53 protein-coding genes are annotated in these 56,959 nt (G+C 57.5%); 29 read left to right on the forward strand and 24 right to left on the reverse strand.

The window, feature by feature from the left end:
- Positions 1-5: 5 nt before the first annotated feature.
- On the reverse strand, positions 6-668 hold the full coding sequence (locus tag H6F58_RS16375) for a DDE-type integrase/transposase/recombinase (RefSeq protein WP_195182168.1): 663 nt from the start codon (positions 666-668) through the stop codon (positions 6-8).
- 206 nt (positions 669-874) lie between these two features.
- Positions 875-1,258, reverse strand: a complete 384-nt coding sequence (locus H6F58_RS16380) for a hypothetical protein (protein ID WP_195182169.1) — start codon at positions 1,256-1,258, stop codon at positions 875-877.
- Positions 1,259-1,852: 594 nt separating this feature from the next.
- Here H6F58_RS16380 and H6F58_RS16385 point away from each other — a divergent pair.
- From H6F58_RS16385 to H6F58_RS16400, 4 genes are all read left to right on the forward strand, one after another.
- Complete coding sequence (locus H6F58_RS16385) at positions 1,853-6,316, forward strand: hypothetical protein (protein ID WP_195182170.1); 4,464 nt, start codon at positions 1,853-1,855, stop codon at positions 6,314-6,316.
- Positions 6,317-7,004: 688 nt separating this feature from the next.
- Positions 7,005-8,174, forward strand: a complete 1,170-nt coding sequence (locus H6F58_RS16390) for a magnesium and cobalt transport protein CorA (RefSeq protein WP_348536406.1) — start codon at positions 7,005-7,007, stop codon at positions 8,172-8,174.
- Positions 8,156-8,821 carry a GyrI-like domain-containing protein gene (locus H6F58_RS16395; protein ID WP_244652651.1) on the forward strand — a complete coding sequence of 222 codons (666 nt, stop codon included), beginning with the start codon at positions 8,156-8,158 and terminating at the stop codon, positions 8,819-8,821. Before H6F58_RS16390 ends, H6F58_RS16395 begins: the two co-directional genes overlap by 19 nt.
- 23 nt (positions 8,822-8,844) lie before the next feature.
- Entirely contained in the window at positions 8,845-9,531 is a 687-nt protein-coding gene (locus H6F58_RS16400) for a DNA alkylation repair protein (RefSeq protein WP_244652652.1), read from the forward strand.
- A gap of 48 nt (positions 9,532-9,579) precedes the next feature.
- Here the strand turns inward: H6F58_RS16400 and H6F58_RS16405 are convergent, their stop codons facing one another.
- The 3 genes from H6F58_RS16405 to H6F58_RS16415 form a co-directional block, all read right to left on the reverse strand.
- Positions 9,580-10,965, reverse strand: a complete 1,386-nt coding sequence (locus tag H6F58_RS16405) for an amino acid permease (protein ID WP_195182172.1) — start codon at positions 10,963-10,965, stop codon at positions 9,580-9,582.
- A complete protein-coding gene (gene hisC, locus H6F58_RS16410) occupies positions 10,962-12,035 on the reverse strand; it encodes a histidinol-phosphate transaminase (RefSeq protein ID WP_195182173.1) in 1,074 nt (357 codons plus the stop codon). Before hisC ends, H6F58_RS16405 begins: the two co-directional genes overlap by 4 nt.
- A 208-nt stretch (positions 12,036-12,243) precedes the next feature.
- A complete protein-coding gene (locus tag H6F58_RS16415) occupies positions 12,244-12,753 on the reverse strand; it encodes an Lrp/AsnC family transcriptional regulator (RefSeq protein WP_060701758.1) in 510 nt (169 codons plus the stop codon).
- A 661-nt stretch (positions 12,754-13,414) separates the two neighbouring features.
- Between H6F58_RS16415 and H6F58_RS16420 the strand changes: the two genes are divergently transcribed.
- From H6F58_RS16420 to H6F58_RS16430, 3 genes are read left to right on the forward strand one after another with little or no spacing between them, the layout of a single operon-like run.
- A complete protein-coding gene (locus H6F58_RS16420) occupies positions 13,415-14,290 on the forward strand; it encodes a VOC family protein (protein ID WP_146275242.1) in 876 nt (291 codons plus the stop codon).
- A 14-nt stretch (positions 14,291-14,304) separates the two neighbouring features.
- On the forward strand, positions 14,305-15,312 hold the full coding sequence (locus H6F58_RS16425) for a DUF1731 domain-containing protein (protein ID WP_195182174.1): 1,008 nt from the start codon (positions 14,305-14,307) through the stop codon (positions 15,310-15,312).
- Between the two features lie 11 nt (positions 15,313-15,323).
- Positions 15,324-15,953: a pentapeptide repeat-containing protein gene (locus H6F58_RS16430; protein WP_195182175.1), complete on the forward strand. Its 630-nt coding sequence runs from the start codon at positions 15,324-15,326 to the stop codon at positions 15,951-15,953.
- Here the strand turns inward: H6F58_RS16430 and H6F58_RS16435 are convergent.
- Entirely contained in the window at positions 15,937-16,863 is a 927-nt protein-coding gene (locus tag H6F58_RS16435; RefSeq protein ID WP_171919884.1) for a LysR family transcriptional regulator, read from the reverse strand. The two genes, H6F58_RS16430 and H6F58_RS16435, sit on opposite strands and share 17 nt — an antisense overlap.
- 77 nt (positions 16,864-16,940) lie before the next feature.
- On the opposite strand from H6F58_RS16435, the gene H6F58_RS16440 reads away from it, so the two are divergent.
- The 8 genes from H6F58_RS16440 (at position 16,941) to H6F58_RS16475 (ending at position 24,136) form a co-directional block, all read left to right on the forward strand.
- A complete protein-coding gene (locus H6F58_RS16440) occupies positions 16,941-18,665 on the forward strand; it encodes an FAD-dependent oxidoreductase (RefSeq protein ID WP_171919883.1) in 1,725 nt (574 codons plus the stop codon).
- Positions 18,666-19,067: 402 nt separating this feature from the next.
- On the forward strand, positions 19,068-19,370 hold the full coding sequence (locus H6F58_RS16445) for an urease subunit gamma (protein WP_060703395.1): 303 nt from the start codon (positions 19,068-19,070) through the stop codon (positions 19,368-19,370).
- Positions 19,371-19,397: 27 nt separating this feature from the next.
- Complete coding sequence (locus H6F58_RS16450) at positions 19,398-19,733, forward strand: urease subunit beta (protein ID WP_060701754.1); 336 nt, start codon at positions 19,398-19,400, stop codon at positions 19,731-19,733.
- Between the two features lie 2 nt (positions 19,734-19,735).
- Positions 19,736-21,448, forward strand: coding sequence for an urease subunit alpha (gene ureC, locus H6F58_RS16455; protein ID WP_195182176.1), 1,713 nt, complete (start codon positions 19,736-19,738; stop codon positions 21,446-21,448).
- Between the two features lie 33 nt (positions 21,449-21,481).
- Positions 21,482-21,955 (forward strand): urease accessory protein UreE, encoded by a 474-nt coding sequence (gene ureE / locus H6F58_RS16460; RefSeq protein WP_171920195.1) that lies wholly within the window; start codon positions 21,482-21,484, stop codon positions 21,953-21,955.
- Positions 21,936-22,631 (forward strand): urease accessory protein UreF, encoded by a 696-nt coding sequence (locus tag H6F58_RS16465; RefSeq protein WP_195182177.1) that lies wholly within the window; start codon positions 21,936-21,938, stop codon positions 22,629-22,631. Before ureE ends, H6F58_RS16465 begins: the two co-directional genes overlap by 20 nt.
- A 51-nt stretch (positions 22,632-22,682) precedes the next feature.
- Positions 22,683-23,294, forward strand: a complete 612-nt coding sequence (gene ureG / locus H6F58_RS16470) for an urease accessory protein UreG (RefSeq protein WP_060701750.1) — start codon at positions 22,683-22,685, stop codon at positions 23,292-23,294.
- Positions 23,255-24,136, forward strand: coding sequence for an urease accessory protein UreD (locus tag H6F58_RS16475; protein ID WP_171920194.1), 882 nt, complete (start codon positions 23,255-23,257; stop codon positions 24,134-24,136). Before ureG ends, H6F58_RS16475 begins: the two co-directional genes overlap by 40 nt.
- On the opposite strand, the gene H6F58_RS16480 is transcribed toward H6F58_RS16475, so the two are convergent.
- The 4 genes from H6F58_RS16480 to H6F58_RS16495 are packed head-to-tail and all read right to left on the reverse strand — an operon-like array spanning position 24,133 to position 28,961.
- Entirely contained in the window at positions 24,133-24,819 is a 687-nt protein-coding gene (locus H6F58_RS16480) for an ATP-binding cassette domain-containing protein (protein WP_195182178.1), read from the reverse strand. The two genes, H6F58_RS16475 and H6F58_RS16480, sit on opposite strands and share 4 nt — an antisense overlap.
- Positions 24,816-26,375 (reverse strand): ABC transporter permease subunit, encoded by a 1,560-nt coding sequence (locus tag H6F58_RS16485; protein WP_195182179.1) that lies wholly within the window; start codon positions 26,373-26,375, stop codon positions 24,816-24,818. Before H6F58_RS16485 ends, H6F58_RS16480 begins: the two co-directional genes overlap by 4 nt.
- Complete coding sequence (locus H6F58_RS16490) at positions 26,368-27,354, reverse strand: ABC transporter permease (RefSeq protein ID WP_348536407.1); 987 nt, start codon at positions 27,352-27,354, stop codon at positions 26,368-26,370. Before H6F58_RS16490 ends, H6F58_RS16485 begins: the two co-directional genes overlap by 8 nt.
- Entirely contained in the window at positions 27,351-28,961 is a 1,611-nt protein-coding gene (locus H6F58_RS16495) for an ABC transporter substrate-binding protein (RefSeq protein WP_171920277.1), read from the reverse strand. Before H6F58_RS16495 ends, H6F58_RS16490 begins: the two co-directional genes overlap by 4 nt.
- A gap of 117 nt (positions 28,962-29,078) precedes the next feature.
- Between H6F58_RS16495 and H6F58_RS16500 the strand changes: the two genes are divergently transcribed.
- The gene (locus H6F58_RS16500; RefSeq protein WP_195182181.1) at positions 29,079-29,423 is read left to right on the forward strand and encodes a metalloregulator ArsR/SmtB family transcription factor; all 345 of its coding nucleotides are present in this window, start codon (positions 29,079-29,081) and stop codon (positions 29,421-29,423) included.
- Between the two features lie 115 nt (positions 29,424-29,538).
- Here the strand turns inward: H6F58_RS16500 and H6F58_RS16505 are convergent, their stop codons facing one another.
- On the reverse strand, positions 29,539-31,221 hold the full coding sequence (locus tag H6F58_RS16505; RefSeq protein WP_195182182.1) for an ATP-binding cassette domain-containing protein: 1,683 nt from the start codon (positions 31,219-31,221) through the stop codon (positions 29,539-29,541).
- A gap of 54 nt (positions 31,222-31,275) precedes the next feature.
- Positions 31,276-32,121, reverse strand: coding sequence for a 3-hydroxyacyl-CoA dehydrogenase (locus H6F58_RS16510; protein WP_171919314.1), 846 nt, complete (start codon positions 32,119-32,121; stop codon positions 31,276-31,278).
- A gap of 310 nt (positions 32,122-32,431) precedes the next feature.
- On the opposite strand from H6F58_RS16510, the gene H6F58_RS16515 reads away from it, so the two are divergent.
- Complete coding sequence (locus tag H6F58_RS16515) at positions 32,432-34,849, forward strand: esterase-like activity of phytase family protein (RefSeq protein ID WP_348536408.1); 2,418 nt, start codon at positions 32,432-32,434, stop codon at positions 34,847-34,849.
- Positions 34,850-34,936: 87 nt separating this feature from the next.
- Here the strand turns inward: H6F58_RS16515 and H6F58_RS16520 are convergent, their stop codons facing one another.
- A complete protein-coding gene (locus H6F58_RS16520; RefSeq protein WP_060701741.1) occupies positions 34,937-35,287 on the reverse strand; it encodes a hypothetical protein in 351 nt (116 codons plus the stop codon).
- Positions 35,288-35,369: 82 nt separating this feature from the next.
- On the reverse strand, positions 35,370-36,110 hold the full coding sequence (locus H6F58_RS16525; protein WP_146275224.1) for a hypothetical protein: 741 nt from the start codon (positions 36,108-36,110) through the stop codon (positions 35,370-35,372).
- A gap of 98 nt (positions 36,111-36,208) precedes the next feature.
- Between H6F58_RS16525 and H6F58_RS16530 the strand changes: the two genes are divergently transcribed.
- Positions 36,209-37,282 carry a PLP-dependent cysteine synthase family protein gene (locus tag H6F58_RS16530; RefSeq protein ID WP_195182184.1) on the forward strand — a complete coding sequence of 358 codons (1,074 nt, stop codon included), beginning with the start codon at positions 36,209-36,211 and terminating at the stop codon, positions 37,280-37,282.
- Here H6F58_RS16530 and H6F58_RS16535 read toward each other — a convergent pair whose 3' ends face one another.
- The gene (locus H6F58_RS16535; protein WP_171919312.1) at positions 37,283-37,645 is read right to left on the reverse strand and encodes a cupin domain-containing protein; all 363 of its coding nucleotides are present in this window, start codon (positions 37,643-37,645) and stop codon (positions 37,283-37,285) included.
- 201 nt (positions 37,646-37,846) lie between these two features.
- Between H6F58_RS16535 and poxB the strand changes: the two genes are divergently transcribed.
- From poxB to H6F58_RS16570, 7 genes are all read left to right on the forward strand, one after another.
- Positions 37,847-39,571: a ubiquinone-dependent pyruvate dehydrogenase gene (gene poxB, locus H6F58_RS16540; RefSeq protein WP_195182185.1), complete on the forward strand. Its 1,725-nt coding sequence runs from the start codon at positions 37,847-37,849 to the stop codon at positions 39,569-39,571.
- A 75-nt stretch (positions 39,572-39,646) separates the two neighbouring features.
- Positions 39,647-40,381: a YggS family pyridoxal phosphate-dependent enzyme gene (locus H6F58_RS16545; RefSeq protein WP_206693774.1), complete on the forward strand. Its 735-nt coding sequence runs from the start codon at positions 39,647-39,649 to the stop codon at positions 40,379-40,381.
- Positions 40,382-40,906: 525 nt separating this feature from the next.
- Complete coding sequence (gene nrdH / locus H6F58_RS16550; protein WP_060703392.1) at positions 40,907-41,137, forward strand: glutaredoxin-like protein NrdH; 231 nt, start codon at positions 40,907-40,909, stop codon at positions 41,135-41,137.
- Positions 41,138-41,181: 44 nt separating this feature from the next.
- Positions 41,182-41,667, forward strand: a complete 486-nt coding sequence (nrdI, locus tag H6F58_RS16555) for a class Ib ribonucleoside-diphosphate reductase assembly flavoprotein NrdI (RefSeq protein WP_146275221.1) — start codon at positions 41,182-41,184, stop codon at positions 41,665-41,667.
- On the forward strand, positions 41,664-43,802 hold the full coding sequence (gene nrdE, locus H6F58_RS16560; RefSeq protein ID WP_146275220.1) for a class 1b ribonucleoside-diphosphate reductase subunit alpha: 2,139 nt from the start codon (positions 41,664-41,666) through the stop codon (positions 43,800-43,802). The genes nrdI and nrdE overlap by 4 nt, the downstream gene beginning before the upstream one ends.
- A gap of 222 nt (positions 43,803-44,024) precedes the next feature.
- The gene (gene nrdF / locus H6F58_RS16565) at positions 44,025-44,999 is read left to right on the forward strand and encodes a class 1b ribonucleoside-diphosphate reductase subunit beta (RefSeq protein WP_060701734.1); all 975 of its coding nucleotides are present in this window, start codon (positions 44,025-44,027) and stop codon (positions 44,997-44,999) included.
- A gap of 581 nt (positions 45,000-45,580) precedes the next feature.
- The gene (locus H6F58_RS16570; RefSeq protein WP_060701733.1) at positions 45,581-46,798 is read left to right on the forward strand and encodes an FAD-dependent oxidoreductase; all 1,218 of its coding nucleotides are present in this window, start codon (positions 45,581-45,583) and stop codon (positions 46,796-46,798) included.
- 77 nt (positions 46,799-46,875) lie between these two features.
- Here the strand turns inward: H6F58_RS16570 and H6F58_RS16575 are convergent, their stop codons facing one another.
- Together H6F58_RS16575 and H6F58_RS16580 are read right to left on the reverse strand one after the other, a co-directional pair.
- Entirely contained in the window at positions 46,876-47,079 is a 204-nt protein-coding gene (locus H6F58_RS16575) for a cold-shock protein (protein ID WP_013349123.1), read from the reverse strand.
- Positions 47,080-47,701: 622 nt separating this feature from the next.
- Positions 47,702-48,619, reverse strand: a complete 918-nt coding sequence (locus tag H6F58_RS16580; RefSeq protein ID WP_195182186.1) for an NAD(P)/FAD-dependent oxidoreductase — start codon at positions 48,617-48,619, stop codon at positions 47,702-47,704.
- 79 nt (positions 48,620-48,698) lie between these two features.
- On the opposite strand from H6F58_RS16580, the gene H6F58_RS16585 reads away from it, so the two are divergent.
- Positions 48,699-49,274 (forward strand): XRE family transcriptional regulator, encoded by a 576-nt coding sequence (locus H6F58_RS16585; RefSeq protein WP_060701731.1) that lies wholly within the window; start codon positions 48,699-48,701, stop codon positions 49,272-49,274.
- A gap of 73 nt (positions 49,275-49,347) precedes the next feature.
- Positions 49,348-50,166 carry a thioesterase family protein gene (locus H6F58_RS16590; RefSeq protein ID WP_060701730.1) on the forward strand — a complete coding sequence of 273 codons (819 nt, stop codon included), beginning with the start codon at positions 49,348-49,350 and terminating at the stop codon, positions 50,164-50,166.
- A gap of 7 nt (positions 50,167-50,173) precedes the next feature.
- On the opposite strand, the gene H6F58_RS16595 is transcribed toward H6F58_RS16590, so the two are convergent.
- Positions 50,174-50,779 (reverse strand): hypothetical protein, encoded by a 606-nt coding sequence (locus tag H6F58_RS16595; RefSeq protein WP_060701729.1) that lies wholly within the window; start codon positions 50,777-50,779, stop codon positions 50,174-50,176.
- 95 nt (positions 50,780-50,874) lie between these two features.
- On the opposite strand from H6F58_RS16595, the gene H6F58_RS16600 reads away from it, so the two are divergent.
- A complete protein-coding gene (locus H6F58_RS16600; RefSeq protein ID WP_060701728.1) occupies positions 50,875-51,606 on the forward strand; it encodes a hypothetical protein in 732 nt (243 codons plus the stop codon).
- Positions 51,607-51,668: 62 nt separating this feature from the next.
- On the opposite strand, the gene H6F58_RS16605 is transcribed toward H6F58_RS16600, so the two are convergent.
- On the reverse strand, positions 51,669-51,947 hold the full coding sequence (locus H6F58_RS16605) for a mycoredoxin (protein WP_060701727.1): 279 nt from the start codon (positions 51,945-51,947) through the stop codon (positions 51,669-51,671).
- A 125-nt stretch (positions 51,948-52,072) separates the two neighbouring features.
- On the opposite strand from H6F58_RS16605, the gene H6F58_RS16610 reads away from it, so the two are divergent.
- Positions 52,073-52,801 (forward strand): SOS response-associated peptidase, encoded by a 729-nt coding sequence (locus tag H6F58_RS16610; protein ID WP_084793198.1) that lies wholly within the window; start codon positions 52,073-52,075, stop codon positions 52,799-52,801.
- Here the strand turns inward: H6F58_RS16610 and H6F58_RS16615 are convergent.
- The 5 genes from H6F58_RS16615 to H6F58_RS16635 form a co-directional block, all read right to left on the reverse strand.
- A complete protein-coding gene (locus tag H6F58_RS16615; protein ID WP_171919768.1) occupies positions 52,798-53,310 on the reverse strand; it encodes a hypothetical protein in 513 nt (170 codons plus the stop codon). The two genes, H6F58_RS16610 and H6F58_RS16615, sit on opposite strands and share 4 nt — an antisense overlap.
- 114 nt (positions 53,311-53,424) lie before the next feature.
- On the reverse strand, positions 53,425-54,054 hold the full coding sequence (locus H6F58_RS16620) for an MBL fold metallo-hydrolase (RefSeq protein WP_060701724.1): 630 nt from the start codon (positions 54,052-54,054) through the stop codon (positions 53,425-53,427).
- Positions 54,054-55,139, reverse strand: coding sequence for an S-(hydroxymethyl)mycothiol dehydrogenase (locus H6F58_RS16625; protein WP_171919767.1), 1,086 nt, complete (start codon positions 55,137-55,139; stop codon positions 54,054-54,056). Before H6F58_RS16625 ends, H6F58_RS16620 begins: the two co-directional genes overlap by 1 nt.
- A gap of 691 nt (positions 55,140-55,830) precedes the next feature.
- Positions 55,831-56,517 (reverse strand): cation transporter, encoded by a 687-nt coding sequence (locus tag H6F58_RS16630; RefSeq protein ID WP_060701722.1) that lies wholly within the window; start codon positions 56,515-56,517, stop codon positions 55,831-55,833.
- The gene (locus H6F58_RS16635; RefSeq protein WP_195182187.1) at positions 56,514-56,873 is read right to left on the reverse strand and encodes a metalloregulator ArsR/SmtB family transcription factor; all 360 of its coding nucleotides are present in this window, start codon (positions 56,871-56,873) and stop codon (positions 56,514-56,516) included. The genes H6F58_RS16630 and H6F58_RS16635 overlap by 4 nt, the downstream gene beginning before the upstream one ends.
- Positions 56,874-56,959: the final 86 nt, after the last annotated feature.

The raw sequence follows: 56,959 nt of genomic DNA on the forward strand, positions 1-56,959 counted from the left end.
TGTGATCAGTAGTTTTTGGACCTGTCCAGGCCTTTGAGCAGGCGTGTGGTGTAAACCAGTCCGTTGTCGCTCTGGGTGCTTTGTGGTGGGCCGTAGTGGTTGATGCACCAGGTGAAACTGTCGATGACGATTTGCGTAGTGATCTCTTCGTGCACGGAGCAGTGCAGCAGGTATCGCGAGTGGTCATCGAGCCAATGAAGGATTTCGACGGTGTGCCCGTTGGCTAGTGTCGCTTCGGTGAAGTCTGATTGCCAGGTTTCGTTGGGTTGTTCGGCTTGGAAGCGGTGCAGGCTGCTCTTCGGGCGTTTTTTCGGTTCTGGGGTGATCAGGCCGTGGGCGTGCAGGATTCTGCGGATGGTGGCCGTGGAAGGAACGTGTAGGTGCTCTTTGCCCAGGTGGTACTGGATGGTCATGGGGCCAGCGTCGAGGCCGTTGGCGGTGAGCGTGCGACGTAGTTCGAGGATGCGGGCTATGAGTTCGGGACTGGTGGCACGAGGGTTGGTGTGCGGTTTTTTGCTGGCTGGTTCCAGTGCGCTGTCGCCGCCGTCGTCGTAGGCGTGCAGCAGCTGGTAGATGCGTTGCCGAGAGATTTTGTAGTGGCGGGAGGCGTCGGTGACGCTCATGCCGGCATCGCGGATCTGGTGGACGATGACGTGGTTTCTGGACATGTAATAGTGTCAAGTATGACGCGACTCACCGGTCAAGGCATGAGTGTCAATGATGTCCGGACTCACGTGTCTAATATGTAGTGAATCTACACAGCGACATCAATGTTGGTATTGGAGGTGCCATGGCCGCAACTGCTCGGTTCAGGTGTTCTCCAGCCCAGCCAAAATTATCGTGAATTCTTGAGCGCGATTGCAGTGATGCCTCCCTAGGAGTACCTATAGCCGTACTGGCTGTCCGTGTAGTTGGCGGTGGGTAATCGTCTTGGCATGGACACTCCGGCTGCCTTGAGTTGATCGATGAACGCCTGGTCCACCACGCGATGGTTTGGATTCATGGCGCCATTGATGACCGAGGTCGCGCAGGAGCCTTCCGCAAAGTTGCCTTCTGCCGGAAAGACGCCGACGTCACCGATACAGCGATACGGCCAGGACCCAGGCTGGTCGATAACGATGTCTTGAGCGCCCGCAAGTCGAAGTTGTATTTTGATGCCATCCACTGCCGCCGTGTACGCAGCCGCTCTGGCACGCTTCTGGATGCCGTTGTACGCGAGAATACTGATCGAAGCGAGAATCGCAATCTCGACGATCACTACCAAGACCTCAATGATAGTGAAGCTTCGCTGCGGCAAGACGTGATCTTGTGGAGATGTCTTCTTTGACTGCATTGTTGAGATCGACTATGAAGCACAAGCGATATTCGTTCAAGGATCGAAGTGGCGTAGTTTTCACAACAGTTTGCCCCCCTCCCGATTCCAAATACCGCCAAGGTGATCACAGATCTACCTGATTGAGAAGGTGGTGGGCGGCGAGTTGGGCGGTCTGTGGCTGTCACCACCGTGCCCAGTGAGCTTCACGAAAATCCCAGATCATGGGATAATTGCAGGCAGATCACAGCACCAGCTCAAAGCCTCTGTGGTTCCGGCCGCGTCAGACCGATGCTCGGACGTCGGCGACCGCCGGTACTGTAGGGGCACGGTTGATAGCAAGTGCGTAAGCGCCCCCTCGGCGCAGAGGAGACACCCGCAGGATGGCGAGAATTACATCGTGTATGACGTAGACAGGAACCCCGGAGTTCAAAGTGCGACGTTGCGCGCTCATTCGGTTCTCCTTGGGCGAAGAAACGTGAACGTTGCCGCGATCAGGTACATCTCAACGACAGATATCATCAATGGTGGAGATCTGAAATGAGCCCGAGGCCCGGAGGTGAATCCGACAAGATTGGCAATAGATACGAGGCTGCCTGGGCTGTCAGGCATGCTCTATATTGCATAATCAACGATGGTGAATACTCACTAACTCTCGAGGATATCGATCTTGACCTTGCCAAAGGCTCTGAGTTCACTTATCAGGATGGCGCGATTACTGAGGTCCACCAGCTCAAGCGCCAGAATGGCAACAGTAACAGCTGGTCTGTGAAGTCCCTGGCAGCTCTCGGTGTCTTCGAATCGGCGGCGGGCCACGTTGCAGTTGGACGTGCATTTCACTTCGTTTCTCTGGTTCCCTGCCGTCCTCTACAAGAGTTGGCCGAGCGCGCTCGTAAATCGAAAGAGTTGAGCGGGTTTATTCAAGATTGGCTCACTGAGGAACTCCGTAACGTGTTCGACCAGTTGAGTGCTTCTGCCGTTCTTGGGAGTCCTCAAAGAGCCTGGCGTACGTTGCGTGGAATGTGGTTCCTAGTTCAGGACGAAAACGACATGATGCGGATGAACTCGATGCTTGCGAGGTGCCAGTTTGAGGGCGCTGCTGGTGCCATGGTCTCGCTCGCGATCGGTGACATTCTTCTTGACCACCTCGGAAAGAAGCTCACGCGATCTGATCTGCTTGAACTCCTAGCGCTGCAGGGAATCCGGCCAATCGAAGCAGCATCTCGTAAGACCATGCGAGATCAGGTGCGTAGCATCACAGACAGATGGTATGCATCAGTCCGTCGTGAGCTGCTCCAACCACGCATCGAACGCACTGAGGCCACACAGCTCATCGAGTCACTTCAGGATCATCGAACGGGGATTGTAGCTGGGGCTGCGGGAGGCGGTAAGAGTTCGGTCCTCGAGCAGGCTGTCGAGTTGCTTGAAGCTACAGGCGTACATGTTTTGGCGTTCCGTCTCGACCGATTCGACTCATTCACCTCGACTGTCGAGCTGGGTCAGCTGCTGGGGCTAGACACTTCTCCGGCGACGGCGCTGGCGCTATCCGCTGAGGGACGAGACGCCTATCTTGTCATCGATCAACTCGATGCAGTCAGTCTTGCCTCTGGGCGCATCCCAGAGAGTTTCGATGTTGTTGCAGATCTTGTGGGAGAAGCGCTTTCTGTGACTGGCATGAAGGTGATCCTTGCTTGCCGTGAATTCGACATTGAGAACGATCATCGAATTCGATCGCTTGCCGATCGAACCGACGCGGGCAAGACAACGGTCAATCTGCTCTCGGCTGAGATGGTCGATGCTGCGGTGACTGCAATGGGCCTCGAAGCAGGCAGCTTGTCTGCATCTCAGCGGGCGACCCTGCAGACTCCAATGCATCTCGTGCTGCTCAAGACGATAGCTGGGCAAGCGGGTGCCGTGACGTTTCAGTCCCGGGGGTCGCTCTTTGAAGCCTATTGGGAGCGTAAGAGGCAAAATTCGCGTGCGAGACGAAGCGGGGTCCGATTTAACGATGTCATAAGCCGAATTGCGAACGAGGCTAGCGATCGACAGACACTTTCGATTCCGATTGAGGTTCTTGACGACAGCGACCTCATTGAGGATGCCAACGTGCTTGTTTCAGAGCATGTGCTAGCGCGAGATGGCGCGCGAATCGCATTCTTCCACGAGGCCTTTTTTGACTATGCATTTGCTAGGCAATGGGTGTCCCGTTCAGAGACGCTGGTGGCGTTTTTGCTGCGAGACGAACAAGAACTGTTTCGACGCGCGCAAGTTCGTCAAATTCTGCAGCACTTGTACGAACGTGAGCCTGATCGGTTTCGAGCTGAGGTGGAGGCTGTTCTAACGAGCGATAGAGTGCGCTTCCATATTAAGGAGACGGTGCTTGCGGTGCTGTCCACTCTCAGCTCTCCCAGCAGCGAGGACGTCGAGGCTGTCCTACGTGTTGCCGCTACTGCACCGCAACTGGAAGCTCATCTTTGGTCCCATACGCGCCGCAGTGCCTGGTTCAGGCGTTTCTTCGAGGATGGGTATATTGACGACTGGCTCGACAGTGAAGAGTCTGAGCTGCAGACACGTGCACTCAACTTGATGATGACGAGCGTTAGGGATGAATCTCCCTTAGTTGCAGAACTGTTGCATGCGCGGCAGTCTCATCCGCAGTACCTTGAATGGGTGCGCTGGACGGTTGGGCGCGCCGATGCACATCGCAGCCGAACGATGTTTGATCTTCTGCTCGGTGCTGTCCGAGCGGGCGGTTTTGACGAGACCAGAGGCGAGCTATGGCTTGCCGTTCACGACCTCGCGAAGTACAGACCACTTTGGGCAATAGAGTTGATACGCGCTCGCATCATCGAACACCCGGAAGGACTTGAAGTCGACGAGCAGGGCGTCGTATCTCTTCTCAAATTTCACGACTATAGCGCCACAGAACTGGTGCGTGAAGCTTCAGCCGCAGAGCCGCTCGCGTTCGCGGAGAAAGTCGTTCCTTACCTTCTTCGAGTTATGGCCGCGACTGCCTACGAGCCTCATCTCGGGTATCCAATTGCGGACAAACATTTCTCCTTTCGATTCCACCCGGACGAGCTAGATGATCGGGACCTTGACGACGCATTGTTTGCCGGATCTGTTAGTGCGCTAGAGAAGCTCGCCCAAACGAAGCCAGATAAAGTGCGTCCACTACTCGAAACAATTTCGGCAGACCCGCATGATGGCGCGCAGTTCATGCTTTACCGGGCGCTCACCGCAGGTGTCAAGAACTTTCAAGGCTTGATATCAAGTCTGCTGCTCGAGGGCGGAGCTCGACTTTCTTGCGGCTACCCTTCAGATTCGGTTTGGGTGGCACGTGAGCTTCTCCGGTCCGTAAGTCCGCTTGTTGATGATGAAGTTCATCAGAAACTTGAAAACCTATTCCGGGACCTGCGTATCCCGTATGAGACTACTTACAGCTTTGGACGAACGGCGTTCAAATTTCTGTCGGCGATGGAGGAGGAACGGCTTTCACCAGCAGGAGCTAGGCGACTCAACGAACATCGCAGGAAGTTTCACGAAACTACTCCTTCTGAGCCCGATGCTGGTCGGGGTGGCTGGATAGGTTCGCCCATATCCGCTGAAGCTGCAAGCAAGATGAGCGATGACCAGTGGCTCGGTGCCATGGCTCGATATGAAACGGATGAAACCAACTGGGTTAGGTTCACTGGAGGGGATCGTCAGCTGTCGCAAGTTCTCAAGGCTCAGGCGGCCGAAGACCCTATCCGGTTCGCTCGGTTGGCGCTACGCCTTACGCCGAGCCTCAGTCCGGCGTACGCCGATGGCCTATTGATGGGGTTTGCGGAGGCCGCGCACACGGAGCAAGCAGCGCCGCTCATCTTCGACGCGGTGCGACATCTTGCTGCGCTCGGTCACGAAGAGGTTGACCGCTGGCTTGGTAGTGCCCTGCAGCATTACTATCGGGAAGTGCCGCTCGATCTCGTTGATCTTATTCTCCATCGCACGTTGTCCTCGACCGACCCTTCCGATGACAGTCCAATCTTCACTCGCAAAGACGACAATGGTCGAAGTGCGGTCGACATGCATACCAATGCGATCAATACCGCGAGAGGTAGTCTTGTCGAAGCGTTGGGCGATCTTCTCATTTTCGATACTGACGGCAAGCGGACCGAACTCGTTCGACCGTATCTGGTCGAGCTCGCGAACGATCCGGTCATCTTTGTCAGAGCATCCGTTGCGCACACACTTGCTGCGGCACTTCGACATGCTCGGCCGCAAGTCGAGATCGCATTCCAGACACTGATTGAAAATAACGATCGAGTTCTGGCAACGCATTTTGTTCGACGATTGATGATCTACCTCGGCAACGTGGACCCTACGCTCATTGATCCTGTCATAGACCGGATGTTGGGCTCCCAGGATCCGGAGGCGCGTCAGGAAGGAGGAAGACTAGCCGCTTTCGCCGCCCTTGAATGGGGTCGCGCGAAGCTGATCGATCGCGTGTTCACCAGTGACAAGCTCGTGCGAACTGGCGCTGCAGAAGTCTGCGCGAATCACGTCGATAGTACGTCGAATGCGAAGCTCGCTAGTTCCGTATTGATGGCCCTGATGGATGATGCAGAACCAGAAGTGCAAGAGGCCGTTGCTAAGGTGGCGATGCACTTGCGTGACAAGCCGCTCCGGCCTTTCATGGCGCTGCTTAAGGCGTTAATTGAGTCGCCAGTATGCGAACGTGCCACCCCTCAACTCTGGATCACGCTGCAAAATTCAACGGACAAGGTGGATGAACTCGTATTGCAGGCCTCACGGAGATATATTTCCATCTTTGGTGCTGACGCAAGCGATATCCGAACGGGTGCAGCTGGTGATGCGCGGTACATCAGCCAGCTTGTAGTCCGAGGGCTGGCTCAGTCCCGCAACAAGGCGCATAGAGCCGAGCTACTCGACGTGCTAGACGGAATGCTTTTGATCGGTGCCTACGGTGTGGACGATGCGGTTACGGAAGCCGAACGGTTCTGAACCGAGTGTTCCAGCTAGGGCTTCTAAGCTACAACGCTTCAGCCTCGAGCGTGCGAATCACGTGTAGTAATACCTCTGGCCCTGAGCTTGTTGAGAACGGTGCTGGCATTGAAACCCAGGCGGTCGCCGACCCGCTGAAGCGATGGGCCTTCCTGGTAGAGACGAACCATTTTATCGACTTGCGCCTCTGTAGGAGGCTGGCGCCGCATCGCAATCTCGTTGCGCTTGAGCACCTCACTCACGGTGGCGCGGTGGACGCCGTACTTCTCCGCAAGCTCGTAGACAGTGAGTTCTGCCTCATACCCCTTGGCGATCTGTTGAGTCTTCGCGCCAGAGATTCGGGGGCTCGTACTCCTGGGCGGCGCGACTGTAACTCCCACTGGTGTAAGACCAGATGATTGGCGAACAAAGTGCCCATGGGCCTCGCCGAGTTTGTTTGCATGGGTGGAGAACAGTCCCACCAATTAAATCCTGCAATTCTTGAGAGAGAATTTCAGGAGTTTTTCGTATAAGTTCACCTTTTATGGCTGAATAGAATTCTGATTATTTTGCGCTTTTTTGGCGGTGTTTGGATTGCCGCAACGCCTCACCATCAGGAACGGCTCGCGGCATCCGGAGGATTGTTGAGGTTCCGCATCACGAAAGCGAACTGGGCAGGCTTGAAGTTCCATTTTGGCGTAGCTTATCGATGTTATTGCGTTATATGTGCGCCTTAAACTCAGACTCACTTGCGATACTTGAACAAAATCGTTCGATCGGGAGAAGCATGGCACGTATACAGCGACGGGCAATCCGAGCACGGCAGGCCGGTAATGGCCAGGGCCCAGCGCATAGTTCCAAGCGCGTGCGCTATATCGATGACGGATCGGTCGAACTGGCGCCTTCAAGCGCTACTGCCGCAGAAGCGCTGGATTTCTGCCGTAGCGGTGAGAACCGCATTGCCTTGTCGCTGTATCCCAGCCCGGACGAAGCAGACATCCAGGAACTTGCAGAAGCCTGGGACCTGCATCCGGTACTCGTTGAGGACCTCCTGCACGCGCGACAGCGTCCAAAGCTTGAACGCTATGGTGATGTCCTATTGCTAGTTGTTCGGTCAGCCTTGTATCTCGACTCGGCCGAGGAGGTCGAACTCTCCGAATTCCACATCCTTGTTCGGCAAGGTTCGATAGCCGTCCTTTGCCAGGACCATCGCTGGATTGACGGAACCGATGGGCATGAATTTGCCGAGTCGATAAGCAACGGCAGCCTTCAACAACATCAAATGCTGCTCAAAGATCCACAACTGCTTCGGCTGGGCTCCGAGGCGGTCCTCTACCGGATCCTTGACGAGATTGTTGATGGCTACGCTCCAGTACTGCATGGCCTGGGAATAGACAAGGAACAGATCGAGCGCCAGGTATTCAGTGGAGACGCGGCAGTGACCGAACGCATTTATCGATTGAGCCAAGAAGTGATCGACGTGCTCCACTCCACTGCCTCGCTCCTGGAAGTCGTAAGGTCCCTCGATGACGGATTTAAGAAGTACCCGGTTCCCGAGGAACTGGAAACTTATTTGCAAGATGTCACGGACCATCTCACCAGGGCTAATGCCCAAGCACTCGAGTATCGTGACGCGTTGTCTCAAATCCTGAATGTGAACGCCACGCTGGTGGCTCAACGCCAGAATGAGGATATGAAGAAAATATCAGGTTGGGCCGCAATTTTGTTTGCACCCACCTTGATAGCCGCGGTCTACGGCATGAATTTCGACAATATGCCGGAGTTGCACTGGGCCTTTGGCTATCCAGCTGCAATATTGCTCATGGTTGGTTTCGCCGCCGTGCTTTATGGTGTTTTCAAATGGCGCAAGTGGTTCTAGCCGGCGGGCAACGCGGGGGAGAAGAAGCCATGGCAGAAAAAATTGATTTCAAAAAGGCGACTGGCAGCTACCGCGCCAAATATGGGGAATTCCGTATTTTGCAGGTTCCAGCGATGCGCTATCTCATGATTGATGGACAAGGCGATCCCAACCACGAGCGAACATACACCCAGGCGTTGGAAACGATCTATCCCGTAGCCTACAAGCTCAAATTCGCCAGCAAGCAAAACGGGCAAGACTACGTGGTCCCACCCTTGGAAGGACTGTGGTGGGCCGATGACATGAAATCGTTCACGACTGAACGCGATAAATCGAAATGGTCCTGGACTCTCATGCTGATGGTTCCCGAATGGCTCAACGCAGATGATGTTCAAACCGCTGTTGAAGCAGCAAAATCGGGGCGAGACCTGCCAAGCATCGAAAGGATGCGGTTCGAGTTGTTGGATGAAGGCCAGTGCGTACAGACGCTGCATCTCGGAGCATATGATGAAGAAGGACCCGTGCTTCGAAAGATGCATGAGAATTTTATTGTCGGGCATGGCTTGCGGCTTACCGGCAAACATCATGAGATTTATCTTGGAGATCCGCGGAAAGTAGCGCCAGATAAGCTGCGCACAATTCTGCGGCAGCCGGTGGAATCGCTGTAATTGAACCAATGATGGAGGAGACGTTGAGTAATCAGCTCGGACCTGAAAGTACGGTGGCAGAAATCCAGCAGGCGCTGGCGGAGCTGGAAGATCCCAAGGCGCGAGCAGTCAATGAACGCCACGGTGATGATTTCGGGGTCAACCTTGGCAAGCTCAGAGCGATAGCCAAGGCCCTGAAGTCCAACCAGGACCTGGCCCAGAAGCTGTGGGAGACGAAGGAAACCCCCAGCCGCTTGGTGGCCCTCCTGATTGCTAAACCCCGCAGCTTCACATTGGAACAATTGCAGGCCTGGAGCAAGGAAGCCAGCACGCCAAAAGTGCAAGCCTGGTTCCTCAGCTACATAGTCAAGAAAACCAAGCTGCTTGAAGAGCTGCGCGAAGTGCTGATGCGGGAAAACGACCCGGTCCAGTTGGCGGCGGGCTGGGAACTCACCGCACACCAAGTCGCCAAGGACCCGGGAAGACTCGACCTGCCCGGGCTGCTGGATATCATCGAAGACCAGATGCTCGATGCGCCGGATCGCCTGCAATGGGCAATGAACACAACCCTGGCCCATATCGGTATCGAGCATGCAGCGTTGCGCGAACGCGCACTGGCAATTGGCGAAAAGCTCCAGGTGCTTGCCGACTATCCAACTTCACCCGGATGCACCTCGCCATTTGCGCCCAGCTGGATCAACGAAATGGTGAAGAGAAAAGCCTGGGCCTGATTCACAGAAGTGAACCAGGCCCAGGCTCGGCCAAACCACGCTCGCTGGCTACAGGCCGCTGTCCTGTTCAGCATCTGCCTCTTGGCGCAGGAGCAATTTGGATATAACCCAAATTGCGGCAGTCAGGCCACCAGTCAACAGCAGCTGGGTACGAGCCGCAGGATCGGTCATCGCTACGACAACAATTGCCGCCAAGACCACGATCGTGGCGATGGACAAGCCAGGGAAGCCCCACAGCCGCAAGGGGAGTTTCTCGCCCTCGCGATCCGCCCGCCGGCGCAAGATCAGCTGGGTCACAGCGATGAATGACCAGATGAAGATGATGGTGGAGCCAACTACGTTGAGCAGGATCGGCATGACCGCATCTGGCCAAATCCAATTCAACCCGACCGCCAGGAATGAGAACGCCACGGAGCTGATCACTGCCTTGGCTGGAACGCCCTTCCCAGTTACGTGGGTGACGCTGCTCGGTGCAAGTTTTCGCTGCCCGAGTGAATACAGCATGCGTGATGAACCGTAGATGTTTGCATTCATTGCTGAAAGCAGTGCAACGACGACGACAGCATTCATCAGCAGGCTCACGCCTGGAATATGCATGACGGCCAGGGCCGCGGCGAATGGGCCTTCAACCACCGAAGGATCATTCCAGGGCACCAGGGCGATGATGATCAAGATTGAGCCGAGGTAGAAGAAGAGGATGCGCAGCATCACTGACTTCACTACTCGCTTGATGTTACCGGCGGGGTCCTTGGATTCGGCCGCAGCGATTGAAACGACTTCGGTTCCGCCGAAGGAGAAGATCACGATCAGCACGGCGGCGGCGATGCCAGCCATGCCTCCTGGCGCGAAGCCGCCGTGGGCTGCCAGGTTCGCGAATCCAACCGGTTCATCGGTAGGAATCACGTGGGCCAGCACGAGCGCGCCAAAGACCAGGAAAGCAATGATTGCTGCGACCTTGATGACCGCAAACCAGTACTCGAAGCGGCCATAGTTTCGAACGCCTAAGAGGTTGGCCCCGGTGAGCACCACGACGAAGCCCAGGACCCAGGCCCATTGCGGCAAGGCCGGGAACCATGCAGCAGTGATCGCAGCGGCGCCAGTGGCCTCGGCGGCAATGACCACAACTAGTTGCACCCAGTAAAGCCAGCCCAAGGTGCTGCCTGCGCTGCGTCCCATGGCCTTGTGCGCAAAGGTGCTGAAGGCCCCCGAGGACGGATGCGCCGCAACCATCTCTGCCAGCATCGCCATGATCACGATGATGACCGTGCCGGCGATCAGATAGGAAATAAGCACTGCGGGGCCGGCAATCGAAATCGCTTGACCCGAACCAACGAACAGGCCGGCGCCTATCGCACCGCCAAGACCCATCATGGAAATCTGGCGTTGCGTCAGGCCTGTGTGCAGCTGGGCTTCGGTGTTTTTCACTGCCGTCATGCGGTGGCCGCCTCTGCAGATGCAGATGCTGGCAAAGCCGCCAGCACGCGATTGACGTCTTCTTCTGTACCGGAGGAGATGCGCAAGCCATCACCGGGGAAGGCGCGTACTACCACGCCGCCGGCGGCAAGCTGTGCTTCCAAATCAACGGTGTCAGCCCCTGCGCCTACCCATACGAAGTTGGCTTGTGACTTGACTACCGGATAGCCGGCCTGTGCCAGCCCCTCATACATTCGTTCACGCTGAGCTACCACTTCCTCGATGCGCACAGCCAGCTCGTCGATCGCAGCCAGCGACGCGACAGCAGCGCGCTGGGCCAAATCGGAAACTCCGAATGGCACAGCGACCTTGCGCAGGTTATTGGCGACTTCAAGGGGGCTGATTGCGTAGCCGATCCGCAGTCCAGCAAGACCGTAGGCCTTGGAGAAGGTGTGGAGGACCGCAACGTGCGGGTATTTTCGGAATAGCTCGATGCCGTCAGCACGTACTTCGGACCGGTCGAAGTGCACGTAGGCTTCGTCAACAACGACAAGTATGTTCCGTGGCACCGCGTTGATGAACTCGTCCAGCGCTTGAGCCTCGACGACCGTCCCTGTGGGGTTGTTCGGGTTGCAGATGAAGATGAGACGGGTCTTGTCGGTGATGGCCTCCAGCATGGCTGGCAGGTCGTGGCGGGACTCGGCGTCCAGCGGAACCTCGACAGGTGTAGCTCCCGCAATGCGAACCAATGATGGATATGCCTCGAAGGAGCGCCACGCATACATCACTTCATCGCCTTCGGCGGCGACTGCATGGATGATCTGTGCGGCGACTTCAACTGAACCAGCCCCCAGCGTGACATGCTCAACGTCAATGCTGAACTGCTTGCTCAATGCTGCGGTCAGCTGGGGCGCGGCGATGCTTGGATAGCGGTGGATGTTCGCCAGACCCTCCTGGATGCTGGAGATCACCGAAGGCAAGGGTACGTGTGGTGATTCATTCGATGAGAGTTTTGAAGCTCCAGCGGGTGCGGGCTTGCCCTGCTTGTAAGCCGGGACGTCCTGCAAGGAAGGGCGCTGGTGAAGGGTCATGAGTTTCCTCTCTGACTGCCACCACTGCATGATGCTGGCAATCGTTCAAACAGCAAGGACGTGCACTGATGTCTTCAGCCGTGGCCTTGCTCATATTCTCGCGTGTCGCGATTCACAAGCAATGACTGTAGATTGATCGAATCAGCGGTGCAATCGACATCCGCTGGCCTATGCAGGTTGCATAGCAGTAATTGCCCATCCCTCTATTTTACTGGTCAATCTGCATAGTCTTTTCCTGCTCCGGTTCAGTCTTAGCGCATGCGGCCACCAGCGGCAGTGTTCGCCCTTGGAAGTGTTCATGCAAGGCAAAGGAAGATGAAGTCCTGGCAACCCCGGACACGCGGTTGATCCGATCAAAAATGTCTTGAAGGTCCTCCGCCGTTTGCGCAACCACGCGCAGCTGCAAATCAGAATTTCCAGTCACGGTATACATATCGATGATTTCGGGGATCGTTTCTTCTAGGGCTGAAGCCACTGGCCCGTGTCCGTAGCGCTGGATGATTTCAACCTGGCAAAAGGCGACAAGCGAGTAGCCGAAACCTGCCGGTTCAATCCGCGGAATTATTCCGCGGATCACCCCTGCCTCATGCAGACGGGTCAACCGGCTGCTGACGGTACCGCGGGCAACGCCTAGGCGGCGTGCGCATTCCATCACCGGCAGCATAGGGGAGTCGGTGAGCAGCTCGATAAGGTCTGCATCCAGGCGATCAATGCGCACTGTGGTCCTTTCAGAGAATTCAGTCAGTCATCCAAGGCTAACTCTCCAAGCTGGGCGCATGGAGCAGCAGCTTCCCACGGTGCTTCTCGCCAGCCGGAACCCTGGACAAAATCCGAGCCGCGGGTCTTCTGGGGACAGGGGTTGGCTGGAATCAGCAGCCGTCCTGCACCAGCCGGCTCTCGTGAAGTGCAGGCCACGAGCAGAATTAACGAGTTGAGCAATTTGTCGTGAACACCAGTGGCCCCGATCTCCGGCCTAGGCGCACGGGCAATTACCGGTGCATCCCCGATTGGCCCCCACTTCATGGTGCACCTTCGCCACGATTGGATGGCGCTGGCAATGCGTGGAAGCTGGCTGCGATGATGACTCGATTAGGCCGGGCTCCATATGTGTCTTGCACCCTTCTATCGGTATGCTTGCCGAGTCCCGGTCGACCTTGAGTCCCGGGAGCATCGGGACGCGAAGTTTTCCCTCGACCTGCCTGGACATATGTCGCTGGTAAGGCCCACGCAACAAATCGAACGATGGACGAATTTTCCTGCAGGACAAATGCGGAAAACGCGGCGGTGAATCCGGGCTAAAAGTTCTCTGATGCATCTGTTTTTGTTGCATTCTTCGCGGTACCGTGAAAGCGTCATTCAGTTACCCGAGAGGTTTCGTCATGCAAAAGCTCACCGTCAACCTATGGATGCAAGGAACGGCCGGAGAAGCCGGGGAGTTCTACGCGGCAGCATTGCCAGAGGCCAAGACAGAGATTGAATCGCGCTATCCAACAGAAGGCCTGCTGGATTTCCAGCAACCGCTTGCCGGCAAGCCACTCACCGTCTCGGTGTGGGTCCGCGGCACAAAAATAACACTGATCAATGCCGGCGAAGAGTTCGCACCCAATGCTTCGATTTCGATGATCTTAAGTTTCAACACCGATGAACGCGATGTCCTGGATGCAACCTGGGCGGCCTTAGCTGAAGGCGGTAGCGTGCTCATGCCGCTGGACACCTACGATTTCAGTTCACGCTATGGCTGGGTGAGCGATAAATATGGTGTCTCCTGGCAGCTGATGGAATCCGCAGAGCCAGTGTCTGAAAATGCAAGGGTCATGCCATGCCTCATGTTTGGCGGACAGGCCCAGAACCGGGCTGCCGAAGCCATCGAGTTCTACGGTCAAGTGCTTGGCGCCAAGCTGGAAAGTGCCTTCCCTTATGGGCAAGCTACCGAAGTCGCCACGGCAGAATCGCTGATGTTCGCCCAGTTCTCCTTGGCTGAGGATGCCGTTGCGGCAATGGATTCGGGTGTGCGCCAAGACTTCTCATTCACGCCCGGTGTCTCGCTGGAGTGGCCGTGTGATGGCCAGGAAGAAATTGACCGCGTTTGGGAGGCGCTGTCGGCCGTGCCGGAAGCTGAAGCCTGCGGCTGGCTGACTGACAAATTCGGAGTCAGCTGGCAAATCGTACCGTCCAATATGGGCGAGCTCATGGAACGCCCTGGAGCATTCGAGCATATGCTGAACATGAAGAAACTGGTGATCAACGACTTCTAAAAGGTGGAGGCGCGATGGGCGGGAATGCGCGGCGGGCAGTTGTTGCTGGAGCCAGCGGGTTTATCGGACAAAGGCTAGTGGCCGAGCTGCGATCGGCTGGCTATGACGTTTCCACCATTGGGCGTGGGCCCCATTCGTCGGTGTCGTGGGGTGATGCGCAGGGAATTTCCCGTTTTATTGATGGCGCGCAGTTGCTCATTAATTTGTCTGGGAAAAACGTCGGTTGCCGTTACACCGAGGCGGCGCGCGAGCAGATCTTGGCTTCACGTGTCGATACCACGCGTGCCTTGCATTCCGCAGTGGTCCAGGCAGCCCTTCCACCGCAGATGTGGCTCAATGCTTCAACGGCCACCATTTATGAGCACAGCATTCACAAGCCCAATACGGAGTCCACCGGGATCCTCGGCGAGGGGTTCTCTGTGGACGTCGCTCGCAATTGGGAAGAAGAATTCTTCACGGGGGAACTGCCCAGCACTCGACGAGTGGCCCTGCGCATGGCGATCGTGATTGGGGATGGCCCAGCCACGCGCAAATTGCTGGCTATTGCCCGCCTCGGCCTGGGCGGGACGCAATATGATGGGTGGTGGCCTTCGCACCGCAGGTACCGCGGCATCGGACCGCATCCAAGCGGGCCAGTGCGTAGCGTCTGGTATCGCACCGCGGGACAACAGCGTTTCAGCTGGATACATGTCGATGATGTGCTCGGAGCCATCTGGCACGTGATTGAACATGAAGAGATTTCAGGGGCAGTAAATCTGGCAGCTCCGAACCCTGTAGTGAACCACGAACTCATGGCGAGCCTGCGTCAAGCTGTCGGACGGAAGATCGGGCTGCCCGTTCATCGATGGATGTTGGAACCAGCGATGTTCCTGCTCCGGGTGGAACCTGAAATGCTGCTTAAGTCCCGATGGGCACTGCCGGAAGTTTTGCAGGCTACCGGTTATCGATTCAAGTGGCCGCAGCTCGAAGCTGCCTTAGCTGATATTGTCGGAAGCCTTGGAAAAAAATCCGCATCGCATTAAGGATGTAGCACTTGAACCCCAAAATTCGTCCGTTCACCTTGCCTGCATTGGCAGCCGGATTTGCCGGGGATCTTGGTGGTGGCGAGTACGTGGAACTGCTGCACTTTCAGGGTATGGATACACCGGTGCACGCGGATGATGCCAGGCTTGAGGAATGCCGGTTCACCGGGGTAGCGCTGGAAACGTTGCGCAACGCCCGGCTTTTGCAGTGCGAACTACAACAGATTGGCGCCCCGTCGCTCAACGCCGCCGGAGCGTTCCTCAACGATGTGCGGGTGACCCACAGCCGAATAGGTTCGGGCGACTTTGCCGAGGCCGAGTTGGATGGCGTCGTGTTTGAAAACTGCAAATTCGGCTGGTTGAACCTGCGCCGAGCCAAGGTTCGCGACGTCGTCTTCCGCAACTGCCAATTTGAAGAGATCGATTTTGGCGGCCAGATCCAGAGAGTGAGTTTCACCGACTCGCGAACCTCGGTACTCAACTGCGTTGGCGCACAACTTCGCGATGTTGACCTTCAAGGCCTGGACTTCGCTCAAATCGAGGGGCTTGAGGCGATGCGAGGGACCCAAATCAGCACCCTGCAGCTAAGCCTGCTGGCCGAGGAGATGGCCGGCCATTTGGGGATCAAAATAGCGACGTAATTTGCTCATGTCGAGCAGACAGGAGTTTCGCGGTATTCTCAATCAATCCGTGCATGGCGGACGCAGCTCGGGTTAGCGATACATCGCGTCGGTGGGCGAGTCCGATGGTGCGGACCAGCTGCGGGTCGCGCAAGGCTATGGCGCGAATTCCCGGAGTTTCCAAGGCTACGGTCGCCGGCACCACAGCAACACCCAAACCCCGATGGACAAAGCGCAATACAGCATCCATTTCGCCGCCCTCCACTACGATATTCGGAACCAGTCCAGAGGCCTTATAAGCCTGGGCGGTGCTTGCGCGAAGGTCATAGCTGTGGGAGAACGCCAATTGCGCGATCGGTGCCAGATCCTTGAGAGTCAGGCAAGTTGCTTCTGCCAAATGCGGGCGCTCTAGCGAGTCGATCACTACCAACTGCTCTTCCAGAAGTGGCAGATTCTGCAGGTTCTTTTCGTTCACAGCGTGCTCTGACGTCACAATAAGTGCAAGATCCAGTTCTCCGCCGGCTAATTGCTCCAAGAGGCGGTGCGACCCTGCTTCGAAAATTTGCAGCTGCACGCCAGGGTAATTCTCGCGGTAAATCTCCAATACTTCCGAAACTAGCGAAACACACAGCGTGGGAGGTGCGCCGAGCCGTACACGTCCGCGCCTCAAGCCGGCCAAATCCGCCATTTCGCTGCGAATGGTTTCTTCATCGGCCAGCATTCGCCGTGCTCGGGGGAGCAGCGCCTGGCCGGCCGCGGTAAGCGAGATATTCCCTCGGGCGCGATGAAAAAGTTCGGATCCCAGCTCTTGTTCGAGAGTGGAGATTTGGCGGCTCAAGGATGGCTGCGTGAGGTGCAAAAGTTCGGCTGCGTGAGTGAAGTGTCCCACTTCGGCAATCGTAATGAAGCCGCGCAACTGCTCTAGATTCATGTGCATAGCATATCGCTATCGTAATCATGCCGATAATTCATTGGACGTATTTCCAATGCCGGCAGATGCTGGGAAACATGAGAAAAGAACAGCAGGTAACCACGTCAGTACTCGTCATCGGAACCGGTGGTTCTGGCTTGAGAGCAGCAATCGAACTGGCAGAAGCGGGCACCGATGTTTTAGCCGTAGGCAAGCGTCCAAAGCACGATGCACACACCTCCTTGGCCGCTGGCGGGATCAACGCGGCTCTCGGAACCATGGACGAGGAAGACAGCTGGCAGCAACACGCGGCGGACACCATCAAGGAAAGCTACTACTTGGCGGACCCGCGAACCGTACAGGTAGTTGCCCAAGGAGCACAGCGAGGGATCGAAGACCTTGAACGCTATGGCATGAACTTTGCCCGCGAACAAGACGGACGCATTTCGCAGCGCTTTTTCGGGGCGCACAAATTCCGCCGGACAGCTTTCGCCGGCGACTACACGGGACTGGAAATTCAGCGAACCCTGATCCGCCGCGCAGAACAACTGCAGATTCCGGTTCTGGATTCCGTCTACATCACTGAACTGCTCGTAGCCGAAGGCAAGATTTTCGGAGCCTATGGCTTTGATGTCAACGACGGCACCGGATACCTGATATACGCCGATGCCGTCATCCTGGCTGCGGGTGGGCATAACCGCATCTGGCGACGCAGCAGCTCCCGGCGCGACGAAAACACTGGCGATTCCTTCCGCCTGGCAGTCGAAGCAGGCGCACGATTGCGTGACGCTGAGCTTGTCCAGTTCCACCCTTCAGGCATTATCGAGCCTGAATCGGTCGCGGGCACCCTGATCTCAGAGGCAGCTCGCGGTGAAGGCGGAATATTGACCAACGCGCTTGGCGAGCGCTTCATGGAACGCTACGATCCTGAGCGCATGGAACTATCCACGCGAGATCGGGTAGCCCTCGCGGCCTATACCGAAATCAGTGAAGGCAGGGGCACAGACAAAGGCGGGGTGTGGCTGGATGTTTCCCACCTGCCGCGAGAGACCATCATGTCCAGGCTGCCGCGGGTGTACCAGACCATGCTTGAAGAGCAGATGCTCGATATCACCCAGGAGAAGATCGAGATTGCGCCAACAGCGCATTACTCCATGGGCGGTGTCTGGGTGGACCCTCTCACGCATGCAACGGAAGTTCCGGGGCTTTATGCCATTGGAGAGGCATCCTCAGGATTGCATGGGGCCAATCGGCTGGGTGGCAATTCGCTAATTGAACTATTGGTCTTCGGGCGCATCGTAGGGCAGGAAGCCGCTGGCTATTCTCGTGCACTGATGTCCCACCAGCGCTCACAGCAAGCCATTGACCAGGCACGGCATTCCGTGCAGTCACTGGTGTCAGCCGACGGTGAAGAGAATGTGCGCAGCTTGCAGCGAGCCATTCGCGACGTGATGACTGCGCATGCTGGAGTGGTGCGAAATGAAGCCGGGCTCCAGCTTGGCTTGGAAAAGCTGGGCGAAATTGAACAACGAATGCAAAATATCGGCATCCATCCAGACATCGCCGGTTTCCAGGATCTCTGCCACGCCTTCGATTTGAAGTCATCAGTCCTTGCCGCACGAGCCACCTTGGAATCGGCGCTGGAACGCAAGGAAACGCGCGGCTGCCACAATCGCAGCGACTATCCCATGACCGACCCCGAACTGCAGGTGAATCTGGTGTGGTCTCCACAGGGCATCGTGCGTGAATCCCTCCCGGAGATACCGGCCGAAATTTCATCGCTGATCGCCGAAGTATCCCAGGTGGGAAAACTCGTCGAATAAAGGCCGGTTTTCCTGCAGGGAAACTCTTCATTACTGCTCTTCGAATCTGAAGCGTCGCCATCGAGCGCCCCTTGGTATTCGGGGAGCAGTTTTGTCATGTCCTAGGTGCATCAGGTGCAAAGAGTTTTCAGGCGCAGGCAAAAATTGGAAGCAGATGTAATGCATTCTTAATTCGGTGGAAACGGACATGCCGATGACTCGCAATTTTGGGCCGATAAAATCGGCTCTGTCTTGGGGAAATAATTTAAGTCGATGAGTGTTTCATGGCCCGATTTTTTCCCTTCCGCGCACGTTGAGGAGGTCTGCTATTCTTGCCATATCCACACACCTCCCGGCGTATTCTGGCCGTTTCTGAGTACAAATGTGGAACCTCTAAGCAACTCTTGAATGGGGAATCTGTCAATGCATTTAACGCCGAGGGAGCAAGAAAAGCTCATGATCGTCGTGGCTGCGGATCTAGCACGCCGCCGCCAATCACGGGGACTGAAGCTGAACTACCCGGAGTCCATTGCCGTCATTACCTATGAACTGATCGAAGGCGCACGCGATGGTCGTTCCGTGGCAGAACTGATGAGTTATGGCACCACTATTCTGCGCCGCGAAGACGTAATGGACGGTATTGCGGAAATGATCCATGACGTCCAGGTTGAAGCGACTTTTCCGGACGGGACCAAACTTGTCACGGTCCACAATCCCATTCGCTAGACCAGGCGGAAACGAAAGGCACGGACAATGATTCCGGGAGAGTACATTCTTCGAGGCGAGCCCATTGCTTGCAACCAGACGCAGAAAACGCTTGAGCTCAAACTCGTAAATCGCGGCGACCGGCCAGTGCAGGTCGGATCTCACTTTCATTTTGCCGAGGTCAACGCGCAGCTCGTATTTGATCGCGACTCCGCCAGGGGATTCCGCCTGGACATTCCAGCAGGAACCGCTGTCCGATTTGAACCGGGAGATGCGCGCACCGTAAATCTCGTGGAATTTTCAGGCGCCCGCCAGGTTCACGGTTTTCGCAATCACGTTGCCGGTCCACTGGACAGCACATCCATGAACGATCAGGAGCGCTAAGCATGAGCTTCGAAATGTCCCGCAAGCAGTACTCGGAAATGTATGGTCCGACAATTGGCGATGCCATCCGGTTGGCCGACACCGAACTGCTGTTGGAAATTGAACACGATTACACCACTTATGGAGAAGAAGTAGTCTTCGGCGGTGGAAAAGTCATTCGCGACGGCATGGGGCAAAACGGCCGGTTGACCAGGGACCAGCAGATCCCGGACACCGTCATCACGAACGTCGTCGTGCTGGACTATTCCGGCATCTACAAAGCAGACGTCGCACTTCGAGATGGCCATATCTTCAAGATTGGCAAGGCCGGCAACCCGGACATATCCGACGGTATTGACATCACTATCGGGGCCGCAACCGAGATTATCGCCGGCGAGCACAAGATCCTGACTGCGGGTGCCATCGATACCCACATCCACTTCGTCTCGCCAGGCCAGGTCGAGACCGCGCTTGCCAACGGCACCACCACCATGATTGGCGGTGGAACCGGACCAGCCGAGGGAACCAAGGCAACCAGCCTGACCCCGGGGCCATGGAACATCTCGCGAATGCTGCAAGCAGTCGAGAACCTGCCAATGAATATCGGGTTCCTGGGCAAGGGCCACGCCAGCGACGAAGCGCCGCTAGTCGAGCAAATCCGCGCTGGTGCTATCGGCCTGAAAATTCATGAAGACTGGGGCGCGACCACGTCATCCATCGACACCTCATTGAAGGTGGCCGACAAATACGACGTGCAAGTGGCAATCCACACCGATACCCTGAACGAATGCGGTTTCGTGGAAGACACCATCGAAGCCATCGCTGGACGAGTCATTCACACCTTCCACACTGAGGGTGCTGGCGGAGGGCATGCCCCGGACATCATTCGCATGGCCGGCTTGCCCAACGTTATCCCCGCCTCGACCAACCCGACATTGCCCTACACGAGCAATACGGTGGACGAGCATCTGGACATGCTGATGGTCTGCCACCACCTGAACCCCGATATTCCAGAAGATGTCGCTTTTGCCGACTCGCGCATTCGTCCTGAGACGATTGCCGCCGAAGACGTCTTGCACGACATGGGCGTCTTTTCCATTACTTCTTCCGATTCCCAGGCCATGGGCCGGGTCGGGGAAGTGGTGCTGCGAACCTGGCAAGTAGCCGATGCGATGAAACGCCAACGCGGAAAGCTGCCCGGCGACCCAGAAGTGGGCGATAACGAGCGCCTGAAGCGCTATGTTGCGAAATACACCATCAATCCGGCCATTGCCCACGGCATCGCTGACTCGATTGGAAGCATCGAGGAAGGCAAGTTTGCCGACCTCGTGCTGTGGGATCCGGCCTTCTTTGGCGTCAAGCCAGATTTGATTATCAAGGGCGGGCTGATTGTCCAGTCGATTATGGGGGACTCCAATGGGTCCATCCCAACACCGCAGCCACGCACGTTGCGACCTAGCTTCGGCTCGATGGGCAGTGCCGTCTATGAAAGCTCGATCACCTTCATGTCCCAAGCAGCCATTGAAGATGGAGTCCCGCAACGCCTTGGCCTGCGCAAAGTCATCCGACCCTGCCACGGCATTCGCGGTCTAACCAAGGGGGATTTGAAACTCAACGGGAACACCCCAGAGATCAAGGTTGACGCGCAGACCTACGAAGTTTTTGTCGACGGAGAATTGGCAACATGCGAGCCATCGGCGCAATTGCCGATGACGCAGCGCTACTTCTTGTTCTAGCCGCTGAGGGAAAAATTTTTGTGAAGGAGAACAATGATTATTGAAAAACTCGTGGGAAATATCCACGAGGATGGCAGCGGACTGCTCGACGGCCGGCATCACGAAAAAGTGGTCCTGCCCAGCGCAGACCTGGTCAAGCGAATCCAACGGGTAAGCACTGATCATGGACGGGAATTGGGCCTGCGCTTAGCGCCGGGACCGGACTTGCGCGACGGCGATATTCTGCTCATTACCGATTCGGAACTCATTACGGTTTCGGTATTGCCCACGGATGTGCTGGTCATAGCACCGGAGTCGATCTTTGATATGGGTTTCATTGCCCACTCGTTGGGCAACCGGCATCTGCAAGCGCAATTTTTTGACCGCAAATCCGAATATGGTGCTGAAGTGATGGTGGTGCAGTACGACCACACCGTAGAGGACTTCCTCAAGCACCATCATGCACGCTACGAGCGGCAGGAACGCATCATGCCCGTTCCATTCCGACATGCAGAACACACCCACTAGCTCTGGTCACCTGCTCACCCTGCTGCAACTCTCCGACTCGGCACTGCCTACGGGAGCCTTCAGCCATTCTTTCGGGATGGAATCCTATTTGGAAACTGGGCAAGTGCATGACGAAGCGAGTTTTGCCCACTGGCTGCGCCTGTTTTTGGAGCAATCGTTGACCTACACCGATGGGCTGCTGCTGCGCCTTGCATTCGAAGCTGACAACGACCAGCGCATTATCGAACTGGACCGGCTGATTCATGCGTCGGCTTTGCCTCGCCAACTGCGAATTGCAGCACAGAAGATGGGTGCCCGAATGCTAGCCGTGGCATTGGCCGGTTTTCCCGTGCTATCACTGCGCAGCTATCAGCAAGCCGTTCAGGCAGGAACCGGCACCGGGCATCCGGCCATTGCCTATGCCCTGGCTGCACGCGGCGCCGGTGCGCCGCTTGCCGACGCGCTGAGCAGCTATTTGTTTTCCACCGCGACAAGCTTGACTCAAAACGCCATCCGCGCCATTCCGCTTGGACAGGATGCGGGCCAGCGTGTCATCCGGCAGATGCACGAGACTGTCAACGCTGCGGTTGCCAAAATTTTCACGCTGGATGATCAGGACCTGGGCGTGGCCACGCCCGGCTTGGAAATAGCGCAGATGCGCCATGAGCACCAGCGGGCCCGCATGTTCATGTCCTGATTATTCACCCCGGCCGTTTCTGCGGCCCCAACTGATTCGAGGAATATTAAAATGGAACCAATTCGCATTGGCATCGGCGGCCCAGTAGGAGCCGGCAAGACCCAGCTCATTGAGCGGATCACACGCGCCTTGGATGGCGAGATTTCCATGGCAGCAATTACAAATGACATCTACACGATTGAAGACGCCAAGATCTTGGCTGCCAATGGGGTCCTGCCATTGGACAGAATTGTCGGCATTGAAACTGGCGGATGCCCCCATACCGCCATCCGCGAAGACACCTCGATGAACGAAGCGGCAATCGAAGACCTCATCGCCAAGCACGAAGACTTGCAGGTTATTTTTGTCGAGTCGGGTGGTGATAACCTCTCGGCCACGTTCTCGCCCGAGCTGGTGGATTTTTCCATCTACATCATCGATGTGGCGCAGGGGGAGAAGATCCCGCGCAAGGCCGGGCAAGGAATGATCAAGTCTGATCTGTTCATTATCAACAAGACTGATTTGGCACCCTATGTTGGCGCAGATTTGTCGATTATGGAGTCAGACTCCAAGCAGTTCCGTGGAGATAAGCCGTTTTGCTTCACGAACCTGAAGACCGATGACGGCCTGCAGAAAGTGATTGCATGGCTCAAGCACGATGTGCTGATGACGGATCTTGCATAGTGGTTGGGCAACGGCTAACTGGCGAACTTGATCTGCACATTGAACGCAGGGCAGGCAAGGATATAGCCACTCGCCAGTATCATCAGGGGGCGTTGCGGGTGCTTCGCCCGCATTACCTCGATAGCACTGCGCAAGTTTGCTACACGGTAGTCAATCCTGGTGGCGGCTACCTCGGCGCGGACAGGTATCGCATAGGCATTGGCGTTGGCTCCTCAGCGAGCCTGCTGCTAACGACTCAATCTGCGACAAAGATCTATCGAACGCCGCAAGGCGAAGCGCAGTCACAGCTGAACATCGAGTTGGCTGAAGACGCTGTGCTGGAGTATCTGCCGGATCAATTAATTGCCTATCGCGACGCCAGCTATCGCCAGGAAACGATCGTGCACATGCACGAGACCAGTTCTTTGGTGATGTGCGAAATCATCACTCCGGGCTGGAGCCCTGATGGCGAGCTGTTCAAATATCAGCGGATCCGCTTGCGCACCGAAGTGCATATCGGCGGTTGCTTGGCGGTGCTCGATAATCTCCTAGTTCAACCCGACGACCAAGAAGTGGAATCCTTGCTCTATTTGCAGGGATTCAGCCACGTCGGGATGCTCTTGGCCGTAGATTCCCGCATCGATGCCGCCTTGGTTGATGACTTGCGAGTCCAGGCCTATGCAGTAGCAGCGCAACAAGGTGAACCGGTCCATGTGGGGATTTCCATGACCGCTGCAGCCGGTCTGTCGGTGCGTACCTTGGGTACATCGACGGAGTCGGCTGCCGCCGTATTGACGTGCATCGTTAATGAATTGCGCGGCCGGTTGCGAGCCCAGGCGCCCGTTGAATTGCGCAAGTACTAGAAAATAGAAGGTTGATGCAAGTCGGCTAAGGGGAGCACCGCATCGCAGAATCGAGTCAACGAGTTCCGATCGTGGGAAGCGATCAGCACCGCAGCCCCTTCGGCCGCCTTGGTGCGCAATACGCTCAATATGGAGTTGGTAGTAGTTGGATCCAGGGCAGAAGTCGGCTCGTCGCAGAGAATAAGCTTCGGATCCAGGCTCAAGGCCCGGGCCATCAAGGCGCGTTGCAGCTGTCCATCAGAAACTTGGGACGGGAGTCGGCCCAAAAGGTTTTTGGACAGTTCCACCTGATCGGTCAAGCGCAGCAATTGGTCTTGATAGCGTTGCGGAGCAGGCCGGGATTTGCCATCCTGGAAAGCCAAGGGCGCGGTGATTGTTTCTGCCAACGTCAGTCGCGGATCCGCAAAATTTCTAGGATTCTGGGGCAGCATGCCAATGTTCCTGCGGACTCCCACAGGGATTTTCGACGTGGCAAGCTCTGCGGGGATGGGAATCCCGTCGATGATGATCCAGCCCGCATCTGGGCGCTGCAAAAGTGAGGCAATTGAAAGCAAGCTGGTCTTGCCTGCCCCCGAAGGTGCAGTCAGGCCCAACATCTGGCCCGCAGGAACTATGAGGCTTGTTGGCGGAAGAACCTGGCGCCCCGCCAGATTCAGTTCTACCGATTCCATTCTCAAGGTCATTTGATGACCTCCCGGTGGTTGATAGGCACCTTTGTGGAAATCAATTGGCCATCCTCCATGGTGTGGATGACTCCGGCCAATTGCTCTGCCAAGTCAAGGTCGTGGGTAACCATTAGGACGATGGCGCCCGCATCGGCTGTTTTCCGCAGGATCTGCGCAACGATCAGCCGGGTATCTTCATCCAGGGCGCTTGTTGGCTCGTCGAGCACAACGCATGCTGGATCACCGGCTAGCCCGAGCGCCAGCAATGCACGCTGAGCTTGCCCGCCCGACAACTGATGCGGGTAGCGATCCAGGAGGCGGGCGTCTAATCCAAATTGCCGCCAGTAGGCCTCAAGGTTCCCGCCGGAGGCCTGTTGCGAACGTTCTCGAAAAGCCCGCGTGAGCGCCTTGCGCATCGTATGCACCGGATTAAGCGCCGTGGCTGCCGAACCGGGAATGAAGACCAGATCGCTGCCCAGGAATTTTCCAGCCCTGGCGTTGGAGCCTGATCGCCCATTGAGCGCCACCGTCGATGATGCCTCCAACGAATCTGGCAACAGCCCGGCAATCGAGCGCAGGAACAGGGTTTTGCCTGCTCCGGAAGTTCCCATCAGAACAGTGATGGTTCCAGGCTCTGCGCTGATTTCTACCTGCCTAACCAGTAGTTGTTCACCGGCCCGCACCGTTGAGCGAGCGCTGAATCCTTGAGAAGGCCTTGGCGCAAATTCAGGGCTGGAGCTGAGCGCATTGAGCGCTTTCCCAGGCCGCCTGCGAGAAGGAGAACGGCGGCCATGATCTTGTTGGGCCAATCGGGCAACCGCCCAACAGGCCGTGATCAGCACCGTGGACGGGAATATCAGCAACCACCAGGCACCGGCGAGGATTCCGCTGCGCGCATCCTCTAGAAGCAATCCGAGCGAGGCGGCCTGAGCGGGAAGCCCCACGCCAAGGAAAGACAGCGCTGATTCATGCCACATCGCGTGTGGCACCTGCAGTGCGAAGGCGATTCCAGCTTGCGGCAAAATGGCAGGAATAAGGTGGGTTCTCCATATGGCCAGCGAGCTGGCCCCGGACGCTGCGCTGAGCCTGACATAGCCGTTTTCTCGTTCTGAGAGCAGCTTGGCGCGCACTACTCGGGCCACCTGGGTCCAGTGGGTCAGCCCGATGGAGATGATTATCGCCCAAATCTGTCCGGGCCAAAGCGCCAGGATCACCACAGACAGAAGCAGGTGCGGAATCGCGTTGAGGCCGTCAATTGCACGGCTGATGACACCATCCACGAATTTTCCGGAGGTCGCCGCAATCGTTGCGGCAATGATTCCCATGAGCGTTGCGAAGGTGGCCGAGCCCAGGGCCATTAGCAAGGAAACCCGCAGCGCGGCAGCAGTGCGTACCCACAAGTCGCGTCCCAGCTGATCCGTGCCGAATATGCGCGTTGGACCAGGGCGCTGGTAGACGGCGGAAAGGTCCACAGCGCCAACCGCGTTTGGGTTCAGGGCGGGAACAAGAAAGGCATAGGCGAGCAGTGCTGCGCACAACAGCGCGGCCGGCATCGAGACACGGAAATTACGCATGGGCCACCCGGGCATCAGCGATCAGATATGCTGCATCGGCCAGGGCATTGCCAGCGAATACGGCAAGGGCTGAGCAAGCCGTCACGGCCGCGAGCAGGGCAAAGTCGCCCGCGATGGCCGAATCGATGACTGCCGAAGCAATTCCAGGCCAGGCGAAAATCGTCTCAATGATGAGAGCGCCGGTTAGGAGCTCTCCTAATCGGGATCCGATGACGGTGATGAAGGGCAGCAAAGCTTGCGGCAGCGCTTCCTTCAGCAGTATTTGCGATGCTCCTCTGCCGCGGGCTGCGAGAACCGCATCGGAATCCAGCGCTTCAATTAGCGATGCCCGAAGATTCAGCAGCAGCCACGGCAGCAAGCTGAAGGCCAGGACGCTGGCGGGCAGAATGAGATGGACCATGACTGAACCGGGCGTTGGCCTCGTGCCAGCTGCTGCGATGCCTCCCGTGGGCCAGCCCAGGGGGAGGGCAATCATTGCGATTGCCAGCAAGGCCACCACAAATACCGGTACAGACTGAGCGAGCTGGGCGACAGCTTGGGCGAGACGGTCAAGGATCCCATGACGGTATTTGGCGGCGCCGAGGGACAAGAGCAAGGCAGCCAGGATCGCCATAAGCAGTCCTGTCGCGGTGAGCAGCGCTGTCAGGGGAATACGCTCGGCCAGCACTTGCGTGACCGGTCGCGCCGCTATTACGGAGACTCCAAAATCCCCTTGCAGGGCATGGGAGATCCAATGGGTCCAAACCTGGATCCAGGATTGGTCAAAGCCAAGTTCCGCGCGCAATTGGTCGCGCAGGTCCAGGCTGGTGTGGGCGTAGCTTGAACCGAGGTAGCTGGCCAAGGGGTTGAATGGCGCAATGCCGGCCAGCGCAAAGACCACTGCCGTGAGGGCGGCAGTTGCCGGTAGCGCGACGAGCATGCGGCGGATCAGCAGCGTGCCAACCAGATTCCAGCGGTGTGCTGCGAAGCGCGCTTTCACTTGTTGGTCCACTGTCCAATTTGCGCCCATGGGCCCCAGGCAGTTCCGTGTTCGTGGGGCTCGAGCAGTGTTCCTGTCGTATTCCACCGCTGGTGGACGTTGCTGCGCTGGACATAGCTGTGATCCACAAAGGCAATGAGCAGCATGGAGGGATCCTCGATGTAGAGTTCCTGCACTTTTTGGTAGGCGCTGGCTCTGGTTTTCGGGTCCGTGCTGGTGCGTCCGGTATGCAGCGCCTGATCCATCAGCTTGTTGGAGTAGTGGCTGGGATTGTCGTAGTAAGCGCCGGCATCGGGGTAGCTCGAGTGCAGCATTTTATACAGCTGGGTATCCACGTCGTAGGGCGTATCGCCACCGCCAAGCATGATCGCATCCTTGCCCACTCGGGGTTCCGCCTGATCAAAGGTTGCAGGTTTAACAATAACTTTGATTCCATATGCTTCTAATTGCGCAGCGAGGGCCAGCGACAAGTCCCGGCGGAGCGTATCGCCGGGGTTGTAGAGCAGGGTGAATTCCGCGCGTTCTCCGTTTTTGCTGCGCACTCCATCGGCCGCTACGGTCCACCCGGCTTCATCAAGCAGTTGCTGGGCGCGCATCGGATCATGCTCGAAAACGGCCTGCGAATTGTAATACTTTCCGTATTCCGGGGGAATAAACGTGTACGCAGGGCGCCCGGCACCGGCCAGTACGCCAGCAACGATCTCGTCGCGGTCTATCGCAAGGTTCAGTGCCAGCCGGACCTTGGGGTCCTTGGTTAGCGGGTGATCGGAAGGCAGTGAAATGCCACGCCAGTCAGCACTGGTAGCGGTCACCACCTCAAGGCCCTCGCGCTGCGCAAATCCGGCTGCGAGGCGAGCAGGCAAGACGGTGCCGGTGTAGTCAGATCCCGCCATCACTTGTGTGCGTGTATTATCGTCGGCGGATTCGGTGTAGGAGACTTTCCGGACCGCAGGGGCTCCATCCCGGTAGTTTTCATTAGCGCTTAGCACCAGGGACGAGCTGTCGAAGCTTTCAAGCACGTAGGGGCCGGTGCCGATAGGCTCGCGGTTCAGCGAGGACTCGCTGACAGGTGTCCGCTCCTGGATTTTTTCGGACGGGGCGATGCCGATGAGCAGAGACGTCTTGAAGGACACCTGTGGCTCGTGCAGAATGAAGCGCACGCCATCAGGGCCATGAGCCTCCACGGTCGCGAGGTTTTCCAGGGTTCCCGCTAGGGGAGAAGCGGTGCGCGGTTCCTTGATGGCCCGGTAGCTCGCAACGACATCAGCCGGGTCAAAAGGCGTTCCGTCGCTGAATTCGATTCCTTCTCGCAAGGTGATGTCCCAGATGAGCCCATCTGCGGAAATCGAGGGCTCGTCTTGTGCGAGCAGCGGCATGATCCCAGGCAAGGCATCCGGCTCGCCTTGGAGGGTGAAGAGGGATTCATTGATTTTCCCGATGCCGTTGTTATCAAATCCCGCCAGCGGATTGAGCGTGGACGGCAGCGCCGGGGTGAGCAAATTTACGCTGGAATCGACCGATGCGTCCGTGCTGGCTACCTGGCACCCGCTGCAGACAATTACGATGGGTAGGAGAATCGCTGTGGCCCGGGAAATCGGCTGGCGCACGGTGCATGGGTCCTTTCGGAAAAGGTGAGGTGCTTGATGTTCCCAGAATACATGTGTTCGTTCAGACAGATGTCTGTGTGACCCGATGTTTTCCCATCAGAACAGGAGTGGAGAACAGTGGCTGAGATAGAACTGGAAAAAATAGGTTCCGAGGCGCTCTCAAAGGTTCAGGCAACGATTCCCGAGTGGATTGAGGTATTTTCCCTGTGTGCTGATGAAACGCGCATCAGGCTTCTCATAGCGATGCATGCCGCGCCCGGCTCGTCTGTCACCCAGCTGGCTGAAGCGACCGGCCTGTCGCCGAATACGGTCACCCAGGCCCTTTCGACTCTTCATCGCGCTGGGGTCATTCAAGTAGAGCGGGACGGGAAGTACCGGCGCTGGCGGCTAGTGCACCCGGGAATTCATCAATTGCTGCATCAGCTGCAGGCACCGCACTCGGTGCTGCACCCCGAGCACTAGCCGGGGTGCACTCGCCCGGCGTTGCAGCGAGGCGCAAAGAAGCCCTGGTGCCGATCATTGACACCTTGGTGCTCTTGATCGGCGGCCAGGGCCGCCTTTGACTCGACCTTGTAGCCTAGCGCTTGCGCACTACGCGGGTCTCGTCCCATACCGGTTCTGCTGATTCGTAGACCTTGCCGTCCGAACCGAAGACCAGGAACCGGTCGAAGCTCTTGGCAAACCAGCGGTCGTGGGTGACCGCTAGAACCGTTCCTTCAAATGCATTGATGGCTCGTTCAAGGGCTTCGCCGGAGTGCAAGTCCAGGTTGTCGGTCGGCTCGTCCAGGAGCAGCAAGGTCGCACCGGAGAGCTGCAGCAGCAGAATTTGGAAGCGGGCCTGTTGCCCGCCGGAGAGCGACTCGAACTTCTGCTCGGACTGCCCGGCCAGCCCGTAGCCGTCCAAAGCGCCGGCCGCGGCCTCACGAGGCAAACCGGAGCGATGCTCATCGCCGCGATGCAAAATCTCAAGCAGCGTCCGGCCAAAAAGGTCCGGGCGCGTGTGGGTTTGAGCGAAATAGCCTGGTCTGATCCTTGCGCCGAGTTTAACTGTGCCCTCGTGTTCAACCTTGTCGATCACGATGTCAGAAACTGGCAAGTGCTCGCGTTCCGGGTCGCTGCCGCCGCTGGCAAGCAAGCGCAAGAAGTGGGACTTGCCAGAACCGTTGGAGCCCAGAACCCCCACCCGGTCGCCAAACCAAATCTCGGCGGAGAAGGGCTTCATCAGGCCGGTGAGTTCAAGCTTTTCCGCCACCACGGCGCGTTTGGCTGTGCGTCCTCCCTTGAGCCGCATATTCACATTCTGTTCCAGCGGAATTGCCTGCGGAGGACCAGCCTCCAAGAACTTTTCCAAGCGGGTGGTGGCCGCATGGTATCGATTGGCCATGTCTGAGCGGAAGGCGGCCTTGGTCTTGTACATGTTGACCAGTTCCTTGAGCTTGGCATGCTCTTCGTCCCAGCGCTTGCGCAGTTCCTCGAAGCGTTCGTTGCGTTCTTGCCGGGCTTCAACATAGCTGCCAAATGAGCCGCCATGGATCCAGGCCGTAGCTCCGCCATGCCCTGGTTCCAGGGTGACGATGCGGGTCGCGGCATTATTCAGAAGTTCACGGTCGTGGCTGATGAACAGCACCGTTTTGGGGGAGTTGCGCATCTTCTCTTCGAGCCAGCGCTTTCCAGGGACATCAAGATAGTTGTCCGGTTCATCGAGCAGCAGCAGGTCATCGTTGCCTTCGAAGAGCGCCTCGAGAACGAGGCGCTTTTGCTCGCCGCCGGATAAGGTCCGGGCCAGGCGATGCGAAGCGGCGTCGAATTCCACGCCGAGAGCTGCCATGCAGACCTTGTCCCAGGTGGTTTCCAGCTCGTATCCGCCGGCGTCGCCCCATTCGATAATGGCTTCGGCGTAGCGCATGTGGACTTTTTCGTCCTCGCTGGTGAGCATCAGCTCCTCGTACTTGGCCACCTTTTCCGCTGCTTTGGCCAGCGCGGGAGCTGCGGTGGAAAGCAGGAGTTCCTTGACCGTTGTCTCGTCGCGCACCTGGCCGACAAACTGGCGCATGATCCCCAGCGAGCCGGTGCGGTTGATCGAGCCTTCGTCGGCCTTGAGGTCACCCGCGATGATTTTGAACAGCGTGGTTTTACCCGTGCCGTTGGGCCCGATCAAGGCTGTCTTGGTTCCTGCGGAAACCTTAAAGGTGACACCGCCCAGCAGCTGGGTGCCGTCGGAGAGGAAATACTGGATGTCAGTCACGTCAATATGAGCCACCGAACCATCCTATCCGAGGGGCAGGGTCGCGTTATGCCGAATGGTGCGTGCAGGTCAGTTGTACTTGTAGAATCCTTCGCCCGTGGCTACGCCAAGCTTGCCGTGATCGATGTATTCGTTTTTCAACAGCTCGGCGAACTTCTTGCTGGTTTCATCTCCATGGCTGGAGATGTGATATGCGGTATTCAATCCAACGATGTCGTAGATTTCAAAGGGTCCGTAAGGGGCGCCAGTACCCAGTTTCCAGGTGGTGTCGATGGTGGCGGCGTCGGCAACTTCGTTGACCAATAGGCGGCTGGCGGACTCCAGGAATGGAACGAGCAGCGAATTGAGCACATAGCCTGGTTGTTCCTTGAGCACCCGGATGGGGACCAGCCCGGTGCGTTCTGCAAAATCGACCACAGCCTCGTAGGCTTCAGCGCTGGTGCTGGCTGTGCCCATGACTTCGCCGGTGTTGTTCTTCCAGATGTTGTTGGCGTAGTGCAATGCCAAGAATTTTTCGGGCCGTCCGGTGAACGGCGCGATGTCCGAGGGCAGCAACGTTGAGGAGTTGGTCGCAAAGATGGTGTGCTGCGGGGCGAGTGCGGCCAGCTTTTGGTAAGTCTGTTCCTTGATTTCCAAGTTTTCCGGAACAGCTTCGATGACCAGGTCTGCACCGTTGACGGCTTGGGCCAGGTCTGTGGTCAGCTGGATTGACTCCCGAGCCGCTTGGGCCTTGGCAGGGTCGCCAAAAAATGAGGCGTATTCGGCTACGAGCGCATCGAGGCGTCCGGAGGCTGCGTGAAGGGCTTCATCGCTGATGTCGAAGCCAATGGCTGGCAGGCCGTGGTAGGCGGTTTGGAAGAGGATCTGTGAACCGAGAACCCCAGTGCCCAGCACGGTTGTATTTGTCAGTTGCATGTTAATCTCCTTGAAAATTGAAGTTTCATTGTGAGTCTGCGCTTTTAGTTGAAACGATGCAACTAAATGTGAGGAGCGGAACCATTCGACATGTACCGTCCTGCCGGTGTCCGCTTTTCGTTCATCAGCAATTAGCCCGCTACTGAGAATCTTGGGAGGAAACAGCTAGTACTTCATAAGGGAGAAGCCGGTGCATCGCGCTGTAGGTAAAAGTATTGGATTAGTCGCGGCTGCGATCCTAGCCGCCAGCATTAGCACCCCCGCCAGCGCTGACAGCAGTGAATATTTTGAGCGGGTCGCCACATATCCGGTGTACGAAAACCATCCGGATGGCGCCGAAGGAACCACGGCGGCAGAAATTTCCACCGTTTCCGAAGATGGCAATACCCTGATCTATTCGGACGCACTCTCGAGAAGTGTCGGTTTTGTCGACATTTCTGATCCGTCGAAACCTCAAGGCCTGGGACTTCTGGGATTGCACCAACTTGGCAGTGCCGAAGACGAGCCAACCAGCGTTGCAGCCTACGGGCCGTACGTGTTTGTTGTCGTCAATACCTCCGCAAGCTACAGCGAACCCTCCGGACGGGTGGACGTTGTGCGCATCGCAGACCGCTCGCTCGTGCATAGCTTCGAGTTGCCCGGACAGCCGGATTCCATCGCAATCTCCAAATACGGCGCGTATGCGGGCATCGCCATTGAGAACGAACGCGATGAGGATGCCGGCGACGGAGGGCTTCCCCAAGCGCCTGCCGGTTCCGTGGCCATCCTGGATCTCAAGTCAGGCAGCCCAGAAGAGTGGAATCTGCGCGAAGTCCCATTGACTTCTGGAACACCAAGCGATCCCCAAGCATTGCCGCTCTTGGCAAAAGCCGGCCTGGACACCCCACAGGACCCGGAACCAGAGTATGTGAGCATCAATTCTGAAAACCAGCTGGCGGTAACCCTCCAAGAAAACAACGGCATGGTGCTTATCGACATGCCAAGCGGCAAGCTCAAGCGGGCTTTCAGCACCGGCACTGTCGACCTTCAAGGGATCGACTCCACCGACGATGGCCAACTCGATGCCAATGGCTCACTGCACGATGTTCCGCGAGAACCGGATGCTGTTGCATGGCTCCAAGACCGCTATTTGGCCACCGCCAATGAAGGCGATTGGAAGGGCGGGAGCCGCGGCTTTTCGATCTTTGATTCACGCACGGGAAAGGTTGTTTGGGACTCCGGAAATGCTCTTGAGCAACTCGCGCTAGCCCAGGGCCTCTTCCCCGAAAGCCGTGCGGACAAAAAGGGCGTCGAGCCCGAAGGCCTTGCTATTGCACAGTTCAACGGCGTCGACTACGGATTTGTTGCCGCAGAACGGGCGAACTTTGTCGCCGTCTATGACCTGTCCAATCCAAAGTCTCCGCGTTATGTACAGACTTTGCCCAGTACCAACGGGCCAGAAGGGATCCTGCCCATTCCAGAACGCGGACTGCTTGCGGTTGCTTCTGAAACCGATGAGGACGATGTGCGTTCCGCGCTCAGCCTCTACTCCTTCGGAGCAGACGAGGCGCAATTCCCGCAACTTGTATCAAACCGGAATTCGCTAGTCCCCTTTGGGGCGCTCAGCGGGCTGAGTCCTGACCCGAAAGATCCAGGCAAGCTCTACGCGGTCAGCGATAACGCCTATGCGGCACAGATTTATGGCATCAGCCTTGGCAAGCCGGCAACTGTCGACCACTCGATTTCCGTCACCGGTGCAAGCGTGGAATTGGACCTTGAAGGTCTGGCTGCACGTGAAGACGGCGGTTTCTGGGCAGCCCATGAAGGAGCCGAGGGAACTGGGAACCTGCTGGTGAAAATCGATGATTCTGGTGCGGTGGTTGAAGAAGTCGCATTGCCAAAAGATGTTGTCGGGCCGCTTCAGAAGCAAGGCCTGGAAGGCGTGGCGGTGCGGGGAAGCGGTGATGATGAGCAGGTGATCTTCGCATTGCAACGCGAAGTCCCGGGCGAGTCATTTGTCCGCCTTGGCAAATATCTTCCTGCCACCGGCTCGTTTAGCTGGTATGGGTACCAGTTGGATAAGCCAGCCGAAGATTCCTGGAATGGGCTCTCGGAGATCACAGCGCTGCCGGACGGCTCCTATGCTGTTATCGAACGTGACAACCAGGTAGGTCCAGCAGCTCAGCACAAGGCGATATACCAAGTGGAACTGCCCGGGAGTGAAGCCAAGGGTGCCGGTGCAGGCGTAGCCATGGTGGACAAGAAGCTTGCTTTCGATGTCTTGCCGGTGCTTGAAGCAACCCGCGGATGGACCCAGGAGAAGCTTGAAGGCCTGGCCGTGGCAGGGGAAGAAGTCTATGTTGCCACTGACAACGATGCGGTAGATGACGCCACCGGCGAAACTGTCTTCGCCTCTCTAGGCAAAGCATCAAGCGTCTTCGACCTTGAATCCGATAGTCCAACCCCAACGCCGGAACCAAGCGAATCATCGCCAGTGCCGTCGCCTTCGGAGGATGAAGCAGAGCCTGGGCCGTCGCAGCCTGCGCAAGAACCCGAGACGGAAGACCAGGATTCGACCTCGGGAGAATCAAGCAGCGTTGATCCGGAAAAAGTTGTGCAAGCCGAACCAGAGGGGAATCTGGCAGATACCGGTGCCGATAGCTTGTGGCTGATCCCAGTCGGACTGGTGGTCGCATTGCTCGGTGCGGCCGCGGCATTCAAATCAGCGCGTGAACGCAGAGCCAAATAACTCGGAGGGAAAATAGCGCAAAAACGCCTCAAGGCGTGGCATCCATGGATGCCACGCCTTGAGGCCATAGCCCTGGGGCTGGAAAACCTAGTTCTTCTTCTGCGCCTGGGAGAGAACCACGGCCGCTACTGCCGCGACAATCAGCGAGACAATCAGGAACTTGCCTCCCTTGCAAGACTTCTCCTTCGGCGCCAAATTCTTCTGCGCGGTCTGGACGGCATTCTGCACAGAGGTGCGTGCACGCTGGGCAGCCTTGGAATTTCCGGTGACGTTTTCGATCAGGTGGGAACCTGCCTTGCTGATGGCATCAGCATTGACACTGGAAACAGCCTCCGTCCAGCCGCCACGGATTTCCTTGGGCAGCTCTTCCTTGGCAGCCTTGGCGAGTTTCGCCAACGACTTTTCAACTTCTTTAAAGCTCTTAGCAGTCTTCGACATGTTTTCCTCTCTGATGGACCTTTGGGCCTCGCCTTCCACACTATCCAGACAGGGGATGGCTCTCAAGCGTACGGCGTTGCGCTCAGTGAGAACTCAGGATTCGCCGGATGCGGGTGCGCAGTGCGCTGAGCAGGCATATCAGCATCAGGGCTGCGGCGACGAGGCAAACGGTGGCAAACACCGGAGAAGTGTCGTGTCCCGAGTATCGATCAAGAATGATCCAGGCCAGAACCCACAGCGCTCCGGCATTCAGATAAATGCCCATCGGGTTCTTGAAGGTGACCGCGCACAAAAACAGGGCGAGCAGGATCAATGCCAGCGCGCTGGCCCCCTTGAACATCAACGCATCCGGGTTGCCATGGTGCATTGCGGCGAAGGCCAGCGCCTCGGCAACGATAATGACCGACAACCAGCCGGCGAAGAGCCCGAAGCACGCCCTGGTGACCCAGCGGTCAATGTGCTGCACCAGAACGCTGCGGTCAATGGCCAGCACAATGCGAGCCAATACCGCCAGCAGCGCCAGGCCGGAAATCAGGCTCACGCCGATCAATCCGCGTTGCAGGCACAAGACCCACATCGCGTTGAGCAGCACCATGCCCAGGACCCAGGGGCGGATCTTCCGGTGTATTTCGATGTGCCAGCGCGATAGTCCCTGCCAGATTGCATACGCACCCAGCGCCGCCATCAACCCAAGCCAGGGGATCTGCCCGATGAGCGGCACCGAACTGGCAGTTGCGTCCTGGCCTAGCCAGCCGCCGGCAATATCCTCAAGAGCGGGAGCGGTGAGCACCGCCCAAACGGCCCAGCCTAGTCCAAGAAGCATGAGTGCGGCATAACCACCAGAAACCAGCTTTAATTCCACAATTTTGAATTTATCACGACGGCTGTGTTCTAGCACGATGCCACCGCTACAGTGGAAGAATGACTGATCTTTGGGTGCGACATGCAATTTCCCAGCTCAACGCCGACGCGAATCGCAGCGCCGACACTCACCTGCTCCGCTTCGAACTGCCCGTCTCTTGGGGGATCGAACTGTATTTGAAGGATGAATCGGTGCACCCCACCGGTTCGCTCAAGCACCGGCTGGCCCGCTCGCTGATTCTCTATGGCCTGGTGAACGGGCGGATCACCGAGGGCACCACCTTGGTGGAAGCCTCCAGCGGCTCAACAGCGGTCTCCGAGGCCTACTTCGCCCGGATGCTGGGACTGGATTTCATCGCCGTGATTCCGGCCTCGACGAGCACCGAGAAAATTAATCTCATCGAGTTCTATGGCGGACGCTGCCATTTGGTCGACGGGGCCGGGCAGGTTGATGCCGCGGCTCGCGAATTGGCCGCAGAATCCCAGGGGTACTACCTGGACCAGTTCACCTATGCCGAACGGGCCACCGACTGGCGCGGCAACAACAATATCGCCGAATCGGTGTACGCGCAGATGTCCGCCGAGCCGCATCCGATCCCCAGCTGGATTGTCGTGGGAGCTGGCACCGGCGGCACCAGCGCGACCTTCGGCCGGTACGCCCGCTACAAGCAGCATGAAACACGCATCTGCGTCGCCGATCCCGAAGGCTCCTCCTTCTATGAAGGGTGGCGGACCGGCAACCTGGCGTACGCCACCGGCACCGGGTCGCGGATCGAAGGCATTGGCCGGCCCAAGGTTGAAGCCTCCTTCATGCCCGGGGTGATCGATCACATGGTGCAGGTTCCCGACGCTGCCTCGTTGGCGGCCATGCATTTCCTGCGGGCCACCACGCGCTACTTCGCTGGCGGTTCCACCGGCACCAATCTGTATGCCGCCTTCGGGATCATCGCCCAAATGCTCCAGCGCGGGGAACAGGGCAGCGTGGTCACGCTGATCTGCGACTCCGGCGAGCGCTACGCGAACACCTATTACAACCAGCAATGGCTCGAGGAGCAGGGCTTGGACCTGGCGCCGTATACCGGCCAGCTGGAGCGGTTCATCGAGAAAGGCGTGTGGAACAGCCCAGAACGCTAGCTAGCTGGTGCGGGATGCGGGCATCAGGCCGGTGGTGTTCTTGCGCTGGTGCACCGAGAAATAGCCCAGGCCGCCGTCGCCGGCGATGAACTGGCGCTGGCTGTGCGCGGGCAGGTAGATGATGTCTCCGACCGCCAGGTCGATCTGCCCGCTGTCGGTGCGCAGCACCCCCGAGCCGGCGAGGACATGCAGCAGCACATCCAGCGCTGGCCCTTGATGCTTCCCGATCTGCTCGCCGGGAGCCAGCGAGATGACGTTGGCATCCAGGCCCCGTTCTGCCGGCTCCAATTTCCACAGCGCCCCATTGTGTTCTCCGATGGGAAGTTCAGCGGTGTTGGCCATGCGGCGCGGTTCGTTGCTCATGGCACCAGCCTAGCCATGCGGCGGCGCTCTTTTGCGCCATGGGCCAGCTCGATCGTGGGCCGCACCGGTGATGTGCGGCACGACACCTGGGAGTGTGTCTGGCGGAACCCGGCTTGGCGCCGCAAATCCATGGCACAAGGCAGAACCGCGCAGTAGGGTGGGCAATAGACCCACTGGAAAATTGTGTGCAGGAGGAATGTTTTGCCTAACGTAGCCGACCACCTGATTGAACAGCTCGACACCCAGGGGGTGCGCCGAATCTACGGCATCCCGGGCGACTCGCTCAATGGCCTGACCGATGCCTTGCGGGAGAACGGGCGCATGGAATGGGTGCACCACCGCCATGAGGAAGCTGCCGCCTTCGCCGCCGCGGCTGAAGCCGAAATCACCGGGGAGCTGGCAGTCTGCGTGGGCTCATGCGGACCGGGCAATCTGCATTTGATCAACGGGCTCTACGACGCGAATCGCTCCCGGGTTCCGGTGCTGGCCATTGCGGCGCAGATCCCCACCGAGGAGATCGGCTCCAACTATTTCCAGGAAACCAATCCGGTGGAAGTTTTCCGCGGTTGCTCGGTCTACGCAGAGCAGGTTTCCGACGCCAAGCAGATGCCGAGGATCTTGCGCATCGCCATGCGCGAGGCCATCGAAAAGCGCGGGGTCGCCGTGCTGGTGATTTCCGGAGATGTCGCCCTGTCGGAAATGGAGCGCACCGCCACCCAGCGCATCGCCAAGACCAGCCCCCGGGTCCTGCCCAATGAGCAGGAGCTGGAGCAGGCCGCGGAGATCCTTGAGGAGTCGCGGAAGGTCACCATCCTGGCCGGTGCCGGGGTGGCCGGTGCCCATGACGAGGTGATCGCGCTGGCGGACAAGCTGGCGGCCCCGATCGTGCACGCCATGCGCGGCAAGGATCATATCGAGTACGAGAACCCCTTTGATGTGGGGATGACCGGCCTGCTGGGCTTTGCCTCAGGGGCCAAGGCCATCGCGGAGTGCGATGTGCTGCTCATGCTGGGCACCGACTTCCCGTACCAGCAGTTCTATCCGCAGGATGCCACGATCATCCAGGTGGATATCCGCGGCGAGCAGATTGGCCGCCGCACCCGGGTGGATCTTCCGCTGGTGGGCACGGTGAAGGACACTGCCGCCGCGCTGAATGCGCTGCTGCCGGTGCAAACGCATCGCAAGCACTTGGATAATGCCTTGGAGCATTACCGCAAGACCAGGGCCAAGCTCGATGAATTGGCTACCGGATCCAAGCCGGGCGCGGCCATTCATCCGCAGTACCTGGCCAGGCTGATCGACCAGGCCGCTGATGAGGACACGATCTTCACCGCGGATGTCGGCTCGCCGGTGATCTGGGCGGCCCGTTACCTGACGATGACCGGCAAGCGGCGGGTCCTGGGCTCCTTCAACCATGGCTCCATGGCCAACGCGCTGTGCCACGCGCTCGGCGCCCAGGCGATCGACCGCAAACGGCAAGTGATTGCCTTTGCCGGCGATGGCGGGTTGTCGATGATGCTCGGCGAGCTGCTGACCGCGACCCAGAACAAGCTGCCGGTGAAGATCGTGGTCTTCAATAATTCCTCGTTGAACTTCGTCGAGCTGGAAATGAAGGCGGCCGGATTCGTCACCTATGCCACCGACCTGCACAACCCGGATTTTGGCGCCGTTGCCACCGCCGCGGGGTTGAAGGGCTATCGGGTGGATGACTCCGCCCAGCTGGAATCCACCATCAGGGAGTTCTTGGCGCACGATGGGCCCGCGGTGCTCGACGTTGTCACCGACCGCCAGGAGATGTCGATGCCGCCGAACATCAAGCTGGAACAGGCCAAGGGCTTTGCGCTCTACGCCATCCGCACGGTGCTTTCGGGACGCGGAGACGAATTGCTGGATCTGGCGAAGACCAATTGGCGGCAAATGTTCTAGGCGTTTATGCCTATGCTTGTTGCTGGCGCCTTTTTGGCGCCAGCAACACTTTTGCAGATCGAGAAAGTTGGCGTTTTGACTTCGCAACCAGCTGCCGCCCATGCGGCTACTACCGAGGATTTCATTCGCAACCTGGCAGCGGTCAACCAGCGCATCGCCGCCGCGTGCACTGCTGCGGGCCGCGAGGCCGGCTCCGTGCGCTTGCTGCCGGTGACCAAGACCATTGGCGTCGAACGCCTGGAGCTGGCTATTGCCGCCGGGGTGGATACCTTGGGGGAGAACAAGGTGCAAGAGGCGCAAGGCAAGTACGAGAGCTTCCATGAGCGTTTCCCGCACCTGCGCTATGCCGTCATCGGCCCCCTCCAGACGAACAAGGCGAAGTTCGTGGCGCAGTTCGCCGACGAATTCCATGCCCTGGACTCCTTGAAGCTTGCCCAGACGCTGCAACGCCGCCTGGAGCTGGAGGATCGCACGCTGGAAGTCTTCATCCAGGTCAATACATCCGGCGAGGAAAGCAAGTCGGGGGTTCTGGCTTCCGAGGCGGCCGGGCTGCTGGCCTCCTTGGCGCCGCTGGATCGGCTCACGCCCGTGGGGCTGATGACCATGGCGGCCAACACCACCGACGAGCAGCAGGTTCGCAGTAGCTTCGCCTCCTTGCGCCACACCTTGCAGCAGCTGCAGCCAGAAGCCCCTGAGTGCTTCAAGCACCTGTCGATGGGCATGAGCGGCGACTATGAGCTCGCTATTGCCGAAGGCGCCACCGTGGTGCGTGTGGGCCAAGGGATCTTCGGAGCACGCAACTACGCCTGAATAACGGGTGGCCTGGCGTCCACCTAGGTGCAGCGCAAAGGGCGGACAGCTGGAAATAGCTGGCCGCCCTTTGCGCTGCGTTGTGCACAGTGCGAGCGCAGGGCGCTCAAACTGTCGGTCGTGCGAGCGAAACTATATGTAGTGGCAGCCCATGGGAGGGCGCAACTAGATATGGGAGTGGAACACGCCGAGGAACATCTCACAACAAGAATTTTTAAACCACAAGCGCCAGTGGCAGGGCTGTGGACAAAGTTGGGCAGACCGCGAGAAATCGCGGTTTAAACGGGGTCGAATATCCACAGTTCCTGTGGACGTTGTGGGGGAAGAATGACATACTTGTAATACATCATGTTGTGGCCGCTTGACCGGTAAAACACAACATGTAGTATTGAACCCGTTGGTGCGGCTCGCACCAGTAGCACCTCGGAAACCCTGTTTTTGAGGCATCCGAAAGGACAGCTGGGACTTTCCCTCAACAAGAGGGAATCCGGCCAACATCAAGAATTTCTAAAGGGGATCAGGGACATGGCCATCACGGTTTACACGAAGCCTTCCTGCGTTCAGTGCAACGCTACTTACCGCGCGTTGGATAAGAAGGGTGTCGAGTACAACAAGGTTGACATCTCACAGGATGCCACTGCCTTGGAGCACGTACGTGGCTTGGGGTACATGCAGGCACCTGTCGTCGTTACCGACGATGATCACTGGTCGGGCTTCCGCCCAGACAAGATCGAATTGCTGGCTCCAGCCAACTAGAGCACGAGCCCATTCCGCTCACTTTGCAGTGGAGGCGAAAGAGGATGTCACCCACAGCTCTTGCTGACAGGCAGAACGCTGAGGCCCGCGAACCAGTCGAGTTCACGAAATCGAATCTGATCTACTTTTCATCGGTTTCGGAGAACACCAAGAGATTCGTGGAAAAACTTGAGATGGATGCGGCTCGGATTCCGGTTTTTGCGACCGAACCGCAGCTCATCTCCACTGCTCCGTATGTATTGCTCATCCCCACCTATGGTGGAGAACGAGGCAAGCATTCAATTGTCCCGCAAATTATGAAGTTCCTGCGGCATGACGAAAATCGGGCAAACCTTCGCGGTGTAATCGGCGCGGGAAACACAAACTTCGGCGAGTACTACTGCATCGCGGCTAAGCGTATTGCCCAGAAATGCAGCGTACCCGTACTTTATACATTCGAACTTATGGGAACCTCGGAAGACGTTCTCAACGTCAAAGAAGGGCTTGAAACCTTTTGGACACCAGCGTCGCAGAATTGGCAGGAACGATGACGAGCTCAAAGGAGCTCCCAGCCCAGTTCCAGGGCTTGAGCTACAACGATCTGAACGCCATGCTGAACCTTTACGGTCCAGATGGAAAGATCCAGTTCGAGGTGGACCGCTATGCAGCCCGCCAGTACTTCCTGGATCACGTGAACAACAACACCGTGTTCTTCCACGATCTTGACGAGAAGCTCGAATACCTCGTGAAGCACGAATACTACGAGCGCGAAACGCTTGACCAGTACTCGATGAACTTCATTCGCGACTTGTTCAAACACGCCTTCAACAAGAAGTTCCGTTTCGAAACCTTCTTGGGCGCGTTCAAGTTCTACACCTCGTACACCCTGAAGACTTTTGATGGCAAGCGCTACCTGGAACGCTACGAAGACCGCGTATGCATGGTTGCCCTGCACCTGGCTCGTGGCGACGAGAAGCTGGCTACCCAGCTGGTTGATGAAATCATCGACGGCCGCTTCCAGCCTGCAACCCCTACCTTCCTCAACGCCGGCAAGGCGCAGCGTGGCGAACTGGTTTCCTGCTTCCTGCTTCGCATTGAAGACAACATGGAATCGATCGCCCGTGCGGTGAACTCCTCGCTGCAGCTGTCCAAGCGCGGCGGCGGCGTGGCCCTGTCGCTGACCAACCTGCGTGAGCACGGTGCACCGATCAAGCAGATCGAGAACCAATCCTCCGGCGTCATCCCTGTAATGAAGCTTCTGGAAGATTCCTTCTCCTACGCTAACCAGCTTGGCGCACGCCAGGGTGCCGGTGCCGTGTACCTGAATGCACACCACCCTGATATCTACCGCTTCTTGGACACCAAGCGCGAGAACGCGGATGAGAAGATCCGCATTAAGACCCTGTCGCTGGGTGTTGTCATCCCGGATGTCACTTTCGAGCTGGCTCGCAAGAACGAAGACATGTACCTCTTCAGCCCGTACGACGTGGAACGCGTTTACGGCGTGCCATTCAGCGAAATCTCGGTAACTGAGAAGTACTACGAGATGGTCGATGACTCGCGGATCAAGAAGACCAAAATCAGCGCGCGTGAATTCTTCCAGACCCTGGCAGAGATCCAGTTCGAGTCCGGCTACCCGTACATCATGTTCGAGGACACGGTGAACAAGGCCAACCCGATTGCTGGCCGCATCACGATGTCGAACCTCTGCTCGGAGATCTTGCAGGTTTCCTCGGCTTCCGAATTTGGCGACGACTTGAGCTACTCCAAGATTGGCAAGGATATTTCTTGCAACTTGGGCTCGATGAACATTGCCAAGGCCATGGACGGCAAGAACCTTGCCGGTTCGGTGGAAATTGCCATTCGGGCATTGAGCGCAGTGTCGGACATGTCCTACATCGCTTCGGTACCTTCGATTGCCGACGGCAACAAGAAGTCGCACGCTATCGGCCTGGGCCAGATGAACCTGCATGGCTTCCTTGCCCGCGAGCACATCTACTACGGTTCCGAAGAAGGCATCGATTTCACCAACATCTACTTCTACACGGTCCTGTTCCACGCCTTGAGCGCATCGAACAAGATCGCCATGGAACGTGGTGAGACCTTCGATAATTTCGAGAACTCGAAGTACGCGTCGGGAGAATTCTTCGACAAGTACACCGATCAGCAGTGGGCGCCGGCCACCGAGCGCGTGCGCGAACTCTTCGCAGACATCCACATTCCTACCCAGGAAGACTGGAACGCTCTGAAGGCTTCGGTTATGGAGCACGGCATCTACAACCAGAACCTGCAGGCTGTGCCTCCCACCGGTTCGATCTCGTACATCAACAACTCGACTTCCTCGATCCACCCGGTCGCAGCGAAGATCGAGATCCGCAAGGAAGGTAAGATCGGCCGCGTTTACTACCCGGCTCCTTACATGAACAACGAGAACATCGATTTCTACGAGGATGCCTACGAAATCGGCTACGAGAAGATCATTGACACCTACGCCGCTGCAACCCAGCACGTAGACCAGGGCTTGTCGCTGACCTTGTTCTTCAAGGACACCGTCACCACTCGTGACATCAACAAGGCCCAGATCTACGCATGGCGCAAGGGCATTAAGAGCCTGTACTACATTCGCCTGCGCCAGATGGCCCTGGAAGGCACCGAAGTTGAGGGTTGCGTTTCCTGCGCACTGTAACCCGGAACTTCAGGCTGCGGCCAAGGCCTTAGCCAATTGAGCAACCAGCTGCCAATTCTCCAAGAGAATTGGCAGCTGGTTGTATTTAAATGCCTAGTCAAAGCCGATAAGACGGCAAGAATCACAGAGTCAAAGGTTATGTTTTAAGGCGCAGAAGCGGTAGGATTTAAGCCAGTCTGACTGTATATTTTTTGCATATTTTCTGCTGATCGATGAGGGGCAATGACCGAGAAGATTCAGCTCACCCACAAGGTTGAAGCTATCAACTGGAACCGTATCCAGGACGAGAAGGACGTGGAGGTATGGAACCGCCTCGTTAATAACTTCTGGCTTCCCGAGAAGGTGCCGCTGTCCAACGACATCCAGTCGTGGGCGACCTTGACCGAAGATGAAAAGCTGCTGACCATGCGTGTGTTCACCGGCTTGACCTTGCTGGACACCCTGCAGGGAACCGTTGGCGCGGTCTCGCTGATCCCGGATGCGATTACCCCGCATGAAGAAGCCGTGTACACCAACATCGCCTTCATGGAATCGGTGCACGCCAAGAGCTACTCCTCGATCTTCTCGACCTTGGCCTCGACCAAGGAAATCGATGAGGCGTTCCGCTGGTCCACGGAGAACGTGAACCTGCAGAAGAAGGCGCAGATCATTGAGAGCTACTACCACGGTGAAGATCCGCTCAAGCGCAAGATCGCCTCGACCCTGCTCGAATCGTTCCTGTTCTACTCGGGCTTCTACCTGCCAATGCACTGGTCCTCGCACGCGAAGCTGACCAACACCGCAGACTTGATCCGCCTGATCATCCGTGACGAGGCTGTTCACGGATACTACATCGGCTACAAGTTCCAGAAGGGCTTGGAAGGCGCCAGCGAAGAGCGCAAGCAGGAACTGAAGGACTACACCTTCGAGCTGATGTTCGAGCTGTACGAAAACGAAGTCCAGTACACCCATGATCTTTATGATCCAGTAGGCCTGTCCGAGGACGTCAAGAAGTTCCTGCACTACAACGCCAACAAGGCCCTGATGAACCTGGGCTACGAGGCAATGTTCCCTGCAACCGTCACCGACGTCTCGCCAGCCATCTTGGCTGCGTTGAGCCCGAACGCCGACGAGAACCACGATTTCTTCTCGGGATCCGGTTCTTCCTACGTTATCGGCAAGGCAGTGAACACCGAGGACGAAGACTGGGATTTCTAGTTCAGAATCCTAGAATGGCCTGAATCGGCCAACCAGCGGCCAGGACTTGCAGCATTCTGCAAGTCCTGGCCGTTTTTATGCCCATTTATTGGCAGCGGTGAACCAATAGTATTTTGTGAAAATTCAGGAAGATCTGCGCGGGTATCCTTGGCACCTTTGTGCGGAGGAAGAAACGGGGAAAACACCCGGCGATGCACGATTTGCGGCTAGTCAATCAGCGGTTGGGCCCGGCACCTAGGCTTTCGCCTGCTGGCTAAGACGCAAAGATGTTGCGGCTTCAATGCCGTCTATTCCGGCCTGGTGGAAGCTTGAACCATTTCTCCATATTAAAAGAGGGCAACGGATCGCTGCCAGAGACGAGCGATATGCTGTTGCGGGAGCAGTCGAGTCCCGTCGTATTAATGCGCCCGCCGTCGAATAATGCTGTTTGAGCCACCCGCTGTGCCACGCTCACGGGTAGGGCACGGCAATTCCTCTGCAAGTCCCAGGCCAACTCATCCTGAAAGCGCTGTGTGCACTATTCAGGCGAGGGAATTGGTGACAAGGTGGAAGCCAGTAGACAGCTTCCGAAAGGAATACCGATGAAGTCCGCCACCAGTTGCATCATCGTTGGGGGAGGGCCTGCCGGGATGGTGGCAGGCCTCCTGCTGGCACGATCCGGAGTTCCCGTGACGGTATTTGAAAAACATGCTGATTTCCTCAGGGACTTTCGTGGAGATACTATCCACCCATCTACATTGCTGTTGCTCGATGAACTTGGATTGATGAATCAGTTCGAGCAGATCAAGTTCAATAAGGTTACGCAGGCGCAATTTCCCGCTCAGGACGGTTCACCTGTCACAGTGGTGGACTTGTCGAAGCTGCAACACCCGTATCCATATATCGCCATGGCTCCCCAATGGGATTTTCTGGATCTTTTAGCGCGCGCTGGTGAGGCAGAAGAGCTTTTTGAACTTCGCTTGAATTGCGAGGTCACCGATGTGCTGAGCGAATCGGGAAAAATCGTTGGGGTTCGATATTCTGGGCCAGATGGCGATCACGAGTTGAGGGCCGGGCTGACTATTGCAGCAGACGGCAGGTGGTCGCGTGTTCGTGATTCTGCTGCTATTGCGATGAAAGAATTTTCGGTCCCGATTGATGTTTGGTGGTTCAAAGTCCCTGGCAAGTTGAAACGCCAATATACGTTGTCGCCAGCATTCGTGAAGGGCCGAATGTTCGTTTTGATCCCGCGAACCGGTTATGTGCAGACTGCAATGATCTTGCCTAAGGGCAAGGATGCTGAATTGCGAAGCCTGGGTGTTGATCCTTGGCGCCAATCGATCACGAAGGCTGCCCCAGAGCTGGTAGAGGGAGTCGCTGGCTTGAGCCTCGAAGATGCGAAATTATTGGACGTTAAACTGAATCGAGCGCGAAAGTGGTGGCAGCCAGGGCTGTTATGCATTGGGGATGCGGCGCATGCGATGAGTCCTGTCGGGGGAGTAGGCGTGAATTTGGCTGTTCAAGATGCAGTAGCAGCAGCACGTCTTCTGGCAGAGCCACTACGCACGTCAACGCTGGATGATCGGCATCTGGCCAGAGTGCAGCGTCGGCGAACTGTGCCCACCTTTGTTGTGCAGGGCATGCAACGAGTAATGCATAGAGGGCTGAAGCAAGTACTGCGGGGAACAGCCGAGATAATCTTGCCAGCTCCGGCAACTATGATTTTTCGGCGTTTTCCTCGGCTGTCGGCGATACCAGCCCGTTTGCTTGGCGTAGGCGTTCTGAGGGAACGACCGCCGGCCAGGGCACGCCGGAACTGAATGAATGGCCGGGGTTAAATGCAACAAAGGTGCAGTTCCAGCCCTTGCGGGGGAACTACACCTTTGAAGAAAGTCTCTTAGCGAGCCTGAATGTTGGTAGCCTGTGGGCCCTTTGGACCAGCTTCCAGGGTGTACTCAACGGTCTGGCCCTCTTCGAGGCTACGGAAACCGAAGCTCTGGATAGCGCTGTAGTGTGCGAAAACGTCAGCAGATCCATCCGAAGGAGCGATGAAGCCGAAGCCCTTTTCAGCGTTGAACCATTTCACGGTGCCAGTGGCCATAGTGTTATTTCCTTATTTATTGATTGGCCACGTTGTGGCCCGGTTGCCGATTCGAAGTTCCGAATCGGAAAATTTGGGGGTTACCTCGAGCAGAGCTGTCGAGAACTATTCGCCTGCCGTCGATACGGAGAATCGAATACTGATTTTGCCGGTACCGGCCAAAACGGGTGTCGCTGCACTAGCTTAAACATCATCGGAATCCAGGCTGCTAACGGGTAATGACCCCACGCTAGCGGAGTAGAACAAGGAATCCACAGAGGCACGACGTTGAGAAGCGTCGAGATGTTTTATCTGCAGTGAAGAAGAGAAGATGAAGAATTCGTTTCGATAGGAGTTCAATCAATCCGAAGATCGGTGAACCGATTTGTATTGCACAGACGATTTGTTGGCTGTGCTACAAATCCTACTGCTAACACTTGCTGGCGGGTGAATCACACCTGCAAGCGTCGAGGTAACAATTCAACCCTACCATTGATCTGCTCGATGTGTGAAGTGATGAGTACAACGTTGGCGAGTCTGCGTACGCTGTGCGGCGGGATGGGGCGCCAAATGAACTATCCCGCCACGCCTGGCGGTTGTCCAGCATGGCGGGATAGCTGCTGCATGTCGAAGAGTGCGCTTCCTACGGTTTTACTAGTTTTGAGTTGAGCAGGTCGGCGTTGATAGCAGCGCCAGCCAGAGTGCCAGAGGCCGCGGCCGCCATGACCATTGCCCCTAGGTTGCTTGCGTTGCCGACGGCGTAGACCCCAGGAACCTCGGTGGCACAGGTCTCGTTGGCTTTGATGAATGTGCCAAGCGGATGTTCGCTTAGTTCGCCACCCAGTGACAGGTAGAGGTCGGCATTGGCGTTCATTTGGCTGGCTACGATGAGCGATTGGGCCTGAAGTCGTTCGCCATTATCCAGCTTGGCGGCCTTCAGCTGTCCCGACTGGCCGAATTCCAGGTCCTGGATTGCGTGGTTGACCACTGGAATGCCAAGGTCGGCCAAGAGGGCCGCTCCTTCCTCGCTCAGCTCAGAAGGGGCATGATTAATGAAGGTGATCTTGGAGCTCAATTGCTGGAACATCATGGCTTGGTGCGCGCTCATGGGCCCGCAGCCGATGACAAGGATTTCCTGATCTCGAACTTCCCACCCATGGCAATAAGCGCAGTGGATTGCGGAGGTTCCCCATGCTTGCTGAAGGCCAGGAATCCTTGGAAGTTCATCCTTGAGCCCGGTGGCTAAAACGATGCGTTCGGCGCTAAACACCTGATTCCCGGCGTGAACCATGAATCCTTCGTCAAGCGATCCTGAGAGTGAATCCACCGTACCGGCCGTGATGCGGGCACCGTAGTTTTGGGCTTCCACGCGACCTCGTTCCAATAACTTCAATGGGCTGGTGCCTTCCTGCCCAAGTACGTTGTGCGCGTGTTCTGCGGGCTCATTACGCGGGTGCCCTTCATCGATCACAAGCACGCTTCGTCGCGATCGCGCTAGGGCAACCGAAGCTGCAAGTCCTGCGCTGCCGCCGCCAATGATGATTGCTTCGAAATGTTCCATGATATTCCTCCCGGGTATCTTGATTGATCAGGTTCACAGGCTATCGATATTTTGCGCGTGGAGGTGTAGTCTTTTGCGCATGACGCAAGAATTAGATGTGGACCAGATTATTCGCCATCGCATTCGCACGCTGCGCCAGAATCGCGGCTGGTCCCTGGAAGCCCTGGCTAGCAAGGCGCAACTCAGCGTTTCGACCTTGAGCAGAATTGAAACCGGCAGCCGGCGCATCGCCTTGGACCAGCTGGTACCGCTGGCCAAGGCGCTAGAGACAAGCCTGGACGAGCTCGTTGCCACCTCCGAAGCCGAGATCATTATTCGCCCGGAGCCCATCACCATGCCTGGGATCACCCTGTGGAAGCTGTCCACCGATGACGCTGTCAACGGCGTGAACGTCTCGAAAATGCGCATCGACCCGTCCAAAGCTCCGGCGCCAAGCGAATTGCGCATCCACCCTGGGAAAGAATGGTTCACAGTGCTGCTCGGAGAGATCCAGCTGCAGCTCGGGGAACGCACCTATCACGTGAAAGCCGGTCAATCAGCCCAGTTCGACACGATGACGCCGCATGCGATGTGGGCAAAGAATGGCGTTGCCGAAATTCTGGGCATTATGGACAGTGCCGGTCAGCGGGCGCACGAACACGATAAAGATCGGTAATCTATTGATTTCAGTTGCTCTTGGATAACCTGAGTGCATCGCAAATGATTTTCATAAGGCCAGGAGGGCAGCAATGACGCACCAGCTCGCTGAGGAACTCGACAGGATTCTCGCCAAGGGCGACTTTTATTTTGAATCTCTGGGAGAAGGCCGGTACCGCTCGTCATGGCATGCCCAAGGCGCATGGAATGAGCATGAACAGCATATGGGGCCAGCTTCTGGAATCCTGGCCTATGCGCTGGAAAACTTTGAGCCACGTGACGACATGCGTATCGCCCGGCTGAGCTTTGAGATCCACGGTTTAATACATGCCGGAGAATTCGAAATCACGACACGAATGATTCGCCCCGGCCGCACCATCGAGTTGGTCGAAGCTGAAATGACCGCCAAGGGGCGGACCAGTATTGTCGCTCGTGCCTGGCGCGTGATTACTGGCGACTCAAGCGCCGTTGCCGGGATCGAGGACGCTAAAATTCCTGGCCCGGAAGAATGCGAGGTCCAAAAGATTAGCGAACGCTGGCCGGGCGGGTATATCCGTTCTATTGAACTGCGTTCGAATGACGACTGGCGTCCAGGCAGGGGAATCGCTTGGCTGCGCACCGACTACGCGCTGGTTGATGCCTTGGATGCTTCGGATATGGCCAGGCTCGTGGGAATGATCGACACCGCTAACGGTGTGGCGCCTCGTGTCGAGCCGAATGAGGGAACCTGGATTTATCCAAATCTCGATTTGCAGATCCATATGTATCGGCAGCCTGCCGGATCTTGGCTGGGGCTCGACGTCCAGCAAAGTTACGGTGCTGACGGAATCGGCCTAACCTCGACGGTGCTGCACGATGAAAGCGGACCATTTGGCCGGGCCGAACAGATCTTGACCGTACGTTCGCGCTAGGGACAGGCTATGACGCGGAAAGCCGGGCGAGCAGCTTTTTGAGCTCAGGCTTGGACTTCAAGACGAACTGGCGTTCGCGGTATTTTTCGCGATCCGCTCCATGTACTCGAAATAGCGCGTAGCCTCGCTTGAGCAGGAAAAGGATCGGTTTGCGTCGTTGCGCCACGTCGCGAACGAAGCGTCGAATTCCGGTCACCAATGCCGGTTCGTCAACGTAGTAAGCCTGTACGTTGATCCCCTTTTCGCGTAGCGGTTCAAGCAGCTCGTAGAGGAAAATTCCTTCGGCGACGATGGGTCCGTTGCTGGAGCGGATTTCCCTGTGCCCGCTGTAGCTGGAGGTGGCGATCGAATAGTTGGGAACCATGGTGCTTCCGTTTTCCAGCAACTCATCGATGGCCTTCAGGGCAGCTTCCTTGTTCCATGTGCCCGAATGGTCCCAGTCGATTTCTCCGTAGGCCGTACGGGGGAATGCAACGGGGTTGCCGTCTTCGCTGATCTGCCGGTAGTACTCATCCAGCGGCAGATGCGGATTACCGTATTTGGAGGCGAGATAGGACTTGCCCGATCCGGAAGGTCCGCCGATCAGGATGACAGGGGTGGAAGAATTTGGCACGCCTTTTATTATGGCCCAAATTTGCCGCTGGGCAGCACGCGAGCACTGTGACATCAACTCCACCGGCGGATAACTGCTGAATTAGACTCAGGAGTATGAGTTTGTTCAATCCTCAGTCGGATGCGCCGTTGACACTGGAATTCGAAGAGCCTAGCGGTGATCCTGCAGCAGATTTGGAACGTGGTGTCCAGCTGCTGCGCGAAGTCCAGTCGGCAGACCGCGGACCGAGTTTGCGCCTGTACCGTCCCGACCCCACCCTGGCTTTTGGGCAACGCGATGTTCGCCTGGCGGGCTATGAAGCTGCCCGGGAAGAAGCTGCGCAACGGGGATTTGCCCCGTTGGTGCGCAAGGCTGGCGGGCGCGCCGCGGCATATCACCAAGGAACGCTGATCGTTGACCATCTTGAGCCGGAGCATGAAGCGGTGATGGGGCAGCGGCGCCGTTTTGAGGTTTTTGCCGATATTTATGCCAGGGCGTTGACGCGCCTGGGTGTTGATGCCCAGGTTGGCCCCATCCCGGGGGAGTACTGCCCTGGGGAGCACTCGGTCCATGGCCTGCCGACGGCAGATTCTCCTCGCAGCTACCCGGTGAAACTTGTCGGCACGGCTCAGCGAGTAGTGGCTGGTGCGTGGTTGTTCTCATCCGTTTTTGTCGTCGAGGATTCCGAGCCCCTGCGCGAGGTGCTTGACGCGGTGTACCAGGCGATGGATGTGCCGATGGATCCCTCGACGGTTGGCGCTGCCAATGATCTGGTGGGCACGGTGACCACCGAACTCTTCATCGCAGCCCTGCTTGCGGAATACCGCGAACACATCAGCCTGGTCTAGTGTTCGGAGCAGCAAAAAATCGGTGCCTGATTTTTTCAGGCACCGATTTCTGGTTTTAATTCCTAGGCGCCGACGCGCTCGACGACTTCTTCAATCCGGGGATTAGTGGCCGCGGTGCCGTCCGGGAAGATCAAGGTCGGGACGGTCTGGTTGCCGTTGTTGAACGACTCGACGATCTCTGCGGTGCCCTCGACTTCCTCAATGTTGACTTCGGTGTAGGCCACGCCCTTCTGATCCATGAGGCGCTTGAGGTTGCGGCAGTAACCGCACCAGCTGGTGGTAAACATGGTGACCCCGCCAGTGGCAGGAACGTACTGGTCAAGGTTCAATTCGTTGCTCATGCTAGATGTAACGGCACCGCTGTCCGCTTTGTTCCCGGCTGGGGCAGAAAACTTCGCTGATTTCTTCCATTCCGGTAGCTAGACTGGTGAACAGATTTCCCTGTGCCGGTGCAAAGGAGCGGATGATGTGCGGACGGTATGTGATGGCCAAGGCGATCGGCGATTTGGTGGCAGAAGCCGAAGCCGAAGCGGATGCCAATCTGGAGCTGCGCCAGTCTTGGAACGTCGCCCCGACCACCGATGTGCCCATTGTGCTCGAGCGGCTGATTGACGATCAGCTGCACCGCCAGATCCACGTGGCCCGCTGGGGCCTGGTGCCCGGGTGGGCGAAGGAACTCTCGGTGGGCGTGCGCGCCTTCAACGCGCGCAGCGAAACCGCCAGCAGCAAGCCGACCTTCCGCGCCGCGGTGAAGAAGCGCCGCGCGGTGGTGCCGGTGGAAGGCTACTACGAGTGGAAGAAGGAAGGCAGCAAGAAGCGCCCCTTCTTCGTGCACCGGGAGGACGGGAAGCTGATCTTCTTTGCCGGGCTCTATGAGTGGTGGAAGGACGAGGATGGCAGCTGGATCCTTTCAACCTCGATCATGACCATGGATTCCCCGTCGGCGGAGGAACCCGGGGTGCTGGGGGAATTGGCCGGCCTGCACGATCGCCTGCCGATTCCGCTGGACCATCAGATGATGGGCCGCTGGATGAACCCGGCCGAGGAAGATGGCGAAGGGCTGATCGAGCAGATCCGTGCCCAGGCTTTTGATGTCGCCTCCGCATGGACCATGCACGAGGTTGATACCGCGGTGGGCAACGTGCGCAATAATTCGCCGCAGCTGATCGAAGAGCACAGCAACTCGCTGTTCTAGTCGCTGGCAGCTGATCCGGTGAGCGCGGAACTGTGCCGCAATCCCAGGTAGCTGGCGGCCAGGAAAGTTCCGGCGGCTATCCCCAGTTTGCCCAGGACCAGGGTTGCGCTGGCCGGATGGAATTCTGATTTGCTCAACGGCGCATAGGCAAACCAGCCAAAGGTCCGGACCTGGTTGTAGTCCCATATCATCGCTGCCACGCCTGCTGCCGCCAGCAGCAGTCCTGCAACCAGGAACCAGGCTTTGAAGGGAGCGAGCTGGCGAAGCAGCGATCCGGCGGCAACGCCTAGCGCGCCAACGCCGAGCAATGCCAGAACCCAGCCGATGATTTCGGCGGGACCCGGGCCAATGTAGAACCCAGAGCCAGCTTCCAGCGGTTCATAGGATCCGATGTAGAGAATGACTTCTTGCTGGCTATCCCACCAGAGCACGGCGATGCCGGCAATTAAGAGCATTGCGGCGGCAATGAGCAATGGAAACACGGGTTTGCGGCGTTTAAGTGCAGGCATGGGATTAATCTTGCCACGCCAGCACTGCTGAAACACTGATTCTCTGTCAGAAGAAATTAAAGCGCAGGGGCAGTCGACCGCCATGGCCGACTGCCCCTGCCCTGCAGCACGCTGCTAGTGCCCGCGCTTGATCCATTCCTCCAGGTTCGGCGCCTCGGCGCCGATGGTGGTGGCATCGCCGTGGCCGGTGTTGACTACGGTCTGCTCGGGCAGGACCAGCAGCTTGCCGCGGATCGACTCGATGATCGTCTCGAAGCTCGAATAGCTGCGGCCGGTAGCCCCAGGGCCGCCGTTAAACAGCGTGTCGCCACTGAACAGCACACCCAGGTCTTCTGCGTAGAAGCAGGTGGAGCCAGGCGAATGCCCGGGGGTGTGCATCGCGGTGAGCGTCGTGCCAGCGATGGTGAAGGTGTCCCCATCGCTGATTTCCGCGTCCACGTCGCGCTCGGGATAAACAGCTTCCCAGAGCATGCGATCCTCCGGGTTGAGGAACAGCGGTGCATCGACAATGTCCGAGAATTCGCCGGCTGCGCGGATGTGGTCATCATGTCCGTGAGTGAGCAGAACTGCCATCACCTCGCGTTCGCCGACGGCTTCCTGGATCTTCTCGATATCGTGGGCCGGGTCGATGACCATCACTTCCGAATCGTCGCCGATGATCCAGACGTTGTTGTCCACGTCCCAGGTGCCGCCATCCAGGGAAAAGGTGCCGGAAGTGACGACGTTCTCGATACGTGCGGACATCAGAGTTCCACCACCGAGCGCAGTACGGTTCCTTCATGCATCTTGGCGAAGGCTTCTTCGATCTGGTCAATGGTGATGCGCTCGGTCACGAAGGAGTCCAGGTCCAGGCGGCCCAGCTTGTACTGCTCGACAAGCATTGGGAAGTCGTGGCTTGGCAGGCAATCGCCGTACCAGGAGCTCTTCAGCGATCCGCCGCGGCCGAATACATCGAGCAACGGCAGCTCCAGCTTCATCTGCGGGGTGGGCACGCCCACCAGTACGACGCGGCCGGCAAGGTCGCGGGCGTAGAACGCCTGCTTGTAGGTTTCCGGGCGGCCCACTGCGTCGATGACCACGTCGGCGCCGAAGCCGCCGGTTAGTTCCTGGATTGCTTCGACGGCATCGACCTTGGAGGAATCCACGGTGTGGGTGGCGCCGAACTTCTTGGCGCCTTCCAGCTTGTCTGCGTTGACGTCCACCGCGATGATGGTGGTCGCGCCGGCCAGCTGCGCGCCGGCAATCGCTGCCGCGCCCACGCCGCCGCAGCCGATGACGGCCACGGATTCTCCGCGCTTGACCTCGCCGGTGTTGATGGCAGCTCCGATGCCAGCCATGACACCACAGCCGAGCAGGCCTACGGCAGCTGGATCGGCGTCCTCATCCACGATGGTGCACTGGCCGGAGTGGACCAGGGTCTTTTCGGCAAAGGAGCCAATGCCCAAAGCAGGGGAAAGCTCGGTGCCATCTTCGAGGGTCATCTTCTGGGTGGCATTGAAGGTGTTGAAGCAGTACTTCGGCTGGCCCTTGGCGCAAGCGCGGCACTGGCCGCAGACTGCGCGCCAGTTCAGGATGACGCGGTCGCCGACCTTGACGTTGGTGACGTTCTCGCCGATCTGGCTGACCACTGCGGTGGACTCGTGGCCCAGCAGGTAGGGGTACTCGTCGCCGATTCCACCGAGCTTGTAGTGCAGGTCGGTGTGGCAGACGCCAGTGGTGAGCACGTCAACGACTACTTCTCCGGGACCTGGGTCCGGAACGACGATGTCGACGACCTCTACCGGCGCGTCCTTGACGCGGGAAATAACGGCTTTGACCTTATGAGGCATGGGATTTAACTCCTGGAACGATGGACTGTTGCTGTCTCGATGCTATCGGTGCGTTGGATGCGAATCGAGCATTGGGCCGATCATGACCCGGAAGTTTCGCGCAGAGCCTATGCGAACGGGCAATTGCTCAGCCCTCATCCGGTTCTTTTGCCGTGGTGCGCAAGATTCCTGCATCCTGTGCACGAGTTTGTACGGAAAGCGGCGCTTGGATTGGGAGCCAGGGTGCACGCGCCGCATTGATGCAGCGCCATAGGGGAGCGAAAGCGATATCCGCCAGAACTTATGTCGGGGTGGCGCGTTCCTGGAGGCGGGTGAGGAGCACAGCAAGCGTGCCCCATAAGGCGCCATAAACCAGTTGGCTGGCAGTCCTTCAAGTTGCCAAGCAGCAGCAGCTGGAAAGGTCCTGCCTCAAGGCGACCGGGAGGCGAATAATGCAGGGATGTTTCGAGGCGGGCCTTGCCCCCATGCAGTCTTGTCATCCCTCGCAACATGACGGAACTGCCTAGTCGTGCCCTCGGTTTCTGTACTCCATGCAGCAAGATGCCGTTGGCCGGCGAGGGCCAAGAAGAGCAGTGACTGCACTTGCATGGGGTTTTAATGCAGCAGGTCATTTGATCGTGGCGGCATTGCCGATTCAACGCCTGGTTAACCGAGGGTCAGCAGTTTCTTCATGAACGCAAACCCTCTTGCCTTATTTGGAATCGCAACATGGATCCTTGCAACTGTCAGGGCTAGTTTCCCCCGTCAATACCGCGACGGGGGTAGTGCAGCACGTATCCCCGCGCCAAGCTTGGATGCCTTCGCGCACTGCTACAAATGCAATTGCTAGCGCGGCCACCGAATCGGCCCACGCCCAACCCAACAGGCTGTTGAGCAGCAAACCGGCCAGCAGAGCCGCCGACAGGTAAGAGCAAATGAGAGTTTGTTTCGAATCGGCGATTGCCGAGGCCGACCCCAGCTCACGGCCTGTTCGACGTTCAAGCAAGCTCAGAAAAGGCATGACCGCTAAACTCACTGCGGCCAGGATGATCCCCGCAATGGAGTGCTCTGGTTCCCTGATGCCAGTCAGGGAAAGCGCCGCGTCAACAGAAACATAGGCAGCTAATGCGAAGAACGAGATAGCGATAACTCGCAGGGCTGTTTTTTCTCGCCTCTCGGGATCGGGTGCGGCGAACTGCCAAGCGATGGCGGCAGCTGAGAGCACTTCAACAATCGAGTCAAGTCCAAAGCCGACTAGCGCGGCTGATGATGCCACGCCGCCAGCGATGAGGGCAATCACCGCTTCGATAACGTTCCAGGTGATAGTGATTGCAACGATCACGCGAATGCGCCGTTGCAGAACATTTCGGCGCGCTGGAGTTAGAAGTGCCAGGTTCATGGATTTTCCTTTGGGGTGCAGCAACCTGGAACAGTGCAAGAAACATCAATGCACGGCACGCTGTTGTCAACCGCGAGCGTCACGTCAACCAAGGCAATCAACGCGGCAGCCAAATGAGGATCAGCAATTTCATAACGTGTTTGCCGTCCCTCGACTTCAGAGGCGACAATTCCGCACCCGCGTAGGCACGCCAGATGATTCGAAACATTCGTGCGTGTCAGTCCAAGATCGCGGGCTAGCTGGGCAGGATAGCCCGGTTTCTCCAGTAAGGACAGGAGGATGCGGGAACGCGTGGAATCAGCCAGTGCCCGCCCTAGGCGGTTCATCACGTCCACGCGATTTGGAATGGTCAGCATGTAATGACTATACACTGGGTGATGACTATATGCCCGGCACCTAAACCACAACCAGTCCTACGTTGTCATGTGCAGGTACGTGGCGA

The sequence above is a fragment of the Glutamicibacter sp. FBE19 genome, from assembly GCF_015524875.1.
Classification (GTDB): domain Bacteria; phylum Actinomycetota; class Actinomycetes; order Actinomycetales; family Micrococcaceae; genus Glutamicibacter; species Glutamicibacter halophytocola.

What these genes read in the sequence shown, in the direction of transcription:
- H6F58_RS16615 (WP_171919768.1), bottom strand. Translation starts at nt 53,310, where the DNA reads ATGCCTGCACTTAAACGCCGCAAACCCGTGTTTCCATTGCTCATTGCC.
- H6F58_RS16605 (WP_060701727.1), bottom strand. Translation starts at nt 51,947, where the DNA reads ATGAGCAACGAATTGAACCTTGACCAGTACGTTCCTGCCACTGGCGGG.
- H6F58_RS16570 (WP_060701733.1), top strand. Translation starts at nt 45,581, where the DNA reads ATGAAGTCCGCCACCAGTTGCATCATCGTTGGGGGAGGGCCTGCCGGG.
- H6F58_RS16510 (WP_171919314.1), bottom strand. Translation starts at nt 32,121, where the DNA reads ATGCAACTGACAAATACAACCGTGCTGGGCACTGGGGTTCTCGGTTCA.
- H6F58_RS16485 (WP_195182179.1), bottom strand. Translation starts at nt 26,375, where the DNA reads ATGCGTAATTTCCGTGTCTCGATGCCGGCCGCGCTGTTGTGCGCAGCA.
- H6F58_RS16575 (WP_013349123.1), bottom strand. Translation starts at nt 47,079, where the DNA reads ATGGCCACTGGCACCGTGAAATGGTTCAACGCTGAAAAGGGCTTCGGC.
- H6F58_RS16520 (WP_060701741.1), bottom strand. Translation starts at nt 35,287, where the DNA reads ATGTCGAAGACTGCTAAGAGCTTTAAAGAAGTTGAAAAGTCGTTGGCG.
- H6F58_RS16535 (WP_171919312.1), bottom strand. Translation starts at nt 37,645, where the DNA reads ATGAGCAACGAACCGCGCCGCATGGCCAACACCGCTGAACTTCCCATC.
- H6F58_RS16590 (WP_060701730.1), top strand. Translation starts at nt 49,348, where the DNA reads ATGACGCACCAGCTCGCTGAGGAACTCGACAGGATTCTCGCCAAGGGC.
- H6F58_RS16375 (WP_195182168.1), bottom strand. Translation starts at nt 668, where the DNA reads ATGTCCAGAAACCACGTCATCGTCCACCAGATCCGCGATGCCGGCATG.
- nrdH (WP_060703392.1), top strand. Translation starts at nt 40,907, where the DNA reads ATGGCCATCACGGTTTACACGAAGCCTTCCTGCGTTCAGTGCAACGCT.
- H6F58_RS16525 (WP_146275224.1), bottom strand. Translation starts at nt 36,110, where the DNA reads ATGCTTCTTGGACTAGGCTGGGCCGTTTGGGCGGTGCTCACCGCTCCC.
- H6F58_RS16630 (WP_060701722.1), bottom strand. Translation starts at nt 56,517, where the DNA reads ATGAACCTGGCACTTCTAACTCCAGCGCGCCGAAATGTTCTGCAACGG.
- H6F58_RS16435 (WP_171919884.1), bottom strand. Translation starts at nt 16,863, where the DNA reads ATGAATCTAGAGCAGTTGCGCGGCTTCATTACGATTGCCGAAGTGGGA.
- H6F58_RS16450 (WP_060701754.1), top strand. Translation starts at nt 19,398, where the DNA reads ATGATTCCGGGAGAGTACATTCTTCGAGGCGAGCCCATTGCTTGCAAC.
- nrdI (WP_146275221.1), top strand. Translation starts at nt 41,182, where the DNA reads ATGTCACCCACAGCTCTTGCTGACAGGCAGAACGCTGAGGCCCGCGAA.
- H6F58_RS16585 (WP_060701731.1), top strand. Translation starts at nt 48,699, where the DNA reads ATGACGCAAGAATTAGATGTGGACCAGATTATTCGCCATCGCATTCGC.
- H6F58_RS16405 (WP_195182172.1), bottom strand. Translation starts at nt 10,965, where the DNA reads ATGACGGCAGTGAAAAACACCGAAGCCCAGCTGCACACAGGCCTGACG.
- H6F58_RS16635 (WP_195182187.1), bottom strand. Translation starts at nt 56,873, where the DNA reads ATGCTGACCATTCCAAATCGCGTGGACGTGATGAACCGCCTAGGGCGG.
- H6F58_RS16600 (WP_060701728.1), top strand. Translation starts at nt 50,875, where the DNA reads ATGAGTTTGTTCAATCCTCAGTCGGATGCGCCGTTGACACTGGAATTC.
- H6F58_RS16395 (WP_244652651.1), top strand. Translation starts at nt 8,156, where the DNA reads ATGGCGCAAGTGGTTCTAGCCGGCGGGCAACGCGGGGGAGAAGAAGCC.
- H6F58_RS16445 (WP_060703395.1), top strand. Translation starts at nt 19,068, where the DNA reads ATGCATTTAACGCCGAGGGAGCAAGAAAAGCTCATGATCGTCGTGGCT.
- ureG (WP_060701750.1), top strand. Translation starts at nt 22,683, where the DNA reads ATGGAACCAATTCGCATTGGCATCGGCGGCCCAGTAGGAGCCGGCAAG.
- nrdE (WP_146275220.1), top strand. Translation starts at nt 41,664, where the DNA reads ATGACGAGCTCAAAGGAGCTCCCAGCCCAGTTCCAGGGCTTGAGCTAC.
- H6F58_RS16475 (WP_171920194.1), top strand. Translation starts at nt 23,255, where the DNA reads ATGGCTCAAGCACGATGTGCTGATGACGGATCTTGCATAGTGGTTGGG.
- H6F58_RS16425 (WP_195182174.1), top strand. Translation starts at nt 14,305, where the DNA reads ATGGGCGGGAATGCGCGGCGGGCAGTTGTTGCTGGAGCCAGCGGGTTT.
- H6F58_RS16465 (WP_195182177.1), top strand. Translation starts at nt 21,936, where the DNA reads ATGCAGAACACACCCACTAGCTCTGGTCACCTGCTCACCCTGCTGCAA.
- H6F58_RS16530 (WP_195182184.1), top strand. Translation starts at nt 36,209, where the DNA reads ATGACTGATCTTTGGGTGCGACATGCAATTTCCCAGCTCAACGCCGAC.
- H6F58_RS16385 (WP_195182170.1), top strand. Translation starts at nt 1,853, where the DNA reads ATGAGCCCGAGGCCCGGAGGTGAATCCGACAAGATTGGCAATAGATAC.
- nrdF (WP_060701734.1), top strand. Translation starts at nt 44,025, where the DNA reads ATGACCGAGAAGATTCAGCTCACCCACAAGGTTGAAGCTATCAACTGG.
- H6F58_RS16620 (WP_060701724.1), bottom strand. Translation starts at nt 54,054, where the DNA reads ATGTCCGCACGTATCGAGAACGTCGTCACTTCCGGCACCTTTTCCCTG.
- H6F58_RS16610 (WP_084793198.1), top strand. Translation starts at nt 52,073, where the DNA reads ATGTGCGGACGGTATGTGATGGCCAAGGCGATCGGCGATTTGGTGGCA.
- H6F58_RS16390 (WP_348536406.1), top strand. Translation starts at nt 7,005, where the DNA reads ATGTTATTGCGTTATATGTGCGCCTTAAACTCAGACTCACTTGCGATA.
- H6F58_RS16440 (WP_171919883.1), top strand. Translation starts at nt 16,941, where the DNA reads ATGAGAAAAGAACAGCAGGTAACCACGTCAGTACTCGTCATCGGAACC.
- H6F58_RS16580 (WP_195182186.1), bottom strand. Translation starts at nt 48,619, where the DNA reads ATGGAACATTTCGAAGCAATCATCATTGGCGGCGGCAGCGCAGGACTT.
- ureE (WP_171920195.1), top strand. Translation starts at nt 21,482, where the DNA reads ATGATTATTGAAAAACTCGTGGGAAATATCCACGAGGATGGCAGCGGA.
- H6F58_RS16625 (WP_171919767.1), bottom strand. Translation starts at nt 55,139, where the DNA reads ATGCCTCATAAGGTCAAAGCCGTTATTTCCCGCGTCAAGGACGCGCCG.
- hisC (WP_195182173.1), bottom strand. Translation starts at nt 12,035, where the DNA reads ATGACCCTTCACCAGCGCCCTTCCTTGCAGGACGTCCCGGCTTACAAG.
- ureC (WP_195182176.1), top strand. Translation starts at nt 19,736, where the DNA reads ATGAGCTTCGAAATGTCCCGCAAGCAGTACTCGGAAATGTATGGTCCG.
- H6F58_RS16420 (WP_146275242.1), top strand. Translation starts at nt 13,415, where the DNA reads ATGCAAAAGCTCACCGTCAACCTATGGATGCAAGGAACGGCCGGAGAA.
- H6F58_RS16480 (WP_195182178.1), bottom strand. Translation starts at nt 24,819, where the DNA reads ATGACCTTGAGAATGGAATCGGTAGAACTGAATCTGGCGGGGCGCCAG.